The organism is Coleofasciculus sp. H7-1 (assembly GCF_057473865.1).
On sequence record NZ_JBYCCT010000068.1, the window covers coordinates 1 to 57,671 of the forward strand.

Consider the following 57,671-nt stretch of genomic DNA (forward strand, 5'->3'; position numbering starts at 1 on the left):
TACCATTAACATACATTTTTAGACATTCACGTTTAACTTCTTCTGAGTAGCCTTTTTGAGCTTGATAATCATCTATAAATTGTCTCTTACATCTGACACAGATATAATTCTGTTTGCCTTTTTTCTGACCATTTTTATTAATATGAGTTGACTGACATTCAGGGCATTGCATAATATTGCATCTTAATGAGTGTTTTTTTTGGCGCTCGCACGCTCGCTCGCTTTATCATACCCTAATTCAGCAACGCCAGATTTCTTATATAGAAGTTTAATTAAGTTTATAAAAAGTTATTTTTATGTACAGCAATGCCCCAGCTTAAAATATTTTAATAAAGAGTCGAAATTTTGTCAAATAACTTTTGCTAATCGTAACACCCAAAAAAAAGGCTCGCTCTCTTATTAGTAATCAGACCTTTTAGAGGAAAAAATAAACTAGGAAGATTTTAGAAAAAGAAGCTTTCATGGTTTTTTCCTAGCTTATACCGGAAATAGTCTAAATTTATTAGTGGGTGAAACTGATGAAAGAAACTAACTCAAAAGACACACCGCTACACGCAATGAATCCACTGAATCGATTTTCCAATCGAGCAGAAGATTACGCCAAGTACCGACCGAACTACCCAGACGCCGCTATTGATATTATTTTAGAAGGATTGGGGAATCCGTCGCAACTGGTAGCCGCAGATATGGGTGCAGGTACGGGAATTTCCTCGCGTTTGTTAGCCCAACGTGGAGTGAATGCGATCGCTATCGAACCAAACGCGGCGATGAGAGAAGCTGCATCACCGCATTCGCTGGTAGAGTTTCGTGACGGGACAGCAGAAGCAACGAATTTACCCGACACATCCGTTGATTTAGTAACTTGCTTCCAATCTTTCCATTGGTTTAATCCCGAACCAACGTTGCTGGAATTTCGCCGCATTCTCAAGCCAAGCGGACGACTAGCGGTGGTGTGGAACGATCGCGATCAAAACGATGAATTCACAACAAATTATAGCCGCTTAGTTGAGATTGCATCAAACAATCATCCAGCAGAAAAGCGGATGGTTTCAGTCGCTTCACTGCTAACCAGTCCGCATTTTCCGGATGTCCGCTGCCATACTTTTGAGTACCGGCAACAGTTAGATTTAGAGGGACTAATTGGCAGGACAAATAGTGTATCGTACATCCCCAAAGAAGGGTTGGCATACCAGCAACTTGTGACAGATTTGCAGGAATTGTATGCCAGCGCTTGTCATGAGGGCGGCTATGTGTATTTAGTCTATTGTACGAATGTTTACCTTGCAGATAATTGGTAATTGTTGTAGAGACGTGAAATTTCGCGTCTCTACAACAATTACTAATTATTTTCCTTTCGCCCAAGGTCCCCAGACAGCAAAAGTAATGCCAGGAGTTTGGATATTCACAAACATGGTGTTACCATCAGGTGAAAAACAGGCACCAGCGAACTCATTATCATTGATAGCATTCCGAGCAAATTGGTAGAGTTCGCCCTTTGGAGTCACCCCGACTACAAATTGCTCGTCGTCGCCATCTTCACAGAGGATCAAATCGCCAAAAGGAGCCACAACAATGTTATCAGGACTATCTAATACATTTACATTGTTTGGTTCAACAAATAGTTCAAGAGTGCCGCCTTCTTGTGCAGTTTTCCCAGGAACGTAGCGCCAAACTTGACCTAGTTTAGCAGCACCACCATTCGTGCAGCAAAAGTAAAATTCACCGCTGCCGTACCAGATTCCTTCCCCGCGTGAAAATTGGGCTGCTCCTTTACCAAAGCCTTCGACGCGGACAGTATCCGTATCAGGATCGGGATTGTCGATGCGAACCCATTCAACTGCTTTTGGTTGACGCACCGGGAAATTAGTTTTAGTAATTGCCTGGGGCATTCCTTTAATTTTCAGAGCTTCCAAAACACCGCCTGCCACAAGATTGCCCGGTTGATTTGGAATGAAACGATAGAAGAGACTATCTCCTTTATCTTCAGTTTCATAAACAATCCCAGTTTTGGGATCAACTGCAACTGCTTCGTGGTTAAAACGCCCCATTGCTTTCAGAGGCACAGGAACCACATTTCTTTTTGCATTCGCCGGAACTTCAAAGTTATAACCGTGACGTTTCTCGACATTGCCCGTCGTATTAACTGGATCGTTTGTAGCGGGAGTCGAGGTATTTTCTTCAGAGCTAATCCACGAACCCCAAGGAGTCGTCCCACCTGCACAGTTGCGGTAGGTTCCTGCTAGGGAAGCAAAATGATTTTGCAGTTGGCGATTCGGCCCTACAATCAGGGTTGTTGTGCCACCTTTACAGAGATTATCGTATTTGAGTCCGGCAACTTGGGTGGTGGAATTCGGACTTAATTCGTGATTGCGAACTAAGATAGTTGTGTTATTGGGACCGGGGAAAGCACCCATACCATCGTGACCACCCGGCACTGGATTGCCATCGTTCATGATGTCTCCGGTGCGCGAGAAGGCGCGATATTGAAATCCCTTTGGTAAATCTAATAAACCGTTGGAATCTGGAATCAGCGGGCCATAACCTCCCCCACTCACTAATTGACCCCTGGCTGCTTTGTTATAGAGAGCTTCTAGAGGGGACATTAAAACAACACCCGCAGCACTGGTGCCTGCTAGGGTGAAGAATTGCCGCCGTGATAAAGACATGGTGTTCTCCGCGTTTATGCGTAGAACAGCTTAATCCGCGTTCATCAACCTTCGGCAAAGCTTTGATTAACACTCGGTTAATTTTTTATTCAGAAAATATTATTACTTGCACAGGTTTCCTAAAAAATTATTAACGTACAATTACGCTAATAATCCTCTGCGAACCTTTGCGTTTACCTTAGCGTACCTTTGCGTTAAAATACTTATTCATCTTCAAGATTAATGGCAGAAAATAAGGCTGAAGAATTGTCTTCAGGGAAACTCAACTCATGCTCGTTCGGCTGTCCAATGGCGATCGCTCGATCGATAAACTGTAACACCCTCCAAGCCAGCTTGTTGCACGAAGTCCTGCACTTCATCCAAGGTAAACGCAGCGTGGAGAGAGTCGCGGAATAACATCTTTTGGTGTTTGTTGTACTCTGTACCGATACTTTCCACCAAATTATTCATTATTTCCTCGCTACGAGGACGAATTAAATCTCGGATGAGAATAGCACCCTGCGGCTTTAGCACTCGTTTCAGTTCTTGCAAGAATGGCAGTGGATTGGGTAGGTGGTGAAACAGGCTATTAGAAATTACCAGATCAAATTGTCCATCTTGATAAGGTAACTTCTTGGCATCAACAAATTCCAGAATAATTTGTTTTTGCAACCCAGCTTTTTCTACATTTTCTCTGCCAATTTGCAGCATTGATTCTGCCATATCGATGCCGAGAATTTGCCATTCAGGGCATTGCTGTGCAATTAAGATAGGAATTCGAGCGGTTCCGGTTCCGGCATCCAGAACAGTTGCATTTGTTGTTCCTAGCTCAATTGCCCGTTGAGCAAATGCCCCGTTTATTTCTGTAAAGTCCATTGCGTCATATTCAACAGCTTCTTCCAAACTGTCCATGACTTCGGGTTCTAATATTCGTTGCATGGCTAATAGCTAAGTAGAGGGATCTAATATTTGTAGGATGGTTAGAGTATAAGTGTAGGCTTTAGCCTTCAAGGGAGAGTAACCCATTAAACCCTTGTCAATGTTGGGTTTCGTTCCTCAACCATTCCCTACATCAGATGCGCGAGTTTAATGATGTCTACCTACTTAATTGTTAATTGCGATCGCGCTTTCGCTTGCGTTCTTTTTCCTTCTTCTTCGCCTCGTCTAGAATTTTTTTCACTTTTGCCTTAATTTCGTTGTGCCGCGCTACTCCTTCATAGGCATAGCGGTTGTAGCCGTTACTCTGAATTAAACTTTCTAAATAGCGAGTCCGCTCATCAGTGATCGGGTGCGTGGAAAGCCAAGTGAAGATCGGGCGATCGCGATCTTGCTTGTTTAGCGTCACCATCAGATTCCGCATCCCATCCGCCGCATAGCCGGTAGAACTAAGAATGCGAGTTCCGAGAATATCCGCCTGACGTTCCATGTCGCGACTATAGTCAAAAACGATGAGATTAGTGACAGTACCTCCCGCGTAGGGAATAAATTCGGTGACGCTAGCCGTAAGATTTCCTTGCGTTACTAATTGAAACCCATGAGATAGGACAGCATGAGATAATTCATGAGCGAGTAAACCGGCTAATTCTGCCTCAGAATGGGTGCGAGCGATCGCTCCCGCATTGACAAAAATCTTGCCTCCTGGTAGAGCAAAAGCATTGAGATCGTCATCTAGAACCACATAAAATTCATACTCAAAATCTTGGCGTCCCGCTACCGTTGCTAATTTATTTCCAATCTCCCGAACGTAATTCAACACCTCTTCATCTTCAACCAGTGGCAGTTGGCGTTTTGCTTGTTTTGCCACTGATTGACCAACCGCAGATTCTCCCCGCAGCATCAGTGCAGCGCTTTCGACGGCAGTCAGAGGGCCAAACAAACTGCCGGTGAAGGCATAGCTTAAAGCACCCGTAATCGCATTAGCGATCGCATTCCCTCTCAACTCGGCGCGTAAATGCGATTGATAACGTTTCAGATTCTCTTGTGCCAGTATTTCAAACTCTTTAGCCTCCGGATGATTGGGATTTAGCAACGCAAATTGACGTGCTGACAGCGAAGCTTCCAACCACTTTTTATTTTGGCTGTATGCTGCAATTTTTGCTTTGAGCAACATCGGTTCGGCGGGGTAAAGAGTGCTTGCTCGTTCTAAAACCTGTAAAGATTTTTCTACCTGATTGTAATCCCGCAGCGCTTTTGCATACTGAACGTGACCGGGAATAAATTCAGGATACTGCTCTACTAAAAATTGCAGCGGTACGAAAATTTTGCTTTCCAGTTTTTGTTCTAAACCCGCCTGAGCCTCGCGCCAATACACCCTACCCGCTGGCGCTAACTTGTCGGCGTCAGTTATTGGTTCTTTTCGCTCAGTTTTCTCGGTTGCATCAGAAAAGGGAGCTTTTGCTTCGCGGTACAGCTTTTCTGCTGCGGCGAATTGTCCTCCTAAATAAAGCTTGTCCGCTTCAATTATTTTCTCTTGTCGAGCAATTTCTTCTGGAGTCGGATTTTCCTCCTCCGCCTTATCTGTATCGGATTCTGGTTTGGTATCCGGCTTTTCACTTGCTTCCGGACTGGGTTCTGGTTTGGTTTCTTCAGCAGATGGTTGGACTTTCTCCGTGTCCGTGTTTTCAGTCGGCGTTGTCGTTTCCGTCTTCTTGGGAACGGGAGTCACGATTACCGTGGGAGGAGATGCAGGTTCCGCTAGCACTGCTGCGGGAGAAGTTGACCAAAGTACCAGCGCAAAAGCCAAGGAATTCCAGACAAGTTTCATGGCAGAGGAAGATGGGAACTCTATTTTTCTATATTATGTTTAGAGTTTACCCAACCTATCTCTCTGCGACTATAGGAACTCAGAGGCGGGTTCTGCCATTCTACACAGACTTATTTTAGAGAGACGATCGCGCCTCTGGCACCAATGCCGCTGACTAGGGCGCAAAATAAATTAAATTAAATTAGATCGTGTTCAGTGTCAGTCTGGTGAGTGCTATTGACCTTTTCTTTAAATGACCCCTCTATTGCCTAAGCAAAACAATAACTGGATCTCTTGAATTTACCGATGACCACTCTTTAACATAAATCCCATTTTTGGTAACAATCTCTTGAGTGCGCCCAAAATCCACAGCAAGAATAGCACAAGGAATGAAGTTGTTATAAGGATATAAATTTAATGTTTTCGCTGATACATTTTTAACGTTAATATGTTCAAGATGAATTGGTTGGGTGTTAGTTTTATGAAAAATTACCCAAAACGGGTATTCCCAAGCGTCTGTTCGCAAATATAAGCCAATATTTCTACAACCTTTAGATTTTATCTGATTGACTGCTTCCACATAAGAATCTTTAATGTCTATTCGGTTTGAGAAGTATTGTTCTATTCTGCTAGTATTAAATATATTTCTATCGGCTATTATCGGTCTAGATTCATTGTAAAAAACCCATAGAAGCGATGACACTATAATAAAAACAGCAATATAATTGGCAATTTTATGATGCAATCTGTCAGACAGCACTACTCCACTAAATGCAGAAAAAAGTAGAAAAATAGACAGATGAAGGCGACTTTGCCAGGGTTGCCATTTTATCAGCAAACAAAATAGCAAAAAACTACCTACGACAGCGACAAGATAACCTACAAGATACCGCTGTCTTCTCAAACTACGCCTAGTTATGAAAAGAGCAATAGTAAATACTATAAGAAAAAAGTGAATTGGATTACCCGCACTGTCTTCAAAGGTTGCTACTCCTTGAATACTAAATTCTATTTCTGGAGAAGAAGTCGTCCGAGGATCATTTATATCTACACCTAAAATTGTGTGGATTAAACGGATTGTTCTTTCTATTAAATCGTTGTTGACTATATCCAGGGGTATAGCCATGTGTAATCCTATATTTTTAATTACATTTGAAATAAATGTTAAAATGCTAAACCCCTCCATCTTATATTCCGGAGGTACAAAAAAAGGCCAGCCAAATATTTCAATGTTTCTCATATAATGACCAACATTAATAATAAATACTAGAAAGAAAACCAGCAAAAATGGTTTCCAAGATTGCCACTTATAAAATTTTAAGGTAGATACAAAAAACCAAAGGCAAAACGGAAATGCGTAAATATATCCCGTTCCCTTTGTAAAAATAGCTAGCCCCAAGCTAGCTCCAATGAAGAATATATTATTTAGATTATTTTTGTTTCTAACCGTCAACAGTACATAGTAAACAAAACAAAGCAACCAAAAAGTGACTGCATAATCATTTTGGGTGCTTGAGCCTTGGAGAATACCCATCGGAAGAGTTGCAGCAACGACGGCAGAAAAAATTTGACCCCGCAAATCTGCTCCAAGTTGCTTGGCAATTAGCGATACCCCAATAATGCTTCCAACCATGCTGAACCATTGAACAAGGTTGGCAAAGCGATCGCTACCGCTTAAAACCTGAAAATGCATGATTGTAAATTCTGCCCAAGGGTTTTGGTATAGCTGTGGCAAATAGCTCGTTGGATAATGAGAAACGCTATGATTTTGAATCCAATGAACGACCCTCGCCATGTGATAGGACATAGAATCCCAATTGTTGGGCGGTGCTATCAAGGCAATTAAACCAACTGTAGCAGCGATAAAAGCTACACTGCCTAGCAAAAAAAACAAGAAAAGCGGTATTTTCGGAAGCTGTTGTGTCTTAGTATTTTTGTTTAAATTTGTAATGTTTCTTGTTTTTTTACTAACCCAAATATAAATAAAAATTAATCCAATACTTGTGAATAACCATCCTGCAAACAAACCACTAAATGTAATTAATTTAAATAAACTGAATATTTCAGTAATACCTGTTAATAAAAATCCCCAGACAACAGATGCTGCTAATAAAGAACTGCGCCAGCCATTATGTTTTTTGAAAATTATAACTAGAAGAATAAATGAAACTATAGGCAAAAATACAAACACATCTGTCACTCCTGTTTACAGCAAGCGTTAGATAGCAATTCTATAATAAGTGTACTACTAGCTCAACCAAGCGATCGCGCCTCGAATTCAATCCTCAGATATCCGACAACAGGAAGTCGCGGCTTTGTACCAAGCCTGACGATCGCGCTGAGAGGCTGTCAATGACTCAACCAAGCGATCGCGCCTCTAATCCAATCTTCCGCATTCGGGCTTTTCGCCAACAAGGCATCCTGTCTGACGACAGCGATCGCCTGTGCCACTTCACTATTGCTATATCCCAAGGCCAGTAGCGTCATCTCCACATCTTCTAAAATGGCAGCGGAAGGGCTAGCTGCGGTGCTAGTAACCCCTGCCGAGTGTCGCCACTCTGCCAGTTTAGTTTTCAGTTCCAGCGCCAGACGTTCGGCGGTTTTGCTGCCGATGCCAGGAGTTTTCGCTAAGGTGCGGGTGTTGCCAGTAACGATTGCCTGGACTAAATCTGACAGCCCTAAGGTGTCTAAGAGGGCGATCGCGCCTCTGGCACCAATGCCGCTGACACTAACTAAGGCGCGGAATAAATCCCGCTCAGCAGCGGAGGCAAAGCCATACAGGAGGACTTGATCTTCCCGAACTTGTTGGTGTGTAAAAACTTGCACCGTTTCTCCCGCCGCCGGTAGCTCAGCCTCCAGGCGTGGTGGGATATGCAGTTCGTACCCAATCTGATTGACTTCCAGAATCAGGATGACGCGATTGGCGGTGCTTTTCTGGATGCCAGCTACCGTGCCTTTGAGATAGCCGATCATGCAAAGATGTTGAGGATGTAGGATAAGTTCATTCTAAAAAGCCGAAATGCTTCAAACCTTCTAGAATACCTCCAGCGCAATCAGCTTTTGCTAAATAGCGATTGACAGAAGGATTGGCGTAATGCCACTTTAGCAGTTCTGGCTGGGCATTCCCGACAATAATTCCTCGTTCCTCGCCGGACTGAAAGAAAGATACATCGTTGCCAGAATCACCACAAACAACGGTTTGTTCTGGAGGTATCTGAAATTGCTGCCGCAGAAACGCGGTTGCAGTTCCTTTATTGCCGTCGCGAGGTAAGATGTCCAAGTCTTTGCCACTGCTATATATCAACTTGACATCTAGCTGGCGTTCTTCCAACAAATCTTCTAGCTGAGGGAGAACTTCAACGGCGGCTTCTTCACAGAGGAAGTAGCTAACTTTAAAGGGGCGTTGTTCTGATGGCGGTTGGGGAACTAGGTCAGAAAAATGAGCGGTTGTGGCGACGATCAAGTTACGATCCCAGTTGTGAGAAAGTTGTTTTACCCAGGCTGGATCTGGAGTATCGCTGCCATCTCGGTAAATTTCCGTTCCAACAGACAGCACCAAGACATCTGGCTCTAACAGATGCTGTTTGGTCTTCAGTTCTTGGTAGAGGGTGGGGGAACGACCTGTCACATAAACAATCTTTGTCCCGTATTGTTGCCGATGCTGGCTCAGGTGGCGCTTGAGTTCTTCTAGGGCGTCGTCATCGCCTACTAAGGTATTGTCTAAATCGGTCACGAATAGAAATGGCTTCACTTTGCTCATTGCTTGGGATTTGGCTACTGGATTATTTTCTTATATGGGAGTTTATCAGTCGTGATGGGAAGCGATCGCTCACCCACACTACTTAGCGACAATTGAAGATAAAAAAACCTGGGAGCGTTTTGATAACTCCCAGGCTGATTACTTGAGGTGACATGATGCCGGAAATGCAAGGGAATTAATTCTAAATCAGACCCCAGAAGTGCAGGAAGCCTTGACCTGAGAAGATTTCAATCAGAGTGGCGGCTAAAAAGCCGATCATAGCTAGACGCCCGTTCCAAATTTCAGCTTGGGGAGTGAAGCCGTATCTCCAAGCGTTACGATCGTCCATGACGGGAGGGGTTACTTTCTGTGTCTCTTGCATGGTGGAAACTCCGGGTTTATCGCTACGTTTGTTAAGCAATGTTTAGCTTATGTAACCAAATGTAACGACAAGAAGCTGGGGTGTTCTCTATCTGAGGTTAGAGCTTGAGAGCGATCGCGCCTTAGCCTTCACTATCTTTATCACCTGAGAAAAACCGATTCTGCTCAATTTAAGCAATTCCCCTATTTAAGTCGATATCCCACAAGTACGTTCACCGCATTGCCTTCATAGCAGACCGCTAATTTTCCCCGATCCCATGAAATTTTTCCGCCAACTCACGCATTTCTGGATTCCGCAGCTAAATCCTCAAGTCTGGATTCTTGCCATCGGTCGATTTCTCTCTGGAATTGGCACCGGCTTCACGTTGTTTTATGCGCCCATATTTTTTGTCAACCAAGTCGGATTATCAGCAATCCAGGTAGGTTTTGCTTTGGGAAGTGGTGCTATTTCTAAAGCACTGGGACATATTGTCGGAGGTTCTTTTTGCGATTCCCAATTTTGGGGACGCCGCCGCACCCTATTATTGTCAGCGGCTATTTCAGCGGTTGCTTCCCTAGTGTTAGCTGCTACTAGCAATTTTTCCACCTTAGTAGTCGGTAACTTGCTGATGGGATTGGGATTAGGTTTGTATTGGCCTGCCACGGAAGCAGTGGTAGCAGATTTGACCCAAGGAGAGCAACTTAAAGAAGCTTACGCGATAACGCGACTGGCAGATAGTCTCGGTTTGGGACTAGGAATTGTTTTTGCAGGCGTATTGATTGGCACAACGGGTGCTTATCGGGCATTATTTGTGATTGATGCGATTTCGTTTGTAGTATTCTTTGGGGTAGTGTATGCAGCGATCGCCGAAACTTACAAACCAGGAAAACGCGAACAACAAGCATTAACCAGTTGGGCAATTGCACTGCGCGATCGCTATCTGTTGATTTTTTGCCTAGTTAATATTATCTTCACCACGTATATCTCTCAAACCCAAAGTACAATGCCGCTGTACTTTAGCAATTTCATCCCCGTAGGAGAGTCTGGGAAAGGTTTTTCACCCACAACAATTAGCGCCTTATTTACCTGGCACCTTGTCTTAGCCATTGTCTTACAACTGCCAGTAGTGAGAATCCTAAAACGCTTTACTCATCCCTACGCTTTGTGCATTTCCGCCTTATTTTGGGGGTTAGGATTTAGCTTAATTTGGTTTACAGGAGTAGCTGAATCTAACCAGCTATTGTGGGCAATTTTAGCAATGGGAGTATTTGCTATTGCTACCGTCTCTTATATGCCTTCTGCATCTTCCCTGATTACAGACTTAGCCCCCGAATCGCAGCGGGGTGTATACTTTTCAATTAACTCCCTCTGCTGGGCGGCTGGCTATTTTATTGGCCCTCCCTTGGGTGGCTGGGCATTAGATCAACCGCCAGTCGTGGCGCATAGTTTCTGGCTGGGCTTAGCGTTAAGCGTAGCCATCACAATTGCGATTTTGCAATACTTGAATCGGATTTTAAACGCAAAGAACGCAGAGAGTAACGCAAAGTAACGCAAAGACTTTGCGTACCGAGAGCGTTTAAAACTCTTTACCGCCGTCTTTCCTGCAACTTGCGATAAACGTCTCTGACATCGACGTGATGGTGAGCTAAAGCAACCAAAGTGTGATAGAACAAGTCAGCAACCTCACCCGCGATCGCTTCCTTGTCGTCATCCTTGCAAGCCATTACCACTTCAGCGGACTCTTCGCCAATTTTTTTCAAAATCTTATTATCCCCACCAGCAAATAAATTGCAGGTGTAGGAACTTTCAGTTGGGTTGTCGCGGCGATCGCAAATCGTCGCAAACAGATCCGACAAGGTATCTGCTGGAGGCGGCGCTTTTTCCCCATCTACTTGATGAAAACAGCTGCGTTCTCCGGTGTGACAGGCAATTTCTCCCACCTGTTCCACACTAACCAGCAGCGCATCGCTATCGCAGTCATAGCGGAGACTTCGCACATTTTGTAAGTGCCCCGAAGTCGCACCTTTATGCCATAACTCCCCACGAGAACGGCTCCAATACCAAGCTTGTCCCGTTTCCAGCGTTTTCTGTAACGACTCCCGGTTCATCCAAGCCATCATCAAGACCGTGCCATCCAGATAATCTTGCGCGATCGCTGGCACCAGTCCCTGCTCGTTATAGTGGATTCGATCGATGGGGATGGATTTGCTTAAAGCAGAGGGTTCAGCAGCTGGCATTTTCAGTACAAATGAGTCACTTGTACAAGATATCACTCCGCCACTGCCAACTGCTCAGCACCCGTTCAGATGCCTCAGATATTCGTCCGGGTTGTTCGCTAAAGTAAATAAGAGGTCGCAAGAAGCGGTTCCAGGCATTTGCCAAAGATACTATTTAGGCTGGCTGATTGACTTCTAACGGCGCGGAGGGCAACCTCGTGAGCCTTGGATTCCTCTCCGTACCATTGAACCGCAGAGTTGAATGCTGCCCGATATAACTCCTGGGCTGCCTCCGAGAGGCGAGAGCGAACACTTACAGGTAAATCCTGATTCGTTTGGTAGGACATGATGGGCATTGCCCTCAGTAGGATAATTGAACAGCATAATCTCTGCGATCGCCGCTTTCGCCTATCTTGAGGCAGAGATTTTATCATCAAACGCAGGAGATAACATTGATTACTTCCACAAATTTGAAAACCACCAAGTCAGAAGAAATATTCGCCGCTGCTCAAAATTTGATGCCAGGAGGCGTCAGTTCACCAGTACGGGCGTTTAAATCGGTAGGAGGACAACCCATCGTCTTTGACCGCGTCAAAGGTGCCTATATCTGGGATGTCGATGGCAACCAATATATCGACTACGTTGGCACCTGGGGACCCGCGATTTGCGGTCATGCCCATCCAGAAGTGATTAGTGCCCTGCACGCAGCCCTGGAAAAAGGCACCAGCTTTGGTGCCCCCTCCGTGTTAGAAAATGTGCTGGCAGAGATGGTGATTGACGCCGTTCCCAGCATTGAAATGGTGCGCTTTGTCAACTCCGGAACCGAAGCTTGTATGGCAGTTCTGCGCCTGATGCGAGCTTTCACCGGACGCGACAAGTTAATTAAATTTGAAGGCTGCTATCACGGTCACGCCGATATGTTTCTGGTGAAAGCCGGTTCCGGCGTCGCCACCCTCGGCTTGCCGGATTCTCCAGGCGTTCCCAAGACAACAACCAGCAACACGCTCACCGCCCCCTACAATGACCTGGAAGCCGTCAAAGCTTTATTTGCCGAAAACCCCGACCAGATTGCTGGGGTGATTCTAGAGCCAGTGGTGGGCAATGCTGGCTTTATTACGCCTGACGCCGGTTTCCTGGAAGGCTTGCGAATGATTACGCAAGACAATGGCGCGTTACTCGTATTTGACGAAGTGATGACTGGCTTCCGAATTGCCTACGGTGGGGCACAGGAGAGATTTGGCATCACGCCTGACTTAACAACTCTGGGCAAGGTAATCGGCGGTGGCTTGCCGGTGGGTGCTTACGGTGGACGCAAAGATATTATGTCGATGATTGCTCCAGCAGGGCCAGTATATCAAGCCGGGACGCTTTCGGGGAATCCTCTGGCGATGACTGCCGGAATCAAAACGCTGGAGTTGCTGCAAAAATCAGGCAGCTACGAACAGTTAGACAAGATGACCAAAAAGCTCAGTGATGGGTTGCTGCAAATTGCTAAGGAAACAGGTCATGCGGCTTGCGGTGGTAGCATCAGCGCTATGTTTGGCTTGTTCTTCACTCAAGGGCCAGTCCATAATTACGAAGATGCTAAAAAGTCTGACTCAAACAAGTTTGGCCGCTTCCATCGCGGAATGTTAGAGCGGGGCGTGTATTTGGCACCTTCTCAGTTTGAGGCTGGATTTACTTCTCTGGCGCACACAGATGAAGATATTGACCGCACTTTGGCAGCAGCGCGAGAAGTGATGTCTGGTCTGTAAGTTAGTCGCGCCACGCTGTCATCCCGCCAGGAACTTAAGTTCCTGGCTAATAGCTTAAGTCCGTTAAAACGGACTAAGGAATTTGAATTTGAGTCGGATTTATCCGACTTTTGCGATTAGCCAGGAAATTGATTTCTTGGGGGTTGGATGAGAGGGGAGTTATCTATAGCAATACAAGCAGGGATTGTGAACGTCTCTCTTTTCTTCGCCTCTATAGATTTTCGTAGGTTGGGTTGACGTAGGAAACCCAACACCTGCATGGGTTACGCTATCGCTAACCACTACTACAAATAATTAATTTCGCCTACTTAGCAATACGAGCAGGGATTGTAAACTTCTCTCTTTTCTAGGCGCTCTATAGCGAAGAAAGCGGAGGCTGAGCGTATCCCAACACGGTTCGTTTAAAAAGCTATGTTTACAAATCAAATAGGATTGCTATCGTTTAGGGAGAACAAGAAATTACCGATTACCAATTTCTAGTTGATCTAAATTGAGATAAAATACGAGATTGCCCTCAGGTGCGTGGATAATTTTTTCAATGGCGGCGGGTAAATCTTCGTGTTGATAAAAAGCTGGAATTTCATCAAATTTGTCTTCTGATACCTCCAAGATTTTTGGCATTTCAGAGACGGGAATGCCTAATTTTTCTTTTTGCTTGAGGGTGCAGACAATTAGATAGTGGTAGTCTGTCTCGTGGCATTTTAGAAATAGGGCTGATAGATCGATAAGAGCGATCGCTTCCTGTTCATATTCCATTAACCGGCGACCATTGGTTAGGGCAGTGTGGGGTGTAAATGCTTTGAGAACGCGCTGAACTCGGTCAATTGCGATCGCGTACTGTTCGCTTCCCATCTGAAAGGAAACCAGTTTCTGCTTGGAAATACGAGTTGAAACTAGGGGTTTAGCCCGAAATCGGCGATTCATAAGTTTTTTAATGTTTAATTAATTTAGCGATCGCTTCTAATAACTGAACCTCGTTGTAGGGTTTAGTAAAGTATTGAATCGCTCCTAACTCTAATGCCATCTGGCGATGTTTGAACCCACTACGAGAAGTCAACATGGCAACGGGAATAGAAACCCATTGAGGATGAGATTTCAGATTTCGCAGTAGTTCAAATCCGTCCATCCGGGGCATTTCAATATCGGCAATGATTAAATCGCAGTTTAAACCTTCCTCTAATTTAGATAAAGCGTCTTGACCATCTTTGGCTTGCGCGACTCGGTAACGGGCGCGAATTAGCGTCAGCGAGAGTAACTGCCGGATGGTGTAAGAGTCATCGACGACCAAAACTTGGGGTTGAGAACTTCCTGTCGGGGCAAGTAGTGGCGTGCCATGCCGCATCCCCAAATCTGATTTATTATCAACTGAAATTGTTGTGCCGCTTTGAGTATAAAATTGCCCGATTAGATCGTCCACATCTAAAATCGTCACCACCTGACCATCTCCCATAATCGTGCAACCAACGATCCCGCGAGGCTTTGAGAGAGGAAGCGGTAGGGCTTTTACCACGACTTCTTGTTGACCAATGAGACGTTCCACTACTACAGCTAGAACGCCTTCACTAGCAGCTAAAACCATTACCGGGATATAGTCCTGGGCAATTGGGTCGGGAGAGGGGCCGTCGGGATGGGGGACACTATAGTGGAGTAATTCTTGCAAACGCACCAGGCGGATAAATTCTTCTCGCCACCACAACATGGTTTGCGTCCCAGCCATTTGAATCTGATGCCCTTGAATGTGGAGAATCTCCTCTACGGCGTCTAGAGGGATTGCCACCGTATTGCGATCTGCCTTGACCATTAAGGCGTCGCTAATCGACAGCATGAGTGGTAGCTTCAGGATAAAGCTAGTGCCTTTGCCCGGTCGTGAATCTACTTTGACAGTCCCCCGTACCTGCCGCAGATTAGTGCGAACCACATCCAGACCGACCCCCCGACCAGAGAGTTCCGTTACCTCTTTGGTGGTGCTAAAACCAGGCCAGAAGAGGAATTCGTAGAGGTCGGCAATCGACAGTTCGTTGGCTTGTTCGGCTGCTACAAAGCCACCTGCCACGACTTTGGCGCGGATGGCTTCCGGGTCAATTCCCCGTCCATCATCGGTGATGGTAATGATGGTTTGTCCGCCTTGGTGAAACGCTTCAATTTCGATTTGACCGCTGGGGGGTTTCCCAACGGCTAGACGGGCTTGGGGTGGTTCGATGCCGTGATCGAAGGCATTTCGCACCAGATGCACTAGGGGGTCGCGCAGGGCGTCTAGCAGGCTTTCATCAATGGTGGTGTCTCGTCCCAGGAGGAGGAGATTGACTTCTTTGTTGTGGAGGCGACACAGATCCCGCAAAGCGCGGGGTAGGTGATCGACCGCCCGACTAAAGGGGACGACCCGCAGTTGCATGACGCGCGATCGCAATTGGTCGGTGATGCGGCGTAGTTGATCGGTGCTGCGTTCAAATTTCACCGCTATTTCGTCAATTTTAGTTCCCGAAAGCGCGATCGCTTCGGTAGTTTCAATAACAGATTGAGCGGTGGAGTGAAATTCTGTATATTGATCTAATTCCAATAAGTCGAAGGTCGAAGGCAAAGATTTAGTAAAAGCAATTGTGGTTTTTACGCGATCGCTTTTGCTATTTTCAGTGCTAAGGCGGTCATACTCTTCTCTAAGCTGACTTCCAAATTGATTTAAAGCTACAATACTCTTCCGAATGCGTTTCGCTTCAGTGCGTAGTTGAACTTCTTGTAGTTCCAAATTTGTCCGGTTAATCACTAATTCGCCCACCAAATTCACCAATTCACTTAGGCGTTCTAGGTCTACGCGAATCGTCGGGCGTTGCCAACCTGTGGAGGAAGAAACAGATGAGGGATGAGGGCTGAGGGCTGAGGACTGAGGGCTGAGGACTGAGGGTTGAGGGCTGAGGGCTGAGGACTGAGGGCTGAGGGCTGAGGACTGAGGGCTGAGGGCTGAGGGCTGAGGGCTGAGGACTGAGGACTGAGGACTGAGGGCTGAGGATTGAGGGCTGAGGGCTGAGGACTGAGGGCTGAGGGCTGATGAGAAAGGTGTAGAGGAATCCTCAACTGGTACTTCTTGAGTGGAGACTGCTGGTTCCTCAGTCCTGAGTCCTTTCCCCTCAGTCCTATTAGGTACTTCTTGAGTGGAGACATCTGGTTCCTCAGTCCTCAGTCCTTTCTCCTCAGTCCTATTAGGTACTTCTTGAGTGGAGACATCTGGTTCCTCAGTCCAGTCCTCAGTCCTTTCTCCTCAGTCCTCAGTCCTTTCTCCTCAGTCCTCAGTCCTTTCTCCTCAGTCCTCAGTCCTTTCTCCTCAGTCCTCAGTCCTTTCTCCTCAGTCCTCAGTCCTTTCTCCTCAGTCCTCAGTCCTTTCTCCTCAGTCCTATTCAAGAGTTGTATAGTAATGGCTTCTCCTTGCAATAGCTGAGTGCGGGCAGATTGCAAGTTTTGGGCAATTTCCCATCCCTGTTTTTGGAGAAGTTCTACACTCAGATGGGGGGTATCAATTAAAGCTCTCAAATACTCAGCAATTTGCCCAAATTCTGACAGTTGCAGCATCCCGGCTACCCCTGAAAGTTGGTAATAAATTTGGTTGAGAGTCGCAACTGTTCGATCTAGAGTTTCTGATTTAACTTGAGAAAGTTCCGTTTCCAGATGGTTGAAAACGGGAAGTAAATCTTGTTCAAAAATCTTTTTAATAGTTTGCAGGTTCGCCCGACTGTTAAGAGTAACATTACTGGAAGCAGTCGGTTTGGTATACTGAGTTTCTAGCTGGGCTAGAATTTGGGCGATCGCTTCCACTTCAGCTAAAGAGGTTGCCTGCACCGTCTCTACATTATCTTTGCCTTCCGGCTGACAGACTTGGTTAGCAATGGTTCTCAGGAGATCGACCCCTTGTAGTAAAGCGGTAATCGTCGTTGGATTGATTTGGGATAAATCGGCGCGATCGCGCAGAATTGCAAAGCCATCTTCCAAGCAATGAGCCGCTGTTGATAAGGTTTCAAAACCAAACATCAAAGCCGAACCTTTTATCGAGTGGGCAACTCGAAATAGGTTGTTAACAGCTTGCGATCGCGCTTCAACTTCACTACTGCTTTCTATCACTAAAAGATTGGCTTCTAGTGCTTGGAGAAATTCTTGAGTTTCGGTTACAAAAATACCGATTAATTCATTAAAATCATCCGAATTCATATTCTTCTCCTTGAAAGCAGCCAGCCTTTAGCTAAAAATTACCCTTTGGGAGGGGCACAGCACAGAAAAAGCCCCTACCTCTGGAAATGAAAAATCTCTGACTGCTCATTGCGAACGGAAGTTTGTCACTGAACTTTGGAGCTTATTCACAACAACAGCTAACCCATCAAGCGAATTAGTTACGTCTTCTGCTTTTTGGGCAGTATTCGTAGAAATCGCGCTCACCTGTTTGACACTCCCGGCAATTTCTTCTGCCGAAATTGTCTGCTTTTGAGCAGCACGAGTAATATTTTGCACCAAAGCATTAATTTCGCGGCTGACTTCAATAATCGCAATCAGATTCGTCTTAGCGGCTGCGGCAATATGCGTTCCTTCAACAACTTGTTGAGTACCAGATTCCATAGCCCTCATCACCCGACTAATTTCATCTTGAATTGTTTTCACAATCTCCGATATTTCTTCGGTTGCTGAGGCAGAGCGTTCTGCTAGCTTGCGAACTTCCTCTGCTACGACTGCGAAGCCTTGCCCTTGTTCTCCGGCGCGTGCTGCTTCAATTGTCGCATTTAATGCTAGCAAGTTTGTTTGAGAAGCAATTTGAGAAATAGATGTGACAATTTTGCCAATTTGTTGCGACCCTTCGCCTAAACGTTTCATCATTTTTGAAGTTTCGGCAATGGTTTGGCGGAGTTCATTAATTCCATCAACCGTGCGGTCTACCGCTTGTCCTCCCATTTCCGCTGTCGTAGCAGCTTGCTGTGCCACTTGTTCGGCTCGTTTTGCAGCATCTGAGACATCTTTAATCGAGTTGAGCATCCGCTCAAGTTGTTTTAAGGTGGACTCAATTTGCAAGGCTTGGGTGCGAGCTTGCTGTGCTAGTTCGTTGGTGTTACCAATCGATGCAGTTGTGGCTTGATTGGCTTGTGCGGCTGCATCTTGGATATTAATGACCACTTTCCGCAAAGAGGCGACAAGGTAGTTGAAAGAGTCTGCTAATGCTCCTAAGATGTCGTTGGTGACTTGAGCTTTAACAGTTAAATCTCCCTTGGCTGCGCCCTTAATTTCACCCAAAAGCTTGACGACTTGTTGAGTTAAAGAATCTGCCTCTGCTTTTCGCTCTTCTGCTAATTTTATCAGGCGCTCAGCCGCTTCTTTTTGCTGGGTAATGTCGAAGCGAATCCCGATATATTTGACAATATTGCCATTGGTGTCAAAGATGGGGGAAACTGTAGTGTCAACCCAATAAAAAGAACCATCTTTACGCTTATTTTTGATCTCTCCTTTCCACACGCCGCCACGAGAAATGTTAGCCCAGAAGTCTTGGAAAAAGGATTTAGGATGATAGTTAGAGTTGATGATGCGATGGTTTTGTCCAATTAGTTCTTCCCGGCTGTATCCAGAGATTTGGCAAAACTTGTCATTGACATAGGTAATGTTTCCTTTTAAGTCAGTTTCGCTGACAATCGCTGATTCATCAAGGGCATTTTGCCGGTTTTTCAGTTCTTGCAGCAGGCGTTCCTGCTCCTTAGCTAGTTGTTGCAGGCGTTCTTGGGCTTGCTTGTCGCTGGTGACGTTGCGACAAACAATCGCTCCGCCTTTGAGGACACCGTTTTCGTCTTTCAGGGTTCTGCCATTAACTTTTACCCATAAACCTTCCGGCATACCAGGATGACGAGTAAACATCTCTACGTCGTCAACGGCTTCGCCTCGGATTGCCTTTGTCATCGGTAAATCTGCGTTTGGGTAAACTGTCACGGTATCGGGCAAAAACAAGCCAAATTGCGTTGACCATCGATCGGGGGAGATATCTGTTGAACCCAAGCCGAACATTTTCTCCGCAGCGGGGTTGAACAGTAAAAACTTTCCGGTTTCATCGGCGACGATGACTCCCTCGCCCATGCTGTTGAGTACCAATTGCAAGATAGTGGTTTGCTGCCGTAGTTCCGCAGAGGAACGCGCCAAATCTGCTGCGGTTCGCTGTAATTCTGCTTCCGCTTGTTTGCGATCGCTGATGTCGGTACAGACGCCAACCCACTCGCGGATGCTACCATCTTCTACCAAGACGGGAATACCGCGAACCCAGAAGTAACCATAGCTGCCATCAGCGGCTCGGATGCGATACTCAGTCTGGTAGAGACTTTTGGTTTCAATGGCTTTAGACCAGATATGGGCAGTGCGATCGCGATCTTCTGGATGCACGGCGTCCAACCATCCCCAACCTTTCACCTGTTGCTCGCTTTGACCTGTAAAAGCTCTCCAAGTTGGCATATCAACAACTTGTCCTTGGACGTCTGTCGTCCAGACTATCTGCGAGGTGGCGACGATCAATGAGCGATACCTTTCCTCACTCTGACGGATGGCTTCCTCAGCAGCTTTGCGCTCAGTAATGTCATTGTTGATTTCTAGGATCGCTTTAGGCTGACCGGATTCCTCCCGTTGCAATGTCCAGCGACTGGCGACAACGATCTGTGTGCCATCGCGCTTGGTGTGGATGAGTTCTCCTTCCCAACGTCCATCGTGCAGACACGCGGCTTTGATTTCCTCTAAGGGTTGGGGAAAGACGGTTTGCAAAAATGTGTGGATGTATTGTCCTACAGTTTCTTCCTTCTTCCAGCCGTACAGTCTTTCTGCGCCTTGATTCCAATAGGCAATTTTATCGTCGAGATCCCGAAGCAGAATGGTGTCATTAGCTAAATCCAGCATTTGCACCTGTTGCTGCAATGCTTCTTCTGTCTGCTTGCGTAGCGTAGCGTGCCGCAGGCTTTCGCTAATGTCGGTGGAGATGCCGCACAGGGCATAAGCAGCTCCTGTAGAATTCTTCAAGGGAAACTTCACTGACAGGTAGGTGTGGAGTCCGTCGTCTTGAGGCACAACCTCTTCGAGTTCTAAGGAAGTTCCGGTTTCGAGTACCTTGCGGTCATTGGCACGGAAGGTGTCAGCCATCTCTTTCGAGAAATAATCGTAGTCGGTCTTGCCGATGACCTGCTCTTTGGTTCTGTGGAAGAGGAGTTCATACTGGCGGTTGACCAGAATATAACGACCTTCCATGTCTTTGAGATAGATGACTGCCGTGTAGTTGTCCAGAACTGCCTCTAGGCGTTCTTGACTTTCCCTGAGCGCTGCTTGTGCCTGCTTGCTCTCAGTGATGTCACGGGCAATGCAGTACATCAATTGATTTTCACTGGCAGCGTTCGCAGTCCACGCTAACCATCGGTAGGAGCCATCTTTACACCTGTAGCGATTTTCAAAATATAGCAGCTCTGAACCAGCAGCCAGTTTTTCGGCTTCGGCTAAGGTCACTTCTCGGTCATCTGGATGGACAAAATCGATAAACGGTTGAGCCAAAAGTTCCTCTATTTTGAAGCCGAGGGTCTTTTCCCAAGAAGGGTTGAGGCGCTTGAAGGTGCCATCAAATCCGATGATACACAGCAGGTCAAGGGAGAGGGTAAAGAAGCGATCGCGTTCTTCATTCGCATCCGTTAATTCTGCCGTGCGCTCATCGATGCGTTGTTCGAGTTCTTGATTGAGGGTGCGAAGTTCCGCTTCTGCCCGCTGGCGTTTAATATCAATGGCATTCAGGTTTCGAGAATTCCACCAAATCAGAACGGCAAAAACAATAATATTCAAGATACCCAAAACCGAGATGGCGATCTCGGTTTCCAAAGACTTCGCCCGGTACCCGGCTAAGATTAACCAACCTAAAAGTGGCGGAATCCCAAGTACAGCCGGTGACATCCGCCGAGCCATCATACCCCCCGCATTCTGGCTGGTGACAACTGCCATCACCCCTCGATCTGGACGAGCAAACAGAATGCCGGTGCTAAGAAGCGCAAATCCCACTGCTGCGTGCAAGGCCATTTGGGTATATGAGCTAATCCCGTAAAGAGATTTCACACCATAAATGTAGCCCAGCACCCCCAGCAAGGCGACTGATAATGCCGCTAAGCTAAGAATTTGGGCGGCTTGGTAGTTGATATAGGGGCCGAGAAACAGCAGTAGAGCCACACCCAGCATCAGAAAATTTAAGGCGGTATTGGGAGCCATCCGACCTGGGGATGAGGTGCCAAAGGTGTCCGACGCCTTGAACAGAAGTTGGTCAATGCCGAAGTCCCACCCCAAAACATACTGCATCAGCGTCAGCAACCCGATGACCAGGACGATCCCGGCAAACCATTGTCCCCAGCGGCGCTTCGACTCGTCAGCGGGATAACGGTGCCACAACCACAACGATGTACCGCTGAGGATAAAACACGCGGCGGCGTTCGCTTTCATCGTTACCAGCCCCGGCAAGAGGCTTTTGAGGACGGGAATGTTAAACATCCAACCTAGGATGACCGCACAGCCGATTGCAATGACTGCAATACTGGCTTTTTTAGAAAGAGTTTGGAGTGATGGGGTGAGGTCGCTAGACTGAGGCACCTCTATCTGCTGATATGAACTTTCCATCTTATGGCTCCGGCAATATTGATTTACCAGCGATCTGAATGCGCGATCGCTTCTACATCCACAATCATGAGTAAACGCCCCTGACAGTCATATAAGCCTCGCAGAAAAGGAGCCAGTTCCTCACTCACCTCTGCTGCTGAGACAATTTGATCGGGATCGAGAGATAGCACGCCTTCGACATGAGAAACTGCTAATCCCATCCGCATCGACGGGAGATTGATATCGCGCGGATCGGGCGCTTCTACGACTAAAATGCGACTCCGAGTTTGGTGACTTTCCACAGGTTCGGCACCCATGAACCGACCAAAATCTGCCACTGCCAGAATTTCCCCTCGCAGATTGGTTAAACCCAATAAAAAGGGAAGCGTATTCGGAACGGCAGTAATAGATTGATCGCCCAAAACCAGCACTTCTCTGACTGCCGTTAGTTCGACTGCAAACAGGCTCTTGTCTTGACCAAAGAGAACGAATTGGCGAGTCATAATTAATTAAAAATTAAAAATTAAAAATTGATGAATAATTGTAATTATAATTTTTAATTTTACATTTTTAATTTTTGATTCTTAGAGGAGGCGTCGCACCAGGTTAATAAACTGTTTCGGCTCAAGTGGCTTGCTTACATAAGCATCGGCTCCCAGCTCGATTCCCCAAGTTTTGTCAATCTCTGTATTTTTTTGAGTACAAAACACGACAGGTAAGTGTTTGGTTTCTTCGTTCTCGCGCAACTCCCGCACCACTTCAAATCCGTTCATTCGTGGCATAACCACATCCAATATCACCAGGTCGGGTGGTTTCTCCTGGATGCGAGCGATCGCTTCCTCTCCATCACTCGCTCTCTCCACTTCCATCCCCGCCTCTTGTAAAATTCGGCAAATCATCTCTAGTTCAGTCGGGACATCATCGACTACTAATATTCTCGACATCACAACCCTCACAAGTGTTTATTGTCAACTCGATTCTATCTGAGTTCATTCCTGCTCAAAAAGCCTCAGTATTTTTACTGAAAATCAACCTTACCAAAGTTCGTTTCCGCTCCAATAACTTCAGCTTTCTTGTTAAAATTTTGTTGCTTAAACTCACATCTTGCACCACCAGTGCGAATAGGATTCGCGGCTATGCAAACCAAGTTTCCCTGCGCGAACTAAGGTCAAATCAAGAGTTTTAAACCCGCGCATCATCCGGGTTTTGTATGTTTGGACGCGGTTGCAACCACCGACTTAAAAATGGTGCAAGATATGAGTTAAATATCCAATGACATTTAGTTAGTGCTTATAATTAAGTTATAAGCCTATTATCCTTAAAATTATAAAAACTAAATAAAATTACAGGATTTCGCCAACCCGAATTTTTAAATCTTCTTAATTTAAAGTAACCTTTTTTAGACTTTTGGAAACAAATCTTACGATTTCCAAATAATTCCCATTCACTTTTTTGATGCAACTAAAGAGAAAAGCGCGTTCTCTAAAAATTTTGATGCTTTACAGTTTGTGCGAGAGACGCAGCAGGCAGCTTAAGCTGGCGATAAACTCCACCACTTTTGCCAGAATGAGGAACGGGTAACTGTCGCCAGAGGACACGAATACTGAGGACGCCTAAAATCATCACGACTTAAGCAGACAATCGTGATGATTCTAGGCAAGATAAAGTGGATACCTGGTTTCAGCTTTCGATGGTATCGACCCAAGCGCTCTACTAAAGCTTCATTACTTTGACGGATAATTTTTACAGAATATAGCAATCCTATTTAAGTTGTGCGCGAGTATTCGCCTTAGCGTAGAGACGCGATTAATCGCGTCTCTACAGGGGTTTGCAAATCATTTAGGATTGCTATATCCCAGCACGTAACCAATGATGACCGCGCCGAGGACAGCAAGGAATAACTTCATCTGTATTCTCCTGCTGAGATATTTCTAGCAAAGCAATTAGGCTTTTTGTTTTCAGAATGATGTTAACTGAAAGGCACTGTTCACCTTAACTTTTTAACCGCTCCACAAACGCAGAGAACGATCAAAACTTTGTGTACCTTTGCGTTAGCGAAGCGGCGCGACAGCGCTTACCTCTGCGTTATTTGCGTTTAAAAACCGTCTAACGATAGTTATTAAATTGCAAAGCAACTGGAAAATCTTCCTGCTTCAAGCGTTGAATTACCAGTTGCAAGTCATCTTTAGATTTAGCAGAAACTCGCACGGCATCACCTTGAATTGAGGCTTGCACTTTTTTAATTTCGTCCCGAATTATTTTGGTGATTTGTTTAGCGATTTCCTGGCTAATGCCTTTACGCAGTTTGATTTCCTGACGAATGCGATTACCGCCAGCTGATTCAGCTTTGCCATAATCAAAGATTTTCAAGCTAAGGTTGCGCTTAGCGGATTTAATTTGCAGGATGGTATGAACAGCATCTAAGGTAAATTCGCTATCGGTGCTAATTGTAATGACCTCATCGCCTAATTCGAGGGTGGTTTTAGTGTCTTTGAGGTCGAAGCGGCTTTTTATTTCCCGCTCGGTTTGGTCTACGGCATTGACCAATTCTTGCCGGTCAAAATCGCTGACAATATCAAAAGAGTATGTAGAAGCCATAAAGAATCGTGAGTGGTTGGCTAATTGATATTAGAAGAATCGCTAATTGCTATTGGCAGAAAGGAGGCTGAGGAAAAATAAGGTGCCACTGCTCAGGGTACCGATGCCGAACATTAGCGATCGCGCGATTGGGACATTGATAATATAAAAAACGGAGTATAATAACCGGGCAGCAACGAAGGCGATCGCTGCCCCCGCCGCCAAGGGCGAATCTACACCTGTCACATAAGCCATCAAAGCTGCCGCCGCAAATATCATAAATGCTTCAAACGAGTTTTGGTGCGCCCAAGCGGCTCGTTGTCCGTAGGGAGGCAGCTTATCAAACATGGCACGGGGAGCCGCCGTATCATACCCCACAGTCCCACGGGCATAACCTACCACCAAAAAGGGGAGATAAATCAGAACAGCGGCTGCGGCAATGCAGTCGAGCAGAATAGCAGATACTGGGATCATAGTTTTATTGTAGAGACGCCAACGGTAGCGAAACGGTAGCGCTCTTAGCGCATCGCGTCTTTATTAATCAAAGTAGAACAGAGTCACCACTTTGCGTTGTTCTTCCGCATCCTGACAAGTTTTGAGCAGGGTGTGGCTGTCGTGAAACGCAAAACAGATTAGCTGCTGACACCGAGAAACTATCTCCTGATTGCATAGAGCGCTGGCTTCAGCCAGCGATAAATTGTCGTTTTCGGGACTTTCTACCAAATGCATCACCTGTTCCAGCTGCTCCCGCGATTCCCGTGGCTGACGCTCTAAGCTTTGGGGCAAAATCACAGTCAGCAGGCTAGAATCGGCTCGCATCGCCCCTCGGATGGCGGCTAAATTGGTTCCGGTGGCACCAGAGGTGATGAGTCGATTCCCGGTTAAAACCAAGGCATAGCTCATCATCTCAATTAGATTTTGATGGGTGATAGGAACGTGACGCGACCCCAGCAGGGCAATCCGTTTGGAACCCGTTTGCTGGATAGTCGCCAGTTCTTGCGCTAAGGCATCAAGCTTAGGAATGTCAATGGATTGGCTCAATGACGATTTCTGTCTGAACAACCTCGCTATTTTATCAGACCCGGATGACAACAGCGATGGAGTTTCCGTATCTTAGTTGCCCAGTTCTCAGTTCCATCAGTTAGCGAGAATTATTTGCACTTTTCTAAAAAGCTATGCTATACTGATAAATCGTCGGACGCATAGCTCAGTTGGTTAGAGCACTACGTTGACATCGTAGGGGTCACTGGTTCGAGTCCAGTTGTGTCCATTATTTTTTGCAGTGCCAAATAAAGTGGCAATCGACAACTGTACATTAACAAATAATTTGTCACTATTAACATTGAGTCGTTTCCTGGTGATTCGGTAGTGGTGAGTAAGCAGGAATGGGCAGAGAATGATTACAACTGCAATATCCGCCGAAGCGCCGATAATGCGCCACCACCGGAACCCCAGGATGTGAGGGCGCATTTGTTGGGGGAATTCCTAAAGCTAAGGTGGAAGGAAAGCGCCCTTTGTTAGAGGCGCATGGGTTTAACCCAACTAAGATTTTAGTGGAACGGAATTAATGTGAGCGATCGCATTGTTGGGATTGCACTAGCTATGAGCAGTAACGCTATTGTTTGGGGAAGATTGGTCTTTGGTTTATTGTGCTATGTAATAGTTGGCTTCTTATTTGCCTGGACTCCACTTTGGGCTGACGCTTTTGGGATGAATGAGGCTCTATCTAAGGGTAAGGCTCTAGCTTTGTCGAGAGCTAGTCTTATCGTTTTAGCTCTGACTTTAACTTGGGGTTTGGCTTGGACTAAGGTTGGCGTTATGAGTCGGGCTGAAAGTTTTGGTTGGGTTTGGATTTTAACTTGCGGCGTAGGTCTAGCTTTAGGTTTAGTTATGGGTGGGGGGATAACGTTAACTATAGCTTGGGTAATTGTGGTTGGTGTGGCTTGGGCTGGTGCTTGGAGCTTGGTTGGAGCGAGAAATCAATTACTCTTATCTTTCAGTCAGTTTCACACAGTTCTAATTTTGGCAGGAACCACAATTTTGGGATTGGGTTTAGGGGGATTAGTGCGTCAGATGAGTTCGCTCAACCCATAACTGATATTACAATAAAACAAAATTCGATAATAATCAAAAAAATTAGCGGCTTAATGTAGTAATGGTACAGATAATTCAAGCTGAAAAAGTCACGCTATATGACGAAAGAGAATAAATTTAAACTTCGATTGGCTACAGATGAGCAGTTATTTCAGGAGTGGAAAGGAGACTTACCTGAAATAACTGACTCTGACAAGCAAAAATTGGAGCGGGTAAAGGCTAGTTATTTTAATTTAGCCAAACGTCCGCTGCTGGAGGAAATAGTGAAAATGGTGGTGCTATCACCCCTATTGGATTTAGAGGGGTTTTATCTGCCACCCTTTTACAGCCAAAGTGAGGAATCGGTAGAGATTATTGACGAGGATGAGGGAGTTGTTATCCGTGGAAAAATTGATGTTTTGGTGATACAAGATCAATTTTGGGTAATTGTAATTGAATCTAAACGCGCCAAGTTTTCACTAGAGCCAGGAATTCCGCAAGCTTTGGCTTATATGTTGGCAAACCCTAACCCTGAAAAGCCACTGTTTGGCTTGGTAACGAATGGAAGTAATTTTATTTTTCTGAAATTGGTTAAGCAAGAGGTGCCGTATTATGCGTTATCGGATGAATTTACCTTAAGGCGAGGTAATGATTTGTATACAGTTTTGGGAATACTAAAGCGGCTAGGGCAGTTGTTGATTGAAGGCAATTAATAAATGGTCTGCGGTTGAGAATTGATGGGATAAGTATCGCGTGACTTTGCAGGATATTGAGGCTCAACGGGATGCGACGGCGAAGCAGTTGAGTGAGTTTTTGAGTGGGTTAGGGTATGCGTGAGACTCTGGTTAAATCTGAGGAGTTTAAAGATTCGCCTTTAGGGAAGATTCCGAAAGATTGGGATGTTCTGCTAGAGGGTCAGCATGAAAGTTAGGGAAGTGATTAAGCTAATAGAAGAAGATGGTTGGTATCTGGCAAGAACTAGAGGCAGTCATCGTCAGTTCAAGCATCCAACCAAGTCCGGTTTAGTCACAATTGCAGGGAAACCGTCTGACGATCTAGCACCTGGCACGTTAAACAGCATAATGACGCAAGCTCAACTCAAGGAAGACAAGGAAGTAGGAGAAGAAGAGTAATGCGTTATGGGATTGTGATTGAAAAGCTAGAGAGTAATTATTCAGCTTATGTTCCAGATTTACCTGGATGTGTGGCGACAGGTGCAACTCTTAAAGAGATGGAACAGCAGATAAAAGAAGCGATCGCTTTTCATTTGGATGGTTTGCGAGAAGAGGGTTTACCCATTCCCGAACCAACTACTCTATGTGAATATGTCGAAGCTGGTTGATAAATGCGATCGCTCTTTTCGCGTGGAGTCAAACTTGGAAGATGCGATCGCCTTCCAGTAACTCATCAATCCGTTCTACAGCAATTTCAGCATCAGCCGCAAGTTTCTGTAGCATCCAGTCGCGGTAACAAGGTGACTTACACCTCAGATATTGCACCATTCTCAAGTTTGCCCATCCGCGGCTCGACTTAGCGCTCGCCGAACGTCCTTGAACTCAATTTCCTTGGCTCATAGCTTGCATTCCATTGAAATGGACTGAAATTCTTACTCAGTCTTCTTCAGAAGACTTGATTCTGTTAGCCTGGGGTTTAAACCCCAGGCGGGTAATGCGACTGGTGCAAGATGTGACTTACACCACGCTTTCCAACGCCCGTTTGAACTCAACAGCCGTTTTAAAGTAAATTTCCGGCTTATCCACCAGTGCCAAATCAACAACTTCCGCCAATCGTTTCGGAATTGAGGCATCGCGTTGGCGAATGGGTACGGCATCGGTTTGCAACACAGCCAGCAACGGGTCTTTGCCGACAAAATCGCGGGGGCAAGTACCCGTTAACATCGTGTAGAAAGTTGCGGCTGTAGCCCAAACATCTACTTCTGGCTTGGCATATTTAAAGTCAATCACCTGCTGTCGCGGCATGAAGGGCAACGTGCCTGCTACTTCGCTGCCACTCATCGTATGACCGCTTAAACCTGCTAAGTCAAAGGCTTTGGCTAACCCGTAGTCGCCGACTTTGGCACTGTAGGAGTTACCGAAGTTGGTGAGGAAGATGTTACTCGGTTTGATGTCGCGGTGTACCAAACCTCGCCCCTTGCCAATCGTGCCGTCAGCGCGTCTAACATAGGGAATTTCGGCGTTGTGGGCGTATTCCAAACCATCTAAGGTTTGCAGGATAATTGGCACTGCTTCTTTAATCGACAAGCGCCCACCCCCTTGCTCCATTAAATCTGCCACGCTGCCGCCTTCGCAATACTCTAGGGTGAAGAAGAAGGTGCCATCCGAGTAACCATAATCCAGCAGTTTGACGACATGGGGATGGTTCAAGGCTTTGGTGTTTTCCATCTCCCGCAGGAATTTATCAATGGCGCGTTGATTAGCAGCAATTTTGGGCAGCATCACTTTCAGCGCTACCCACTCCCCATTTTGCTGATTGAGGGCAAGGTAAACTTCACCAAATCCTCCCTCACCTAGCTTTCTCACCAACTTGTAACCCCGAATTGCCGTTAGGTTTTGGTCGCCGCCTGCGGCTTTTTGAAGTAGGGCTTTGATAATTTCCCAAAAGTTGGGCTTTTTCTGTACGATGTTGGGCTTTTGCAGCTTGGCTTTGAAAACGTCTATAGTCTGCGATTCTTCCGGTTCAACGTGGATGCTGACTCGGAAAATGGTGTTACCTAACTCGATGACATCGCCTTCTTGTAAGTCGTATTCTGGGTACTGCATCTTTGCACCTTGTGAGGGGGTTTGGTGGGGTTGGCGCTGTCCAATTTTTTTGCTGTTGACGTAGGTAAGTACCGTTTTTACTGCCGAAGTCGCGCACGCGGATATTTGGGGGGTTGATGTCGAGGAGGCAGTGATAGCGGGAGATGATACGATGAGCGTCGTCATCGGGTAGTTGGGGATGGCATTCGTCAGCACGTCCGATGAGGCAGGTGGTGCGGGAGTCGAAGGTAAATTCTTGACCTTTGAGATTGCCTTGGGTGATGGTGAGGGTGACTTGGGTTGGCATCTAGTAGCTGATTTATAAAGTTGAGATTAAGAACGAAACGGCTTAATCTTGGTGCGATCCCTCCTTGGAAAGGCGGGAATAGAACTCATTGAAAGCCCCCCCTTTTTAAGGAGGGTTGGGGGGATCTGAATTTCTTTATAAATGACATCTAAGCTCAATTCTCGCTCCTGCCAAATCGAGCTAAAAGTTCTTCGCGGGACAATTGCAGGCTCAACCGAGTAAACTCCTCTGGAGGTAACTTTAGCAAAGCTTGAATAACTTCCATTAGCTCTTCATCCAGACTGCCAAATCGGACTCTCAACAGGTTTTCCAGAACCAGGCGCTGTCCCTGTACATTGCCTTGCTGCAAACCTTGTTGTCGTCCTTGCTGCAAAGTCTCTTCCCGCCATTGCAGATAAGCTGGTGATAGGTTCATAATTAACTCCCTCTCGTCTTCATCTAAATTTTCCTTCCTCTCCAGGTTGATGCGCGAGGTAGAAATCAGTTCTAACGTGTTGCTGCGGAACGGGTGTTCTCTGGGAAGTGAAATGAGTTCGTTAATTGCTTGCTGCTGGGTTGCGCCTTTTCCCAGAATCCTCAACCAGAGTGTTTCTGGTGTGGCGGGTAGTTGGTTAATGGCTACCACTGCTGTTTTTAGCGCATCAGCTAGAAAGTAAACGCCTTGAGTCCAGTTGTTTGGTTCTAGTTTAGCGCCGAAACTATCGAGTAGGGTGGCTGAGGCGGAGGTTGCCAGAATCCACAAGCGAGGCAGTTCGGTTTCGGGAAGTCCGCGATTTTCCCGCCTTGCTTGTCGCTGTAAGTCGCTTTGCAGAGAAAACAGCTTTAGCATACAGGTGCGAATCTCTGTTTTGCTGGGTTGATTGCGAAAGGGTTCGATTAAGCAGGGACTTGATACCAGTTTGCTGAGTAATCCCAGACTTGGCGGTTCGGCTGGGAGTGTTGGCGCTGGGGCAAAGTAGAGGTCAATTTGACGAACTTCGTCTGTGACTTCGCGGCTGACTTCAACGGTGCCTAATGGGGAGAGGAGTTCGGCTAGATATTGCTTGGCAAATTGGTCGTGAGGTTGTCGCGTCATCTATTCTTTACACTTTGGCAAGGTCAAATGGAAGTGACGAACCATCAATGTCCACATTCAGGCTCTTATGGAGTTCTCCCGATCGGGTTAGCTTCTGTCGTTCCATCTCTGAAGCAAAGTATTTCCCTTATTAATCTAAGTTAAATTGTCAAATTCTGGTGTGAAGCGTTTGAATTTCGTCACAAAGGCTCAGGAAGCACCGCTTTAAGTTTCGATTTCAACTACTCACTCACTCACTCACTAATTGCTGCTTCCCCTCTCTCCAGCAACGCTTCCTACGCCTGAATCTAGCTGCTGTGATAACTGGATGCGATTGACAAGCAATTAGATAGGGATTAACGGTTAACAAAAAATTGATATTATGGTTTAGCCCAAATTTTCAAAAAAGGTATTTCAGAATAAATGGTCTTGCTACCTGATAGAGCAGAGCCAGGATGAACGGGATAAGGATCGGGAGGGTTACTATCAGTCCCCATTTGCCAAACCGAAGCTCTTGATTATCGGATTTGAGGAGTGCAATCACAGCAGCGGCTCCCATTAGTATCCAGATACAAGCAAAGACAATAAAGATAATATATGCTGAGTCTTGCATTTTCTTCCGTACTAGCGAAAGTAGTCTATTTTTAGGTTAGCTTGACCCCATTTGTGCAGTTGACTTCCTTTAGTTGGGTTATTCTATTGACTAAGGTTGAATGGCACTGACTTCATCTGTAGGGAATGGTTGAACGATAGTGAAACCCAACGTCCTATAGGGAGGGGTTGCTGGGTTTCGTTCCTCAACCCAGCCTACGGAATTTTGGCTTATTTCAGTGCCATTCGACTAAGGTTGATTATGATCGTTGAGCCGACAGCGCCCCTGCGTCTCGCACTCGATGCGCTTCTGGCGCTTGCTAACAATCGTTGCTAAATTAGGTCGTCCAGTCAGAGCCAGCCGCCAATCAGCCCAAATTTCATACAGCATATCAACGATAGAACCGATAATCGGCAATTTGGTAGCCGCATAGATCCACCCTATCCCCAAGATTTCATAGACGCGGCGGAAGACTTCTACATTCTTGACGACGGTGCCATCAGGAAGCACAGCATGGATTCGTCCCATCGCCGTTTCAAAGTCAACACCGCCATGCGCTTCCGGAGAATAGTCGCCTGCGATGTCCACAAACGCTACCAAACCTCGACCGGCATCCCGTCGCTTCAAAAAATTGACTTCTCGCACGCACAAGGGACATTCACCGTCGTACAGCAGTTCTATTTGCCAGGACGGCGAAGACTGAGGCGGGGTAGAGACTTGAAGCGATTCGGGGGACTGAGTCTTAGAAGAGGACATAGGTCGTTCTCAATTAACGGATTCCTCGCGTGAGGAGAAACAAGCACACTTTAGTATTGTAAAGAAACTTAACATTTTTAGGCATCATCCATTTCCTGCCCGATCGGTTCAGGACTTACGCAAAGCTTATACATATAGCGTTTTATAGGGGTAATCTTCCTGTGGTTGCGTCTTTCAGATGTGGTGATTTTGCGTAAGTCCTGATTCCCCAACAAATCGCACCAATGCTGGGGAACGTGACCTCAAAGGGAGCCTACACATCTATTAACAATTACCCATTACCGATTCCTGGGTCTAACTTCTGTAACTTGTCTAGGAGGATTGACAATAGTTACATTTGTCGAACGAACCTTAGAAGCAGTGAGCTTTTGGTAGAATACACCTGCTGATTGCGGAGTCGGAAATGGGCCAACTTGGATGCCATCGACTCTAGTATTCGTGTCTCTCCAGTAACAAGAGCGAACTTGTATAGTTGGGGATTCTCTAGTTATCCGTTGAAGAATAGTGCGATTGGAGTTTTTAACTCGAACTAACCATTTTCCTGCAAAAGAAGGACAGTTTGTGGTTGCATTTGCTTGAGCGATCGTTTGAGCGATCGCTATGCGGTGTTGGTCAAAGCAAAGTGCTTGGATGCCAGAAAACGAAAAACCCAGGACGATGGCTAGAGTAAATTTGGCGCGATTGTTCATAAAAGATGAGTCTTTCTTCTAGCAGTTAAAGAGGGATACAGTATATCTTGGATAACTCAGTACATACTGGCAACGATTAGTAGAATTTGACCAAACTGTAAAATTAGATCGAGTCGCCATCCCTGAACAAACACCAATCAAACCGCACAGTAAATAAAAAGCCCCCAACTATATCTTGAATTAGATTTTTAACTCGAAACGGTCTGGGAAACAATAATCCTAAAGGTATAAATAATATGACAAACAGTGCCAGTACAATCCCAAGAAGGCTGGCAAAGTTGAGTCCGAAGTTAATCATACTGAATTTGTCAACAATCAATTTTCATGGCGATTGTTTTGATAACCTACAAAATTTCGACCGTTCCCTTTTGACCATCAATTCGCACCTGCTGACCATCTTGCAATAACTGGGTGGCGTTGTGGATATCCATGACTGCTGGAATGCCATACTCGCGGGCAACAATTGCACCGTGAGAAAGACGCCCTCCCACTTCTGCAATTAACCCACCCACGCGAGACAGCAGTGCTGCCCAACCAGAATCAGTGTAAGGAACGACTAAAATAGTATTGCGGTCAATATCTGGAATCGCTTGTAAACTGCGAAGAACTTTTACTTTCCCTTCTACTTGTCCTGGACTGGCACCAATGCCTTGCAATAGCTTTTGACTTACTTGCCGATTGGCGGTGTTGAAATCAGTAGAGGGCGGCGCATTGCCGTAGACTAAAGGCGACACACTCGCCATCTGACTATCTTGTTCCAGTTGCGATCGCCTTTGTTTCACCAACTGCGGTACTCGGTCAATTAATTGTTGGTCAGATTGTTGAATGATTTGCCTAATTTCATTGAATTCTAAGAAGAAAATATCTCCTGACTGAGATAGCAAACCTGACTGCAACCAGATTTTTTCTAACGCTACAAAATTCCAACGCACTTCCGCCAATAAGCGACTATAGATATCTGTAACCTTGCCCTTCAAATTGAGCCGTCGCTGCACCAACTTAACCTTCCATCCCTGATTTTCTTTGTCTTCTCTGCGCTTGGAGTGTTCAATTTCCCCGAAAAACTGTGTCAGCAATTGCCGAACCGCATGAGGATTTTCCTTCCAAGTAGGAACCGCGATATCTGTTGCCACATCGCTCAAGTATCCATAACGGTCAAGCCATCGATCGAACTGTTCTAGAATACCTTGCCCATCTGGCATTTCAGCCAACATGGTAAACAAAGAGGATGAATTTTCAGGGGATAATGGTGAATGAGGGAGTAAATTACGAGCATCCAGTGCGATATCTTCGAGCGATCGCACCGAAGCAACTTCCGGAGTTTGGCTGTTATCTAATTGTGAATCCTTGACCTTTAATAACGCCTGTCGCAACGCAAAACTCAATGGAGCGAGAATACTGTAATATGTCGCCCGTTTCAGCACTTCTAGCAGCGCATCCACCTGTTCCAGCAGCGCCGCCGGTTGACTTGTAGAGACGCGATAAATCGCGTCTGATTCTTGAATAGAGACACAATATATCGCGTCTGATTCTTGAGTTGAAGCATCCAGTCCCGCTTCTAAATAAGCCGATTGCCGTTCCAAGATAGGGGTAAATAAACGCCTATCATCCCGCGCAAAATCCCTTTCTAAACTCAACTCGCGCCCCAATAATCGCAGTAACCCCGGCACATTTCGCAGCGTAGAAACCAGAGGGGGTTTTGAGAACTTAGCACCTCTGGTTAAAAACTCCAAACTTTCCGGCGGTAAACCCATCCGACGGAAAATTTGTCCCAACAAGGTTGCATTAAAGTAGGCGCGAGAGGCGTGCAGCGTCGCCGTTTCATTAAAATCTAACGCTTCTGCTTCTTTGCCCAAAACCAGCGTAAAAATCTCACCCCAGACACCGCAAGTCAGAGGACGATTAATCGACCAAGTCAGCGGACGAATTAACCCCGGAATCACCTCAGCGGCAATCTTGCGCGTCCAGATGGGTTGCAGTGTGGTAATTGTCCGCGATTGCAACAACCACAGGGTTTGCCCATCGTAACTCCATTCAACATCTTGGGGAATGCCGTGATACTGACTTTCCAACTGCCGCGCTAAGTAAGCGACTTGCTGAATCAATGCCGGGGGGACATCGCCGCTGCCTTCCACGGGTAAAGACGCGACATCCTGCGCCTGGAGATCGTCCACAAACACCCGATATTGCTCCGGCGTCACTTGCCCGGATACAATCCGCGTAGCGTCTCCCGGCAATGCCTCAATCACTACCGCATTGCCTTGCTGGGCAATTGGATCTCGGCTAAAAGCAACACCCGAAAAGACACCCCGGACTTGTGTTTGAATCAACACCGACATCGAAGCTTCCGGTAAATTGCGAGTAGCCCTTTGGGCATACGCTTCGCGATCGCGCCGATAAGCCTTTGCCGCCGGGTTATCGTAAGAAGCAAGAACGCGAGTAATCGCCTCCTCCAACGCTTCTGCACTCGTAACATTCAAAATCGTCTCGTATTGTCCCGCCGCCGAAGACTGTTCCGAGTCTTCCCCCACAGCAGAAGAACGTACCGCTAGGGGTTGTTTTTCGGAAGCTTCCAGAAACTCAATCATCACCCCAGGATCGTCTCCAGGCGTCAGCACCCAGCCCATCGGCACCGGATAACCCCAGCGTTTCAGCTGAGATAACGTTGCGGCTTTTTGCCCCACCTTGCTGGCTTCTAGCGGCTGATCTAGAGAAACAATCGCTTTATCACCTCGGAAAAAACGAAACACAGCTTTATTCCCAGTTTGCGCTTGTTCGGATGGAAGGTCTAAATCATCGGGGATTTTCTGATAAATCCAGGCGATGATACCACTGAGAGCGATCGCGGCGACAACTTGCGCTGTTGAGTGATTGGGCAATAGCGCCATGAACACTGGCAACAAAATTAAAACCAAAATGCGTCCCTGCTTCCTCTCCCGCACCAGTGTAAAACTAACTCCCCCAATTACAAATACTAAAACTGCCACCAGCGGAGCGTGAACGACAATACCCCACACAACATTAGTTGTGCCAGCGCCCCGCCCCATCCAATAACGCCCCATCACCAGTGCAATCAGCGCGATTAACTCCCATTCGGGTTCCGTAGGAAAGAAACTACGCGCCAATAAAACGGCAGCAACACCCTTAGAAGCTTCCGAAAGCACCGCCAGAATACCCGCAAAGCGTCCCCCGTGGTAAAAAGCAGCAGAGACAGACACATTGCCCGTGCCGAGTCTTGCCAGTCGCCTCCCAGTGAAGGCGCGAACAATCCAAGCAATTAGAGGCAATCCGCCCAAGAGAGGACAGACAATAAAAATGAGGATAACGCCCCAAACTTGAGTCAGAGTCATGGCTGGGAGTAGCAGTACCAACACATGAATTGTAGTGATGTTTCTCCACGCAAAGAACGCCGATTTATCCCGTTTCTCCTTGGTGCCGCGACAGCGCTTACCTTTGCGTTAAAAATCTAAACTTATGTCACCTTCCCGCATTGTCACCTACAGCCCCGCTTACACAGTTGTACCCACCTACGAGTGTTTTAATCGCTGTAGTTACTGTAACTTCCGCACCGATCCCGGTAAAAGTCCTTGGCTCACCCTATCAGATGCCCAGAGAATCTTGCGATCGCTTGCCTCTCAAAACGTCTGTGAAATCCTCATCCTCAGCGGCGAAGTACATCCCCATTCCTCACGCCGTCAGGCATGGTTCCAGCGCATTTATGACCTTTGCGAACTAGCGCTGTCAATGGGATTTCTCCCCCACACCAATGCAGGGCCATTGAGTTTTGAGGAAATGCAAAAGCTGAAATATGTTAATGTTTCGATGGGGCTAATGTTAGAACAGCTAACACCGCAGCTATTGCAAACCGTTCACAAACACGCTCCGAGTAAAGTCCCAGAATTACGCCTGCAACAGTTAGAGTGGTCAGGAGAATTGCGGATTCCCTTTACAACCGGATTGCTCTTAGGAATTGGAGAAAGTTCGGCAGATTGGTGGAAAACCCTGGAAGCGATCGCGCTTCTCCACCAACGCTATCATCACATTCAAGAAGTTATCCTCCAACCCCACAGTCCCGGCACTCACCAAACCTTCGACGCCCCACCTTTTAACCCCCATCAATTACCAGAAGTCATCGCCAAAGCCCGTCAAATTCTCCCCCCAGATATTACAATCCAGATTCCCCCTAATTTAGTTACAGATTCGAGTTGGTTACTCACTTGTGTAGAAGCAGGTGCCAGAGATTTAGGCGGAATTGGCCCAAAAGATGAAGTAAATCCCGATTATCCTCATCCTCAGTATCATCAATTAAAAGAAATTTTAGAACCTGCGGGTTGGGAATTAGTGCCGCGTTTGCCAGTTTATCCTCAGTACGATGACTGGTTATCGGATAGATTGCAGAAAGCTGTTAATCGGTGGCGGAGTGCTACGTTATTAGAAGATAGCGTGAAATAGAAGCTATTAGATTAACCCCAACCTGACGAATCTGAAAAAGCTTGAATGGAAGACATACCCAAATGAGAACAGACCTCTTAGAACGCCCTCTAGAAGTGTTTACTAGGCTAGAAAACCTTCTAGACATTAAACCCGACAAAGACGAAGCCCAGTATAATCAGGGGAATGCGCTGTTTAAGCAAGGACGTTTTGAAGAAGCAATTGCTGAATACGACAAACCCCTAGAAATTAGAACGGACTTCTACGAAGCCTGGTACAACCGAGGCAATGCGCTATTTAACTTGGGACGCTTTGAAGAAGCGATGGCTAGCTACAACGAAGCTGTGAATAAACCAAGCTTCTACGAAGCTTGGTACAACCGGGGTGATGCGTTATATGAGTTGGGATGTTTTAAAGAAGCGATCGCTAGTTGGGACAAAACCCTAGACATTAAACCTGACCTCCACCAAGCCTGGAACAATCGGGGTGTTGCGTTAGCTGAATTAGGACGCTTAGATGAAGCGAGCGCTAGCTACGAGAAAGCCCTAAAAATTAAACCTGACTTCTACTCAGTTTGGAACAACTTGGGCATTACCCTAAGTAAATTAGAACGTTTAGATGAAGCGATTGCTAGCTTTGACAAAGCTCTGAAAATCAAACCTGAATATGCCGACGCTTTTTACAACAAAGCTTGTTGTTATGCATTGCAGGGTAATGTTGAGCAGGCTATCGAAAATTTGCAACAAGCTATCAATCTGAGTCCTGATGAATACAGAGAGGATGCAAAAACAGACTCTGATTTTGACAGTATTCGAGAAGATGGGCGGTTTCAGGCTTTAATTCAGGAGGGAAGCGATTGGGAAGAAGGAGATATAAACGAGCGTGAATGGCTTAGAGCAGCAGCAAGTAATCCAGCGTTTGATTTCCTAAAAGACGCCGAAGAAGACATTTATACATTAGCCGATGGGAAGCCATTCAATGACTAAGGGTAAAGTTGTGCTGGTGCCTTTCCCATTTGACGATTTATCGGCTACCAAAGTGCGTCCCGCTGTCTGTCTAACTAACCCTGTGGGAAAACATAGCCACGTTGTTCTAGCTTTCATAACCAGTCTGATTCCAAGTGATTTGCTAGAAACTGATTACGTTTTAAATACCAGTCATCCAGACTTTGCTGCTAGCGGATTGCATAAACCATCTACTATTAGGTTGGATCACCTGATGACTGTTCGGAAATCGCTGATCGAGCGTGAACTAGGTATATTGTCATCAGACACACAAGCTCAAATCGCCGAGAAGTTGTGCAAGCTATTAACTGAGTGATGTAGCGATCGCATTCCCACCGATGACCGCCTCCCGCATTTTTGTACAATAGACACACCCCTTTTGAAGCCAGGGTTACTGGTGTATAAATACCTATGCGTAGATTAGGGCACTACGAGCAAGCGTTAGCGAGTATCGATCCATCGTTGGGAGTTGAGGAAAGCGATCGCAAAATCTGGTACAACAGAGGCGAAGCGCTAGCGAACTTAGGTCGCTATCAAGAAGCACTCGTCTGCTTCGAGCGAACTGTAGAAATTGCACCATCAGACTCCGCTGCTTGGGTATTTCGAGGCGTTGTGCTAATTCACTTAAACCGCTATGAAGAAGCCCTTTCTAGCTGCGATAAGGCGCTAGAAATTGCACCAGAAGATAAAGAAGCTTGGACATTCCGAGGTGCAGCGCTGCATCGTCTGGGGCGCTACAAACAAGCCTACGCGAGCTATGACAAAGCCTTGGGAAACCAGAAAACACCCTTATGGCGAAAATTAATTCAGAAATGGGTAATGGGTAATAGGTAACTCCCTCAGGAATATCCCATTTGTGCAAATCTACATGAAAACCCCTTACAGGTTCCTCCGCCAACCGAGAAGCAAAATTACTCCCTCTGCGTGAACCTACTGTGTACACACAAGTGACTTATTCAGGACTTACGCAAAGCTTATACATATAGCGTGTTGTAGGGGCAATCCCTCCGTGGTTGCCCAAGAGATGTGGTGATGTTGCGTAAGTCCTGTTATTTTGCAAGGGAGCGCTTCCCGACAAGAGCAAGAACAGCTTCTTCCCTTGCAGGGAAGGCGAACCATCTTCAAAGCCCCTCTCCGAAGCGGAGAGGGGTTTGGGGAGAGGTCTACCACACAGTAGCTGCGTGAACGAGAAGGCTTAAAGTAGAGTTCCAGGCGGCGAATGATATTTTTACAAAAGTTTGGAAGCACCCATTGCTAACTCCCTCTCTCCCCTTCTCCGCATCACGAATGAAGTCAGTAAAATAGAGTTATCGAATTCAGGAGCCAGCTTACTGGCATAAAACCCCTATCGAGACTATCTACGGCAATCTTCAAGGTCTTAAGTCCAGCCAGCTAAAGCAGCTACAGCGACTGTATCATCAGCGGCTACCCGGCGATTGTCTCACAACGCCAGAATTTGCCCAGAGGCTGGCAGCAATCAGCACAGAAATTAACCAGCCAATGTGTGCCTACATCAATCGCCGGGGACAGGTGATTCGGGTAGGAGTGGGAACCCCCAGGCAAACGCAGATTCCCCCTCTAGAATTGCCTCGCTACGGTGCAGAACGACTTAGCGGCATTCGCTGCATAGCCACCCAGTTGAAGCCAGAAGCCCCCAATGAAGCCGCCTTAACTGCAATGGCAATGCAACGCCTGGATGCACTTGTCGTGATATCGCTGACTGGAACTGGGTTTGAGCGTCGCGGTGGGGGAGCCACAGGTTATATTAAAGAAACTTATCTCGCTCACCTAGTTCCTCACCCCGAAGCTACCTGGAGTCTGTCGCCGCCGATGAGCCTAGATGTGCTGGCGAACCAGGATTTTCTGGAACTGGTCGATGGGCTAGAAGCCGAGTTCCAACGGGAATTTGTTGCCCAGCAAGTAGACATCGACCACGACCGAGTGCTGCTGGTCGGGTTGATAACGGGTGACAAGACACCCCAGCAATTCCAAGACGGATTGCAAGAATTAGCGCGGTTGGTGGATACTGCTGGGGGACAAGTATTGGAGACGATGCAGCAGAAGCGCCCCCGTCCCCATCCTCAGACAGTCGTGGGTGAAGGAAAAGTACAGGAAATTGCCCTGACGGCTCAAACTCTGGGAGTGAACCTGATTGTATTTGACCGCGACCTCTCACCCGCTCAGGTTCGCAACTTGGAAGTGCAAACTGGCATCCGGGTGGTAGACCGCACTGAGGTGATTTTGGATATCTTTGCCCAACGCGCCCAATCCGGTGCTGGTAAGTTGCAGGTAGAACTGGCGCAGCTGGAATATATGCTGCCCCGCCTGACAGGTCGAGGTCAAGCGATGTCCCGACTAGGCGGCGGTATCGGCACTAGAGGGCCTGGTGAAACAAAATTGGAAACCGAACGCCGTGCGATTCAGCGCCGTATTGCCCGACTGCAAGAAGAAGTGAACCAGCTGCAAGCACACCGTTCGCGGCTGCGGCTTTCGCGGCAACATCAGGAAGTTCCTTCACTCGCTTTAGTTGGCTATACCAATGCTGGGAAGTCTACCCTATTGAATGTGCTGACGAATGCCGAAGTTTACACTGCTGACCAGCTATTTGCAACGCTCGACCCCACCACGCGACGCTTAACGATTCCTAACGCCGTGACGGATGAACCCCAGCAGATTGTGCTGACAGATACGGTAGGATTTATTCACGAGTTGCCGCCTTCTTTGGTGGATGCCTTTCGCGCCACTTTAGAGGAAGTGACGGAAGCTGACGCGCTGCTTCATGTGGTGGATTTATCCCATCCGGCGTGGCAAAGTCAGATTCGTTCTGTAATGACTATCTTGTCGGAAATGTCCATAACACCTGGCCCAGCGCTGGTTTTGTTTAATAAAATCGACCAAGTTGATGGCGATACGTTGGTTCTGGCACAGGAAGAATTTCCACAAGCGGTGTTTATTTCAGCGAGTCAGCGCCTTGGCTTAGAAACTTTGCGTCAGCGCATGAGCCAACTGGTTCATTATGCAGTTGCACAGGAGTAAAGGCGCAAAAATAACTTCCCCGAAAGGGAAAACCTATGTGATTGTCCGTTAGCACTCTTTGTGAGGGGACAATCACGTATCTTCTTTTTGAAGTTCTGGTAAAGCTGTCTATTGTAATTACCTACACCTATGAATACTTCTCGGATAAGCAACAATTTGAAATCAACAGGACTTACGCAACATCACCACTTCTGGGGCAACCACAGGGGGATTGAACCCGAAAAAACGTTATATGCATAAGCTTTGCGTAAGTCCTGTCTATATTAACTTTCCGTAAAAACATCTACCCATAGTTGGATAAACTAGGCAAAAATACAGTAACTCAATATAATGGCAAAAGTCCTCTGTGAACTAAATATCGGATTATCTGTTTTATCTGCTGCCGGTAGCCGTTCCGTTTCGATGTTAAAGCGAAAAAATGTAGTGCAGCCATAATTAGCTCTTGGTTAAAAACTGAGAATTTTTTAATCTCCTCTCTCATCTGATAAACCCTGTCCTTAGCCACATTCTTTTGTAGCGGAAACAAGAGTTTAAATATAGCCGAGAAATTGCTTTCTCGGCTAAAGTAGGTGGGATTAATTATTTGTAGAATGGGTTACGCTATCGCTAACCCATGCAGATGTTGGGTTTCCTACGTCAACCCAACCTACGAACATCTACGAACATCTTCAATTTAATCGCATCCGCCTACTAATCGTGCAAGGAGGTTAAAACGAAAAGGTTGATTTATCAAGAAGGTGGAGAAAGACAAAGTTTATAAATTGAAATTCAACCCCCACTCCTGCAAGCTATTTATCCCAGCGGCATAGGTAAGGTTGTATTGCAAAGGTGTCACGGTGATGTAATTTTTCCGAATCGCCTGAACATCCGTTTCTATGTGACTCGGTAACAGGGGATTTTCTGGTTGTTCCACCTCCTCCACAACCTCACCCGCTAACCAATAATAAGTTTTGCCACGGGGGTCTACTCGCTTTTTAAAGATATCAAAATAGCGACGAATTCCTTGACGAGTGAGCGCAACACCGGCAATTTCTTCCCACTTCACGGGAGGCACATTGACGTTGAGCAACATTACTTCTGGTAGCGGCTGCTTCGATAACTGAGAAAGCAGAATTGTGGCAAACCGGGCAGCAGGTTGAAATTCCCTTAAGGTGTAATTGGTCAGGCTAAAAGCAATGCTGGGAATTCCTTCAATCACGCCTTCCATCGCCGCTGAAACTGTGCCGGAGTAGAGAATGTCGGTGCCGAGATTGGAGCCGTGGTTAATGCCAGAAAGGACAAAATCCGGAGGGGCGTCGAGCAAAGCACCCAGCGCCAGTTTCACGCAGTCGGAGGGGGTTCCCGAACAAGACCAAGCTTTGACTGTGGGATGAAAAATCGACTCGACGACTTCGGCGCGAATGGGGTCGTGGAGGGTGAGACCGTGACCAGTGGCTGACCGTTCCCGGTCGGGACAAACTACGGTGACATCGTGACCGGCTTCTGCGAGAGCATTGGCGAGGGTGCGAATGCCCAGAGCGAAGATGCCATCGTCGTTGCTGATTAGCAATTTCATCAATTCAATCAAGGGGTGCATCAAGGAGTTCACTCTATTGTGGATGAATTTGCATCGCAGCCTGTAGCAGCTTGTGGCAGATGGATGAGTCCAAATCGCGCTAAACTCAAGCTTACTGCCACTAGAAATGACCCTCTCTAAAATGACCACGATGCTCAACGAGCTTGAGGCTCAATTAGCCGCGCTCAAACAGGAAGCAACCCAAGCGATCGCTGCCGCCGATACCCTGGAACGCCTAGAGGAACTCAGAGTCGGCTACCTGGGCAAGAAAGGGCAGCTCTCGAAGGTGTTAGGGGGTTTGGGCAAGTTAGACGCAAGCGATCGCCCCCGCATTGGTGCTTTAGCAAATGTTGTCAAAGAAGCGCTACAACAAGACTTGGATCGCAAGCGGACAAACTTACAGGAAGCACAAATCCAGGCAAAGTTGGAATCAGAAACCCTGGATGTCACCATGCCGGGAGTTTACCGTTCCCTCGGTCGCAAGCACCCCCTCAGCAGCACGATCGACCGGGTTGTGGATATCTTCGTCGGACTCGGCTACACCGTCGCCAACGGCCCGGAAATGGAGACAGACTACTACAACTTTGAGGCGCTGAACACTCCCGCCGACCACCCCGCCCGCGATATGCAGGATACTTTCTACCTGCCGGATGGTAATCTGCTGCGAACTCATACTTCTTCGGTGCAGATTCGTTACATGGAAGAAAATGAGCCGCCGATTCGGATTGTCGCACCCGGACGCTGTTACCGTCGGGATACTGTCGATGCTACCCATTCGGCAGTCTTCCATCAGATCGAAATTTTGGCAGTGGATGAAGGACTGACCTTCACCGACCTCAAGGGCACCATTAAAGTGTTTTTAGAGGAGATGTTTGGCGCAGAGTTGCCAATTCGCTTCCGGACGAGTTATTTCCCCTTCACTGAGCCTTCTGCGGAAGTGGATGTGCAGTGGCAAGGGCGTTGGCTAGAAGTGATGGGCTGCGGAATGGTCGATCCCAATGTTCTCAAGAAAGTAGGTTACGACCCAGAAGTTTATACTGGCTTTGCCGCTGGCTTTGGTGCTGAGCGCTTTGCGATGGTGCTGCATCAAATTGATGATGTGCGCCGGATGTACAGCAGCGATTTGCGCTTTTTGCGGCAGTTTTAAGTAGGGAATCCGGCTGCATCCAAATTTTCGGCTTTCGCAGTATCCCTGTCTTTACACGATTGAAACAGTTAGCGATCGCGTCCGATGTTAGAGATGTTACTGTTGTCTGCTTTCATGGCTACCTGGTAGCGATCGCCCCATTTCATTACCTCAAAATATCAACCCTCTTTAAAGATTTTGTATGAGCAAGCCATTAGATGAAACTCTCTCCAAGGAAATTTCCGAACGCATTAAAAGCAAAGCTAAAGACTCCTTTAATAATGCTTACAAAGCGGCATTGTTAACTGAAGGATGTATGTATGTCCAAGGCTTTTTAGTTCGGGATGAAAAGCCATGTAAACCGATTGAGCATGGTTGGATTGAGCTTGATACTTGTATTATCGATCCAACACTGCCACATCTCAATAAAAATTCTCAAGAACTTTACTACTTTCCGGCACAACATTTAACCGTAAAAAAACTTATTGCAGCAGTAGAAGAAGCGAAGGAAGATTATCCAGACGATGATGCACTACCTGTTTATGATGCTTTACCGCATGAATATTACGGCAATTTAATAATGGGCGGTAAAAACTATTCAGAAGCGTATAAAGAGGCTCAAACTAAGTGTCAAGAGTTGAATAAACTTACAAAACAAACTGATTCAAAAAATTGAAATCTCTAAGAAATCGTTCTGGTTGGGATTGATAAATACTGTAAAGGTGAAGGACAAAGACAAAGCGATCGCTATTGACGAACTTAAACTATAAGTAATTAAAAATGAATGTTTATCCAACTAAATTTACAACTGCAAAAAACAATTATTTCTGAGCAAAATGCTCTAACAACAATCGGTGAACAAAAATATAACCGCCGCCAACTTTTTGTAACAAAATGCGCTCAGTCGCCCAGTCTAGAAAACGGGCGTAGTTCCAAGGTATGTAACCATTGGAGTAAAGAATGACCCGTAAAGCGAAGTGTTTCACGCAAGCTTCACCCGCTGCAAACATTCCAAAAAATAACCCAATAATTAGCGCCCAAAATAGGGGAATACCTATCACTCCAGCAATGATTCCTAACCCCAAGATCCCTACAATTGCAAAGAACGTTGCATTTCTGGCTGACTGCCAAATCCCTTGATTCGGAACTGTACTGGTTTCGATTCCTGACCCCATCAACCCACGCATCAATATAAAAATTAGCCACGCACCCAGACCACCCCGTAGCCCGGAAATCAAACTATCAGTTAACCCTGCATGGAGATTAACCACTAATCCAGAAACTAGCCCACTACTTAACCCCAAAATCAGCCCAGCAATCAGCCCAACAAATAGCCCAGATTTCAGGTTATCTTTTGCTTTTGCACTAGACCACTTCAACGTTTCAACTGGGTTAACTTGATTACTAATCACTCCAAAAATCAACCCTGCACCCAGAAAACCACAGAGTCCACCAATAAGTCCAACAATTAGTCCAATTTGCAATCCCGCAGCGTGCCCAGAAATTATGCCAGCCCCCAATGCCGCACTCAGTCCAACAAGCAAACCAATGGTAATCGCATACATTCTTTTTTGCCCGTTTGTGGGCAACCAACTAGGCTGAATTCGCTCAATTAAGAATACCGTTTGTGACTTTTGAACTAGCCTTTGTGCCAGCCAACTTAGCCAGTGCATTGCTTGTTCTTTTGAATACTGACTATTCGCACTTCTGCGCTCAAACATTCTTTGAATATATTTATCAAATAAATGTTGGCGGCGTTCTTCTAAATTCAGACCTGGTAAGTCAGTAATTGACATTCCTTGGTAAGCGAGGGTCATAATACTGAGTATTAGCGGAGATTTGGCTAAGTCTTGCAGTGTCGTATCTGCGTGCAGTGTGGTGTTGAGCGCTGCTAGTTCCGTTCCTGTACTTTTTAGATATTGATAAATTTGTTCTAGAGTGAGGGGTTGAATGAAGACTGCACCTTGAAATCGGAGGCGGTTTGATAACAATTCATAATCTTTGATGCGGCTACAAACAACAATTTCAGTTTGCCCGTATTCTTGGCTAAATTGATTAATTGCCTCAACACAATGCTCCCGCCGTTCGGCACTGACTTCATCTAAACCATCTAGTAACAGCAGCAGTTGTTGCTCTCTAATCCAATTGTTGCCAATTTCTTTAGAAACTTGATATTTAGTATTGAGTTCTCGAATCAGCCAGTCAGCAATTTTTTCTTTGGCATTTGTCCAGGCAGAAAGATTAAATACTACTGAAATTGGCTGATTGACATCTTTTTCGGCAAGATTAATGAGATCGCGTGCGAGTTCTAGAAGCGTTGTAGTTTTTCCCGCACCCGGATCGCCTAAAATTAATAAAGTTCGCCCTTCTCCCATTTGATTGAAAAGGTTGATAACTCTGGTATTTTTAGATAAAGTTTGTCTGGGTTGCTCGGCAGTTTCCCACACAATCCCCCAAGGTCGATCGATGGCATCCAAGCGTTTTTCTAAGCCGAGTTCTATCAGGGCTTTGCCATGTAATGAAGTTTCAAGAACGCCTTTTATCCAGTAATTTTTGACCTTATTGATCAATATCTGGCGATGGCGATACTCCTGACGACTGTGGGGGATTCTAGGTTCTGATTTCTCTTGGCTAACAGATGGAAGGGGTAAGGTTGGTGTCTGTGCGAAGTTAATCGTATCTATATCAGATATTGGAAGCTTTTGGGCGTGTGGCAAGGCTTGGTTGTGAGGTTGCAAAGCTGATAGCATGGCTTTGGCATCTGGATAGCGATCGCTCGAATGACATCGCACAGCCTTATCCAAAACCTCTACTAAATTGGGGCTAAATCCTAGGGCATCTGCATCCCACATCATCTCGCCCGTCTGAGGGTTGATATGGAAGTCTTGAGGACGTTTGCCTGTTAGCAGATAAATCGCTGTCAACCCCAGACTGTAAATATCGCTTGCGTAGACAGGTTTACCCGCCGCTTGTTCTGGGGGCATATAACCCAGCGTCCCGACAGCAATCGATTGACTGATGTCGCCTTGGGCATCCACCACCCTATCAATGATTTCCTTGGCGATACCAAAATCGATTAAAACAGGTTTGTCATCCTGTTGTCGCAGAATAATATTGCTCGGTTTGATATCTCGGTGGATAATCCCTTTGGCGTGGATATAATCCAAAACTGGCAAGATACTCGCTAGCATTTCCTTGACTAAATTTTCGCTGAGAAGTCCCTGCTGTTGCAATTTTTGATTCAGGGTGAAACCTTCAATCCACTCCTGAACTAAGTAAAATTGCTCCTGTTCCTCAAAATAGGCGTACAACCGAGGAATTTGTTCGTTCCCTTCACCCAGTTGCTCTAAAATGGCAGCTTCTCGCTGAAATCGCTCGCTTACGAGTTGATAAACTTGGGGGTTGTTGGTGACAGGTTTCAGTTGCTTGATGACACAAATACGACGGGAAGGCATATGGGTGTCTTCCGCCAAAAAGGTTTCGCCAAACCCACCCGTTCCCAACGCCCGAATGATGCGATAGCGGTTATTTAAGAGCGTCGGTGTCATCTAATTTCACGCTGTTACTTGTTGCTGGTTATTCTATACAAGCATCATAGCTGGGAGCGATCGCGTCTACCATAGTTCAAGATACTGCTGGAACTGGCGAAGCAATGTTTTGTAACTTGCAGATTGCTTTCAGAACTTGCAGCAACTCGATTGAAGGTTCAGAGTCAATCAAGTTCAGTGCTGGCAATAGTTGATAAGTTGGGGGAGTACCTTGCTGGAGATACGCAAAACGATAATCCATTCCATTCGTTGTCAGTCCCCAAACCGATTGTTGATGTTCTAGACTTTTATAGGCATAAGCGAGCAATTGAGGTAAACCCTCCAATGCGTTAACACTACTGTTTTTAGCTTCAATCACCAAAATCCAGAAAAGTGTATCTGTTGTTCTTGCTTGAGTTTTATTGACTGCCAAGATATCCATCCGTCCTTTGATGATGGTTTCTTCATCTTCGATGGAAATATCAGCAATACCCTCTTCTAAGGTTATCTTAATACTAGGCTGATAAAATCCAGCCAACCACATCAACCGAGCCACAAATAAAAATTTAACTTGCCCCTCGGAAATTTTCCCTTCTGTGTAGTAATCGCGGAATAAATTGCGGATTTTTAGAACCTCCTGGTGTTCAAATTCTGTTAAAGGTTCCAGCGCTAGTAATGATGTAATTGAGCCATTCAAATGCTCTTCAATTTTTAAAAGACGATGAACATCTCTCAAGGTTAGATTTTTGGCGTCTAGATTAGCAGTCATCGATTTATTGGGAGTTTTTAATAAAAATTATAACTATTATTATATATGGGTTACTGGTAAAGCGATCGCGTTAAATTGTGGAGGGACAAAGATGCGATCGCTCAGTCATAGTATCAACCATCAATAGACATTAGCGATATTCAGGAAGTGGTAGGTGAATAATTTGGTCTTGATACTCATCATTAAAAGACCCCTCAGCAATCAGAATTAACTCATCAATAGTCTGACTAATACTGAGCTTATCATTCAATATCAAAATCCCAGGTACGTGACGATCTTGTGCAATGTGGTCAGCCAAATGTACAGGCATAGATTTGCGGTTATTTGTCACCAATACAAAGTTATGCTCCTCGCACCAGCACAATATTTCCGGGTCTAGCGTGCCTCTAGGGGGAGCGCCAGGATCGCCAACCACCCACATAATTAAGCTGGGATTTTGCCTGATAAATTGACGCTGATAGACTTTATCAACATTTTCATCCAGCAGATATTTCAGACTCATTTACTTTCTTCATTGCCCCTCGTTCAGCTTTTAGTTTCATGAGTTTGACAACAACGGGTGAAGGATTGCGTTGCTGTTCTTCTCGCATTTTATGACCATGTTCTAGCGAATCAGCTATGTAAGCGCTGACTGCTTCTTTATTATGCAAGTAATAAAGAATAGTCGCATAGACCTGCTCTAGTGTGACTGATGGATAACTTTGGGCAATTTCCTCTGGAGTCCGACACCGATGGATGAAATCATAGAGAATAGTTTCAATTCCTACCCGTGTACCTTTCAACCGAATATCATCGGGACGCTGAAAGTCGAAATAATCTTCTAGTTGCATAGCTTACCTGTTTATCTATTTATGAAATGCTCTTACATTTTGGTAAAGTGTTCTCTTAGCAAGTCGTGAATGAAGCGATCGCATCCTCTCACTCCTTACAGAAACTATCGATCTGCGGCATATTTCAATGGATGTCATTCTTCGCGCCGTTCCTTCACTATCGCTCAGGACTCTGCTCAGAATGATAGAGTTACATTTTGGCAAAATCAGATTGCAGCAAGTCATTAGTGAAACGGTAGCGATCGCCTTTTCTTTCTAAAAATCCTTGCTCAGTACAATAATTAAGAAAACGGGCATAATTCCAGGGAATCGCGCCACTTTGCCATAGAACTAGACGCAGTACAAAATGTTGAATGCAAGTCATTCCACCCCAAAACATTCCCAATCCTATTCCAAAGATAGACGCAGCCATCATTACTGAGATTGGTTCTACTGAATGTTGGGTTATTAGCTGAAGCAATACTGTCCCGATTCCACCGAATAACGCACCAATGAAAGTAAAAATTACGGTATTTCTTGCTGATTCCCAAATCAGCTGATTTGGAATAGTTCTAGACTTATTTTCAGAACCACTAAATCCAATGATTAATATGCTAATCAATAGCATAATCAACCCTACAACTAGCCCGCTAACAAATTCTCCAGAATGAACTACTATACTCACTCCAGTACCAAGCCCTGTCCACAAAGCTAAGCCTATCCGCTTTTTAGCTTTTTCCCAAGACCATTTGGTAATCGCTTCCACAGGTTTTATTTCATTACCCAGCCCACTTAGAAGTGCCAAACTTATCACAGCAGTTGCGCCTATTAGGAGTCCAGACATTAGTCCCAACGCTAGTCCAAGCATTAGACCAACCATCAGCCCAAACATCAGACCACCTATTACTAGACCGATTAACAGATAAATCATCCCAATTGTCAGTCCAAGCATCAGCCCCAAACCAATGCGATAGAACCACTTCTGAGCGTTTTTATCTAACCATTTAGGCTGTATTTCTTCAAGTGCAAACTCAGTTTTAGATTCAGCTTGTAGTTTTTGATTTAGCCAGCGCAACCAATACATTGTTTGTTGTTGATCTGGCTGGTTTCCTAGTGTATACATTGTTAGATAAAAGTGAAAAAATAATAGACACAAGCAAGGATACATCCAGAAATTGGCTATTTTAAAAAAATAACTAAATTTCTTTAAAAGTCAAGACATTGGGATGAAATATTTCGCTACACGCTATGAAACGCGCAGTAAATCGTGAATGAAGCGATCGCCACCTCGATCTGGGCATAATCGCACTATACCCAGACAACCAAATTCGCCGCTACTCCCTTCCTCTGCGTTCTCTGCGCCCTCTGCGGTTCGATCATCTTTCATCCACCGATTCCCCGTGCTAACCTGTTGAGAATCATTACACTGATACACTTGTACCTACCTGAACAGCCTAATTGACCAGCGCCTATGGTCTATGTCAAGCGAGTGGAACTCAGTAACTTCAAATCCTTCGGCGGCACCACCTCAATTCCGTTGCTGCCGGGGTTTACCGTGGTTTCTGGCCCCAATGGTTCGGGGAAGTCGAATATCCTTGATGCGCTGCTGTTTTGCCTCGGACTCGCCAGTTCCAAGGGAATGCGGGCGGAACGCTTGCCAGATTTGGTGAATCACAACCAAACCCATCGCGGCACGGTGGAAGCTAGCGTTACGGTGACGTTTGATTTGTCGGATGTACCGGATGCCTTCTCAGAGGAGGAGGAAACGCAGAATGGGCAAGGAGGAAATCTTGACGATCCCCCCCAGCCCCCTCTTAAAAATGGGGATGACGATCCCCCCCTACCCCCCCTTAAAAAGGGAGGGAGAAATGATAACTCAGAATGGAGTGTGACGCGGAAGCTGCGAGTCACTCAGCAAGGCACGTACACGTCGAATTACTACATCAACGGCGCATCCTGCAACCTCACGGAACTTCACGAACAAATGAACCGCCTGCGGATTTATCCAGAAGGCTACAACGTGGTGCTGCAAGGGGATGTCACCGGGATTATTTCTATGAACCCGCGAGAACGGCGGGAAATTATTGATGAATTGGCTGGAGTGGCGACGTTCGATCGGAAAATTGTGCAGGCGAAGGAGACGCTAGATTCAGTTAAGGAACGGGAAGATAGCTGTCGCATTGTGGAGGCGGAACTGGTTGCCCAACGCGATCGCTTATCTCAAGATCGCATCAAAGCTGAAAAATACCAAAAGCTTCGGGCAGAACTTCAGCAGAAAGAACAGTGGGAAGCTGTGCTGAAATGGCGAAGTCTTCAACAACAAGAGCAACGCCTCAAGGAGCAAATCGCAGCAGGCGATCGCACTTCCGTTGAGTTAACCACCCAACTGACTGCCCTCAACGCTCAAATCCAGCAAACAACGGCAGAACTTGACCAACTGAATGCCCGTGTGAAAGCTTTGGGGGAAGAAGAACTCCTAGCTTTGCAATCGGTGCTTGCGACTCAGGAAGCGGAACGGCGTGCGTCTCAACGCCAGCAGCGCGAGTTAGAAACAGCGGCTCAGAATACTACAGCGAGTATAGAACAAGAGGAGCGAAGTTTTCAACAACACCAGCAAACGCTGCAACATCTGAGTGAGGAGAACGATGTAGAGACGCGATCGCTCGCCTCTCTACGCGCCGCACGGGATGAAGCGCAGCAAGTTTTAGAGCAGAGACGGGAAGCCGCCAGCGCGATCGCAGCCGCCTCGGAAGCTTGGGTACAGCAACAAACGCTCTTCAACCGCCAAATCGAAACTTTACTGCAAACCGTTGAACCGCAACGGACAGAGCAAGCGCAACTGAGAGAACGTTATGCCAACTTGGGGCGGCAAATTGAGGAGCAAAGCCAGCTTTTACAAACAATTGAGCCAGATAATACCACAAAACAGTCTCGATTGGCTGATTTTGAAATACAACTCAATGATTATGCCCAAGAAATCGCATCCTTAGAGCAATCTCTGGCAGCCGCCGAACACGAACTGCAAATCCAGCAAGAGACTCAGAAGCGACTGCTGCAAGAGCAACGGGACAAACAGCGCCAACTGGATAAACTCGAAGCTCAAGCCCAAGCCGAGCAAGAAGCGCAAGGCACCTTCGCCACCAAAGTGATTCTGCAATCTGGATTACCCGGCGTTTGCGGCTTAGTTGCCCAGCTAGGGCGCGTGGAACCCCGCTATCAGCTGGCACTGGAAACCGCTGCTGGTGGGCGTCTGGGAAATCTGGTGGTAGAAGATGATGGCGTGGCAGCGGCAGGAATCGAACTGCTGAAACAAAAACGGGCAGGGCGGATCACCTTCTTACCCCTGAATAAAATTCAGCCGCCGCGATTTTCCCAAACCGTAGCCCTGAGTTATGCCAATGGATTTATTGACTATGCGGTGAATTTGATTGACTGTGAGGCTCGGTATCGGGATATCTTCGCCTACGTCTTCGGCAGCACCGTTATCTTTGAAACGCTCAATGATGCGCGTCGTCACTTGGGGCAGCATCGGATCGTCACCCTGGATGGGGAACTGTTGGAAAGCAGCGGTGCGATGACGGGTGGCAGTAGCAATCAACGTTCCGGGCTGCATTTTGGGACGGCTGACGCGGCAGAATCAGCGGAAGCAGCAGCGTTAAGAAATCGCTTGCAAGAGATTGAGCGAATTTTAGAGCGTTGTGGTGAGATTATCAATTCTCTGACCGCAAAAGCAAAGCATCTGAGTCAAGAATTGACGGAGGCGAAGGCGAAACGGCGGGAACAAGAACTGCAATGCGAACAGTTGCACAAAGAAATTAAGAATTTAATTGCCCAAGCGGAACAAGCGCGATCGCTTCTTTCTAAAAATACCCAAGAATTTAACACCGCTGAGTCTCGCTTAGCCTCTCTCGATGCCGAATTACCGGCGCAGGAAGCACAACTGCAACAATTGCGGCAAGCTTTAGCAGAATTAGAACAATCCCAAACTTCTAGCGAATGGCAACAAATTCAGGCGACGATTAAAACCGGCGAACAACAGCTGCAAGAACGGGAAAAAGCGCTTCGTGTTGCCGAGCAAAGATTAAAAGATTTGGAAAATCAGCAACAGCGATCGCAAGAAAAAATCCAAGAATCTCAACAGCGCTTGCAAGAGTATCGCACACAACAGATAGAGCAACAAAATCAGTTAACAGCACTCAGCACTCAGCACTTAGCACTCAGCACTCAAATTGCCCAAACGCAAGCTGCATTAAAACAGCAAGAAGAGAGATTAGGGGAAATTAAACAACAACGCGATCGCTCAGAACAAGAACTGCGATCGCGTCATCTTTCCCAACAGCAGCTGGAATGGCAACTGCAAAAACTCCAAGAAACCCAACAACAGCACCGGGAAGCCTTAGCCACCGTGCAACCGCAGCTAGAAGCACAACAGGCGGAATTACCCGATCCGGTACCAGAAGTGCCAATGCTTGTCAATCCTGGTTCTACTGAGACAGAAGCGATCGCCTTTGACTCGTTAACGGCTCAACTCGAACAATTGCAAAAAGAAATGCGCGCGATCGCCAAACGCCTGCAAGCAATGGAACCCGTCAATATGCTGGCGTTAGAAGAATACGAACGTACCACCACACGATTGGAGGAACTCACTCAGAAAGTAGCAACATTAGAAGCAGAACGCACCGAATTGTTATTGCGAATTGAAAATTTCACCACCCTCCGAAGCCGCGCCTTCCAAGAAGCCTTCGACGCAGTCAATCAAAACTTTCAGTCAATATTTGCCGAACTTTCCGATGGCGATGGTTACTTACAACTCGACGATTCTGAAGATCCTTTCGCCGGAGGTTTAAACCTCGTTGCACACCCCAAAGGCAAACCCGTACAGCGGCTTGCTTCCATGTCCGGCGGCGAAAAATCCCTCACCGCCCTGAGTTTCATCTTTGCCCTGCAACACTACCGTCCCTCGCCATTCTATGCTTTTGATGAAGTCGATATGTTTTTGGATGGGGCAAACGTAGAGCGATTAGCTAGAATGATTAAACAACAAGCGATGCAGGCGCAGTTTATTGTTGTGAGTCTCCGACGCCCTATGATTGAGTCATCTGAACGCACGATCGGCGTCACTCAGGCGCGAGGAGCTTACACCCAAGTTTTGGGACTAAAATTGCAGTCTCAAAAAGAGTCTGTATGATTTGAATTAGTATGAGTAACTAATAGGATTCGAGATCGGGATTCGGCCTCCAATGACATCTGAACAAATCCGTCAACGCTCCGACATTTTAAATACCCAAGTCATCACCCGCGACACTGGTAAGCGCGTGGGTGTTGTCAAGGAGCTATTGGTAGACATCGATCAGCGCAAGGTTGTAGCGCTCGGTTTGCGAGACAACCTGCTCTCGATTGCTGGAATGCCCCGGTATATGCTCCTCAATAGCATCCGTCAGATGGGCGATGTGATCTTGGTTGAAGATGACAATGTTATTGAAGATATCGACATTGATGCCTACAGCACCCTGATCAACAGCGAAGTGATTACGGAAACGGGCGAACTTCTAGGGAGAGTCCGGAGTTTCAAGTTCGATCCTGACAGTGGCAAAGTTTACTCATTGATCGTGGCATCTTTGGGGCTACCGCAAATTCCCGACCAGGTGATTAGCACCTATGAGCTGCCGATTGAGGAAATTGTCAGCAGTGGTCCGAATAGATTAATTGTATTTGAAGGCTCCGAAGAGCGTCTGGTTCAGCTAACGGTGGGCGTTTTGGAGCGTCTGGGCATTGGCAGAGCGCCTTGGGATCGGGAAGATGAGGAAGCTTACTTCCAGCCGACGGTGGCATCGGACAAGCAGCTGGGAACTGGCATCCCCGTTCGCACCCCGACAGTAACGCCAATTCGCACTTCTACCCCTGTCGTTGAAAACCGCTGGGATGAGGACGAGTGGGACGAACCAGAACCAGAGCCAATTCGCAAGCGCCAAGCCGAATCCATTTATTACGAAGAAGACGACGAAGAGGATAACTGGAGCGAGGCGACAACCGAAACGCGGGGCGTTCGCTATGAAGATCGACCTGATGCGGAATCTGAGCCATACGACGACGAGGAGTACGAAGAAGACGAATACGAAGAGAAAGATGTTTGGGACGATGCCGAGGAGCCAGAGCCTTACAAAGCACCCCGCCTAAACATTCCTGAAAAAACCAAAGCGCCAGAGTACGAAGACGGCACCTATTAAGTTTAACCCCACCCCTCCCCCTACCCGTTCACGGGGAGGAGTTCAATCTTCCCCCCTCTCGGTTTACGGAGAGGGGTTGGGGGTGAGGTTCCGAGTTGTATGCACTCAAGTGAAAACCGCCATAGATCGCATCCGTCCCACCGATGCTTCTAAGACAAGAAGCATCGGGTGGGATTTTACATTGGGGAAAATTGCACATCGCCTCAAAATGTCTCCCAGCGTCTTCACTTTCCTCGCCGCCAGACAAGCCAAGCGATTCCCAGTCCGAGAATTACGAACAAAGCGATCATCGCGCTAGCGGATTTGAAGCTGTTTGCGCTAGCCGAAGCTAAGCTATTGGCAGGAACTTGCTCCTGACTAGATGGCTGGCTAGATTGACTGGCTTTTGGTACCGCCGTCCCTGCTGCCACAGTAACAGGAAATTTCAGCTCAAACGGCTGGAAATTCGCTCCCGATGCGGGTGTTCCACTGAGTTGTAGCTGATAAGTCCCCGGCTTGGGGAAGACAATCTCGGCACCCGGAATGCCTTGATAGCTTTCTGTTGAAATGCCTTTGAGCGGGGGTGAAAAGACGGGTGAGGCGTTTGGGGTGCGGGGTTCAGAGTAGACGGTTAACTGGCAATTACACTGCTGCAAGGGGATGACTTGACCCCCTTGGCGAGTGAGTGCAAACCAGGTAAGAGAAGCTTCTCCAGCTTTGGGGTTGTCATTGGGTTCGATGTGCAGGGTGCCGCCCACATCTTCGGCAATCTGCACCTTATGGGCAGCAGCGGGTGTAACCAGTAGTGTCAGGAATAACACCGTTTCACCGATTGTCTGCAACAAATACCCGCGATTCCCCCAACCCTTCTGATTAAGATACGGTTGGTCAATTTGTAAGGAGTTTGACCCCTCCCTAACTCCTCCTCGACTGTGTAGAGACGCGATTAATCGCGTCTCTACGTTTTCTCCCTTCCCTGCGAGGGGATCTACCGTGTACACACATCTTTGGTTAAGTGGCAAAACGTTGATCGATCCCCCTAAATCCCCCTTAAAAAAGGGGACTTTGACTTGATTTCCCCCCTTTTTTCTAGCGTTAGCGAAGCCATGCGCTAACGCGCTATAGCGGCGCGTTAGCGCGGGGGTTGGGGGGATCAAAACGGGACTGGCAAGTTCAAAAAGACTTGTGTGTACACCGTAGGCGAGGGAAGGGGATTGCGGGATTAGGTTTTTAAAATCCGCCAACGGTATCTTATCCACGGGGGATCTTCTGAGACTTTTACCGAGACTGGGGAGGAGGGACATATAATTTTTCAAGTGAAAACAGTGACCAAATCCAGCGAACTCGCACCAGTAATACACCCAACGCCACCATTCCCACTAGCACAACAGCAAGCTGATTCGCCCAAGTCCCCTCTAAAGTACCGAGGTAATGGGAACCGATTAGCACCGCATGAATCACACACAGGAGAAACGCTGGAATGCCCAGCAGATGAAGCTGTCGCCAGCGTTTGCCTAAAGATTTCTGTATCCGGTCAAAACTGGTGATTGCCGCTGGAGTCATTAATGCCAATGCGATCGCTCCCGCGCCCATCCCCCATTGATGCACCGGCAACATAAAAAACACCGCGTTGAAATTCCAGTTCAGCGTATGCTCTACCATATGTAAGGTGTGGGCAAGGGACAACACATAAGCTCCCACTCCCAAGGCGCGGCGGTAATGTAACAATTGTGACCAGAAGCGGCTAATCGGGCGGGCAATCAGCGCCAGCATCAAACAAAGTAACGCCGCGTGTCCCGTGTAATCTACCATTGTGTCGCCGGTTCGCATCAGGGTGAGGATGCCAATGGTCAGCGTTACCCAACCGCCCAACCGAAACAACTGGCTGCGTTTGTCAGCACTTAATTTAGATGCCGACACTCCGACGCCCAGCATCATCGGCAGCGTTCCCAGCCCAAAAGCGAGCATAGTTGCTGCCCCCATCCAGAGATTGCCAGTTTCCGCTGCCTTGAGTTGAGCCGCATACAAGAATCCGCAGGGAATTAAACCCCAAACCAGCCCTAATAAAGCCGGTGTTAAGGAGGGGCGATCGCTTGCGGATGCCATTCTTGGCGGCGGCTGGCTCGATTTCAGCGACAACTTGACCATTGCGGCGCTCAGACGATTGTGCCAGATGCCTTCCTTGAGGGGATGTAAAATCGGGAACCGAGGCAAGAAATCTGGTTTAATCTGCGCCAAGCCAAACCAGATCAGCATCAGTCCGGTGAAAATAGCGATCGCGCGTCGCAAGTCACTCCCGATCCCCGCCAGCTGCCCTCCGGCAATTA

At 46.6% G+C, this 57,671-nt stretch carries 52 protein-coding genes, 1 tRNA gene and 3 pseudogenes (1 of these 56 running past the window's edge); 19 read left to right on the forward strand and 37 right to left on the reverse strand.

Annotation, left to right across the window (positions count from 1 at the left end; all coding sequences use genetic code 11):
• Positions 1 to 172, reverse strand: a 172-nt coding sequence (locus AC2VDX_RS18475; protein ID WP_486928223.1) for an IS1/IS1595 family N-terminal zinc-binding domain-containing protein, incomplete at its 3' end; no start/stop codon positions are given.
• Between the two features lie 346 nt (positions 173 to 518).
• Here AC2VDX_RS18475 and AC2VDX_RS18480 point away from each other — a divergent pair.
• A complete protein-coding gene (locus AC2VDX_RS18480; protein WP_378176740.1) occupies positions 519 to 1,298 on the forward strand; it encodes a class I SAM-dependent methyltransferase in 780 nt (259 codons plus the stop codon).
• A 45-nt stretch (positions 1,299 to 1,343) separates the two neighbouring features.
• Here the strand turns inward: AC2VDX_RS18480 and AC2VDX_RS18485 are convergent, their stop codons facing one another.
• From AC2VDX_RS18485 to AC2VDX_RS18515, 7 genes are all read right to left on the reverse strand, one after another.
• On the reverse strand, positions 1,344 to 2,666 hold the full coding sequence (locus AC2VDX_RS18485) for an alkaline phosphatase PhoX (RefSeq protein WP_378176742.1): 1,323 nt from the start codon (positions 2,664 to 2,666) through the stop codon (positions 1,344 to 1,346).
• A 267-nt stretch (positions 2,667 to 2,933) separates the two neighbouring features.
• Positions 2,934 to 3,584 (reverse strand): class I SAM-dependent methyltransferase, encoded by a 651-nt coding sequence (locus AC2VDX_RS18490; protein WP_378176744.1) that lies wholly within the window; start codon positions 3,582 to 3,584, stop codon positions 2,934 to 2,936.
• Positions 3,585 to 3,756: 172 nt separating this feature from the next.
• A complete protein-coding gene (locus tag AC2VDX_RS18495) occupies positions 3,757 to 5,409 on the reverse strand; it encodes a M48 family metalloprotease (RefSeq protein ID WP_378176746.1) in 1,653 nt (550 codons plus the stop codon).
• Positions 5,410 to 5,650: 241 nt separating this feature from the next.
• Positions 5,651 to 7,588: an ArnT family glycosyltransferase gene (locus AC2VDX_RS18500; protein WP_486928220.1), complete on the reverse strand. Its 1,938-nt coding sequence runs from the start codon at positions 7,586 to 7,588 to the stop codon at positions 5,651 to 5,653.
• A 149-nt stretch (positions 7,589 to 7,737) separates the two neighbouring features.
• Complete coding sequence (gene ruvA, locus AC2VDX_RS18505; RefSeq protein ID WP_378176751.1) at positions 7,738 to 8,361, reverse strand: Holliday junction branch migration protein RuvA; 624 nt, start codon at positions 8,359 to 8,361, stop codon at positions 7,738 to 7,740.
• Between the two features lie 28 nt (positions 8,362 to 8,389).
• Positions 8,390 to 9,139, reverse strand: a complete 750-nt coding sequence (locus tag AC2VDX_RS18510) for a sucrose-phosphate phosphatase (RefSeq protein ID WP_378177172.1) — start codon at positions 9,137 to 9,139, stop codon at positions 8,390 to 8,392.
• A gap of 190 nt (positions 9,140 to 9,329) precedes the next feature.
• Positions 9,330 to 9,509 (reverse strand): chlorophyll a/b-binding protein, encoded by a 180-nt coding sequence (locus AC2VDX_RS18515; protein ID WP_378176753.1) that lies wholly within the window; start codon positions 9,507 to 9,509, stop codon positions 9,330 to 9,332.
• A gap of 256 nt (positions 9,510 to 9,765) precedes the next feature.
• Between AC2VDX_RS18515 and AC2VDX_RS18520 the strand changes: the two genes are divergently transcribed.
• Entirely contained in the window at positions 9,766 to 11,037 is a 1,272-nt protein-coding gene (locus AC2VDX_RS18520; protein ID WP_378176755.1) for an MFS transporter, read from the forward strand.
• Between the two features lie 37 nt (positions 11,038 to 11,074).
• On the opposite strand, the gene hisIE is transcribed toward AC2VDX_RS18520, so the two are convergent.
• Both hisIE and AC2VDX_RS18530 read right to left on the reverse strand, forming a co-directional pair.
• A complete protein-coding gene (gene hisIE / locus AC2VDX_RS18525; RefSeq protein ID WP_378176757.1) occupies positions 11,075 to 11,725 on the reverse strand; it encodes a bifunctional phosphoribosyl-AMP cyclohydrolase/phosphoribosyl-ATP diphosphatase HisIE in 651 nt (216 codons plus the stop codon).
• 98 nt (positions 11,726 to 11,823) lie between these two features.
• Positions 11,824 to 12,051 carry a ChaB family protein gene (locus AC2VDX_RS18530; protein WP_378176759.1) on the reverse strand — a complete coding sequence of 76 codons (228 nt, stop codon included), beginning with the start codon at positions 12,049 to 12,051 and terminating at the stop codon, positions 11,824 to 11,826.
• 108 nt (positions 12,052 to 12,159) lie between these two features.
• Here AC2VDX_RS18530 and hemL point away from each other — a divergent pair, with 108 nt between their 5' ends.
• Positions 12,160 to 13,458, forward strand: a complete 1,299-nt coding sequence (gene hemL / locus AC2VDX_RS18535; RefSeq protein ID WP_378177175.1) for a glutamate-1-semialdehyde 2,1-aminomutase — start codon at positions 12,160 to 12,162, stop codon at positions 13,456 to 13,458.
• Between the two features lie 459 nt (positions 13,459 to 13,917).
• Here hemL and AC2VDX_RS18540 read toward each other — a convergent pair whose 3' ends face one another.
• The 11 genes and pseudogenes from AC2VDX_RS18540 to AC2VDX_RS18590 all read right to left on the reverse strand — a co-directional run bounded on the left by AC2VDX_RS18540 (position 13,918) and on the right by AC2VDX_RS18590 (position 25,692).
• A complete protein-coding gene (locus AC2VDX_RS18540; protein WP_378176761.1) occupies positions 13,918 to 14,382 on the reverse strand; it encodes a chemotaxis protein CheW in 465 nt (154 codons plus the stop codon).
• Positions 14,383 to 14,389: 7 nt separating this feature from the next.
• Positions 14,390 to 16,240 (reverse strand): annotated as a pseudogene (locus tag AC2VDX_RS18545) (hybrid sensor histidine kinase/response regulator); the annotation flags it as partial.
• 4 nt (positions 16,241 to 16,244) lie between these two features.
• The gene (locus AC2VDX_RS18550; RefSeq protein ID WP_378177178.1) at positions 16,245 to 16,502 is read right to left on the reverse strand and encodes a hypothetical protein; all 258 of its coding nucleotides are present in this window, start codon (positions 16,500 to 16,502) and stop codon (positions 16,245 to 16,247) included.
• Between the two features lie 127 nt (positions 16,503 to 16,629).
• A complete protein-coding gene (locus tag AC2VDX_RS18555) occupies positions 16,630 to 17,652 on the reverse strand; it encodes an Hpt domain-containing protein (RefSeq protein ID WP_486928221.1) in 1,023 nt (340 codons plus the stop codon).
• A gap of 105 nt (positions 17,653 to 17,757) precedes the next feature.
• Positions 17,758 to 22,095, reverse strand: coding sequence for a PAS domain S-box protein (locus AC2VDX_RS18560; RefSeq protein WP_378176765.1), 4,338 nt, complete (start codon positions 22,093 to 22,095; stop codon positions 17,758 to 17,760).
• Between the two features lie 23 nt (positions 22,096 to 22,118).
• A complete protein-coding gene (locus AC2VDX_RS18565; RefSeq protein WP_378176767.1) occupies positions 22,119 to 22,577 on the reverse strand; it encodes a chemotaxis protein CheW in 459 nt (152 codons plus the stop codon).
• Between the two features lie 81 nt (positions 22,578 to 22,658).
• Positions 22,659 to 23,018 carry a response regulator gene (locus AC2VDX_RS18570; RefSeq protein ID WP_378176769.1) on the reverse strand — a complete coding sequence of 120 codons (360 nt, stop codon included), beginning with the start codon at positions 23,016 to 23,018 and terminating at the stop codon, positions 22,659 to 22,661.
• A 538-nt stretch (positions 23,019 to 23,556) separates the two neighbouring features.
• Positions 23,557 to 23,697, reverse strand: coding sequence for a hypothetical protein (locus AC2VDX_RS18575; protein WP_378176771.1), 141 nt, complete (start codon positions 23,695 to 23,697; stop codon positions 23,557 to 23,559).
• A 483-nt stretch (positions 23,698 to 24,180) separates the two neighbouring features.
• Entirely contained in the window at positions 24,181 to 24,672 is a 492-nt protein-coding gene (locus AC2VDX_RS18580; RefSeq protein WP_378176773.1) for a YajQ family cyclic di-GMP-binding protein, read from the reverse strand.
• A gap of 42 nt (positions 24,673 to 24,714) precedes the next feature.
• Complete coding sequence (locus AC2VDX_RS18585; protein ID WP_378176775.1) at positions 24,715 to 25,125, reverse strand: MAPEG family protein; 411 nt, start codon at positions 25,123 to 25,125, stop codon at positions 24,715 to 24,717.
• A 63-nt stretch (positions 25,126 to 25,188) separates the two neighbouring features.
• Positions 25,189 to 25,692: a DNA recombination-mediator protein A gene (locus AC2VDX_RS18590; protein WP_378176777.1), complete on the reverse strand. Its 504-nt coding sequence runs from the start codon at positions 25,690 to 25,692 to the stop codon at positions 25,189 to 25,191.
• 155 nt (positions 25,693 to 25,847) lie between these two features.
• Between AC2VDX_RS18590 and AC2VDX_RS18595 the strand changes: the two genes are divergently transcribed.
• The 6 genes and pseudogenes from AC2VDX_RS18595 to AC2VDX_RS18620 all read left to right on the forward strand — a co-directional run bounded on the left by AC2VDX_RS18595 (position 25,848) and on the right by AC2VDX_RS18620 (position 28,066).
• Positions 25,848 to 25,921, forward strand: a tRNA-Val gene (locus tag AC2VDX_RS18595).
• Between the two features lie 122 nt (positions 25,922 to 26,043).
• Positions 26,044 to 26,219: pseudogene (locus tag AC2VDX_RS18600) on the forward strand (type I restriction endonuclease subunit M); the annotation flags it as partial.
• Positions 26,220 to 26,253: 34 nt separating this feature from the next.
• On the forward strand, positions 26,254 to 26,745 hold the full coding sequence (locus AC2VDX_RS18605) for a hypothetical protein (RefSeq protein WP_378176779.1): 492 nt from the start codon (positions 26,254 to 26,256) through the stop codon (positions 26,743 to 26,745).
• A gap of 98 nt (positions 26,746 to 26,843) precedes the next feature.
• A complete protein-coding gene (locus AC2VDX_RS18610) occupies positions 26,844 to 27,437 on the forward strand; it encodes a restriction endonuclease subunit R (protein WP_378176781.1) in 594 nt (197 codons plus the stop codon).
• A 207-nt stretch (positions 27,438 to 27,644) separates the two neighbouring features.
• Entirely contained in the window at positions 27,645 to 27,857 is a 213-nt protein-coding gene (locus AC2VDX_RS18615) for a type II toxin-antitoxin system HicA family toxin (RefSeq protein WP_378176783.1), read from the forward strand.
• Complete coding sequence (locus tag AC2VDX_RS18620; RefSeq protein WP_378176785.1) at positions 27,857 to 28,066, forward strand: type II toxin-antitoxin system HicB family antitoxin; 210 nt, start codon at positions 27,857 to 27,859, stop codon at positions 28,064 to 28,066. The genes AC2VDX_RS18615 and AC2VDX_RS18620 overlap by 1 nt, the downstream gene beginning before the upstream one ends.
• A gap of 28 nt (positions 28,067 to 28,094) precedes the next feature.
• On the opposite strand, the gene AC2VDX_RS18625 is transcribed toward AC2VDX_RS18620, so the two are convergent.
• The 3 genes and pseudogenes from AC2VDX_RS18625 to AC2VDX_RS18635 all read right to left on the reverse strand — a co-directional run.
• Positions 28,095 to 28,226: a hypothetical protein gene (locus tag AC2VDX_RS18625; protein ID WP_378176788.1), complete on the reverse strand. Its 132-nt coding sequence runs from the start codon at positions 28,224 to 28,226 to the stop codon at positions 28,095 to 28,097.
• 189 nt (positions 28,227 to 28,415) lie between these two features.
• Complete coding sequence (locus AC2VDX_RS18630) at positions 28,416 to 29,657, reverse strand: protein kinase domain-containing protein (RefSeq protein WP_378177181.1); 1,242 nt, start codon at positions 29,655 to 29,657, stop codon at positions 28,416 to 28,418.
• Positions 29,614 to 29,706: pseudogene (locus tag AC2VDX_RS18635) on the reverse strand (hypothetical protein); the annotation flags it as partial. The gene AC2VDX_RS18630 and the pseudogene AC2VDX_RS18635, both read right to left, overlap by 44 nt.
• Between AC2VDX_RS18635 and AC2VDX_RS18640 the strand changes: the two are divergent.
• Positions 29,683 to 29,808, forward strand: coding sequence for a hypothetical protein (locus AC2VDX_RS18640; protein WP_378177223.1), 126 nt, complete (start codon positions 29,683 to 29,685; stop codon positions 29,806 to 29,808). The pseudogene AC2VDX_RS18635 and the gene AC2VDX_RS18640 overlap by 24 nt on opposite strands.
• A gap of 136 nt (positions 29,809 to 29,944) precedes the next feature.
• On the opposite strand, the gene AC2VDX_RS18645 is transcribed toward AC2VDX_RS18640, so the two are convergent.
• From AC2VDX_RS18645 to AC2VDX_RS18660, 4 genes are all read right to left on the reverse strand, one after another.
• Complete coding sequence (locus AC2VDX_RS18645; protein WP_378176790.1) at positions 29,945 to 30,865, reverse strand: hypothetical protein; 921 nt, start codon at positions 30,863 to 30,865, stop codon at positions 29,945 to 29,947.
• An 820-nt stretch (positions 30,866 to 31,685) separates the two neighbouring features.
• Positions 31,686 to 32,192 carry a thiol-disulfide oxidoreductase DCC family protein gene (locus AC2VDX_RS18650; RefSeq protein WP_378176792.1) on the reverse strand — a complete coding sequence of 169 codons (507 nt, stop codon included), beginning with the start codon at positions 32,190 to 32,192 and terminating at the stop codon, positions 31,686 to 31,688.
• 278 nt (positions 32,193 to 32,470) lie between these two features.
• Positions 32,471 to 32,881 (reverse strand): hypothetical protein, encoded by a 411-nt coding sequence (locus AC2VDX_RS18655; protein ID WP_378176794.1) that lies wholly within the window; start codon positions 32,879 to 32,881, stop codon positions 32,471 to 32,473.
• A gap of 344 nt (positions 32,882 to 33,225) precedes the next feature.
• The gene (locus tag AC2VDX_RS18660; RefSeq protein WP_378176796.1) at positions 33,226 to 36,231 is read right to left on the reverse strand and encodes a glycerol-3-phosphate acyltransferase; all 3,006 of its coding nucleotides are present in this window, start codon (positions 36,229 to 36,231) and stop codon (positions 33,226 to 33,228) included.
• Positions 36,232 to 36,355: 124 nt separating this feature from the next.
• On the opposite strand from AC2VDX_RS18660, the gene cofG reads away from it, so the two are divergent.
• The 5 genes from cofG (at position 36,356) to hflX (ending at position 41,352) form a co-directional block, all read left to right on the forward strand.
• The gene (gene cofG / locus AC2VDX_RS18665) at positions 36,356 to 37,333 is read left to right on the forward strand and encodes a 7,8-didemethyl-8-hydroxy-5-deazariboflavin synthase subunit CofG (RefSeq protein WP_378176798.1); all 978 of its coding nucleotides are present in this window, start codon (positions 36,356 to 36,358) and stop codon (positions 37,331 to 37,333) included.
• 62 nt (positions 37,334 to 37,395) lie between these two features.
• Positions 37,396 to 38,298: a tetratricopeptide repeat protein gene (locus tag AC2VDX_RS18670; RefSeq protein WP_378176800.1), complete on the forward strand. Its 903-nt coding sequence runs from the start codon at positions 37,396 to 37,398 to the stop codon at positions 38,296 to 38,298.
• Complete coding sequence (locus AC2VDX_RS18675; RefSeq protein ID WP_378176802.1) at positions 38,291 to 38,632, forward strand: type II toxin-antitoxin system PemK/MazF family toxin; 342 nt, start codon at positions 38,291 to 38,293, stop codon at positions 38,630 to 38,632. The genes AC2VDX_RS18670 and AC2VDX_RS18675 overlap by 8 nt, the downstream gene beginning before the upstream one ends.
• A gap of 95 nt (positions 38,633 to 38,727) precedes the next feature.
• Positions 38,728 to 39,150 (forward strand): tetratricopeptide repeat protein, encoded by a 423-nt coding sequence (locus AC2VDX_RS18680; protein ID WP_378176804.1) that lies wholly within the window; start codon positions 38,728 to 38,730, stop codon positions 39,148 to 39,150.
• 513 nt (positions 39,151 to 39,663) lie between these two features.
• On the forward strand, positions 39,664 to 41,352 hold the full coding sequence (gene hflX / locus AC2VDX_RS18685; RefSeq protein WP_486928224.1) for a GTPase HflX: 1,689 nt from the start codon (positions 39,664 to 39,666) through the stop codon (positions 41,350 to 41,352).
• 754 nt (positions 41,353 to 42,106) lie between these two features.
• Here the strand turns inward: hflX and surE are convergent.
• Entirely contained in the window at positions 42,107 to 42,907 is an 801-nt protein-coding gene (gene surE, locus AC2VDX_RS18690) for a 5'/3'-nucleotidase SurE (RefSeq protein WP_378176808.1), read from the reverse strand.
• Positions 42,908 to 43,058: 151 nt separating this feature from the next.
• Here surE and pheS point away from each other — a divergent pair, with 151 nt between their 5' ends.
• Together pheS and AC2VDX_RS18700 are read left to right on the forward strand one after the other, a co-directional pair.
• A complete protein-coding gene (gene pheS / locus AC2VDX_RS18695; protein ID WP_378177185.1) occupies positions 43,059 to 44,054 on the forward strand; it encodes a phenylalanine--tRNA ligase subunit alpha in 996 nt (331 codons plus the stop codon).
• Positions 44,055 to 44,235: 181 nt separating this feature from the next.
• Positions 44,236 to 44,709: a hypothetical protein gene (locus AC2VDX_RS18700; protein ID WP_378176810.1), complete on the forward strand. Its 474-nt coding sequence runs from the start codon at positions 44,236 to 44,238 to the stop codon at positions 44,707 to 44,709.
• 145 nt (positions 44,710 to 44,854) lie between these two features.
• Here AC2VDX_RS18700 and AC2VDX_RS18705 read toward each other — a convergent pair whose 3' ends face one another.
• The 6 genes from AC2VDX_RS18705 to AC2VDX_RS18730 all read right to left on the reverse strand — a co-directional run bounded on the left by AC2VDX_RS18705 (position 44,855) and on the right by AC2VDX_RS18730 (position 50,525).
• Positions 44,855 to 47,581 carry a protein kinase domain-containing protein gene (locus AC2VDX_RS18705; RefSeq protein WP_378176812.1) on the reverse strand — a complete coding sequence of 909 codons (2,727 nt, stop codon included), beginning with the start codon at positions 47,579 to 47,581 and terminating at the stop codon, positions 44,855 to 44,857.
• Positions 47,582 to 47,657: 76 nt separating this feature from the next.
• Positions 47,658 to 48,329, reverse strand: a complete 672-nt coding sequence (locus tag AC2VDX_RS18710; protein WP_378176815.1) for a restriction endonuclease subunit R — start codon at positions 48,327 to 48,329, stop codon at positions 47,658 to 47,660.
• A gap of 130 nt (positions 48,330 to 48,459) precedes the next feature.
• Positions 48,460 to 48,831, reverse strand: coding sequence for a hypothetical protein (locus AC2VDX_RS18715; RefSeq protein WP_378176817.1), 372 nt, complete (start codon positions 48,829 to 48,831; stop codon positions 48,460 to 48,462).
• On the reverse strand, positions 48,806 to 49,159 hold the full coding sequence (locus AC2VDX_RS18720; RefSeq protein ID WP_378176819.1) for a DUF433 domain-containing protein: 354 nt from the start codon (positions 49,157 to 49,159) through the stop codon (positions 48,806 to 48,808). The genes AC2VDX_RS18715 and AC2VDX_RS18720 overlap by 26 nt, the downstream gene beginning before the upstream one ends.
• A 190-nt stretch (positions 49,160 to 49,349) precedes the next feature.
• Positions 49,350 to 50,261, reverse strand: a complete 912-nt coding sequence (locus AC2VDX_RS18725; protein ID WP_378176821.1) for a hypothetical protein — start codon at positions 50,259 to 50,261, stop codon at positions 49,350 to 49,352.
• A gap of 123 nt (positions 50,262 to 50,384) precedes the next feature.
• Positions 50,385 to 50,525: a hypothetical protein gene (locus tag AC2VDX_RS18730; RefSeq protein ID WP_378176823.1), complete on the reverse strand. Its 141-nt coding sequence runs from the start codon at positions 50,523 to 50,525 to the stop codon at positions 50,385 to 50,387.
• 84 nt (positions 50,526 to 50,609) lie between these two features.
• Between AC2VDX_RS18730 and smc the strand changes: the two genes are divergently transcribed.
• The gene (gene smc / locus AC2VDX_RS18735; RefSeq protein WP_378176825.1) at positions 50,610 to 54,326 is read left to right on the forward strand and encodes a chromosome segregation protein SMC; all 3,717 of its coding nucleotides are present in this window, start codon (positions 50,610 to 50,612) and stop codon (positions 54,324 to 54,326) included.
• 52 nt (positions 54,327 to 54,378) lie between these two features.
• Positions 54,379 to 55,365 (forward strand): PRC-barrel domain-containing protein, encoded by a 987-nt coding sequence (locus AC2VDX_RS18740; protein WP_378176827.1) that lies wholly within the window; start codon positions 54,379 to 54,381, stop codon positions 55,363 to 55,365.
• 224 nt (positions 55,366 to 55,589) lie between these two features.
• Here AC2VDX_RS18740 and AC2VDX_RS18745 read toward each other — a convergent pair whose 3' ends face one another.
• The gene (locus AC2VDX_RS18745) at positions 55,590 to 56,345 is read right to left on the reverse strand and encodes a hypothetical protein (RefSeq protein ID WP_378176829.1); all 756 of its coding nucleotides are present in this window, start codon (positions 56,343 to 56,345) and stop codon (positions 55,590 to 55,592) included.
• Between the two features lie 277 nt (positions 56,346 to 56,622).
• A protein-coding gene (locus AC2VDX_RS18750) for an urease accessory protein UreH domain-containing protein (protein WP_378176831.1) crosses the window boundary here: on the reverse strand, positions 56,623 to 57,671 show its 3' portion. It continues 220 nt past the right edge of the window; only the last 1,049 of its 1,269 coding nucleotides appear in the window; its start codon lies beyond the right edge, outside the window; the stop codon is at positions 56,623 to 56,625.

Excerpts from the sequence above, each read along its gene's own strand:
- AC2VDX_RS18570 (WP_378176769.1), bottom strand. The coding sequence starts at position 23,018 with ATGTCGAGAATATTAGTAGTCGATGATGTCCCGACTGAACTAGAGATG.
- AC2VDX_RS18575 (WP_378176771.1), bottom strand. The coding sequence starts at position 23,697 with ATGATTTTAGGCGTCCTCAGTATTCGTGTCCTCTGGCGACAGTTACCC.
- AC2VDX_RS18725 (WP_378176821.1), bottom strand. The coding sequence starts at position 50,261 with ATGTATACACTAGGAAACCAGCCAGATCAACAACAAACAATGTATTGG.
- ruvA (WP_378176751.1), bottom strand. The coding sequence starts at position 8,361 with ATGATCGGCTATCTCAAAGGCACGGTAGCTGGCATCCAGAAAAGCACC.
- AC2VDX_RS18660 (WP_378176796.1), bottom strand. The coding sequence starts at position 36,231 with ATGACTCTGACTCAAGTTTGGGGCGTTATCCTCATTTTTATTGTCTGT.
- AC2VDX_RS18605 (WP_378176779.1), top strand. The coding sequence starts at position 26,254 with ATGAGCAGTAACGCTATTGTTTGGGGAAGATTGGTCTTTGGTTTATTG.
- smc (WP_378176825.1), top strand. The coding sequence starts at position 50,610 with ATGGTCTATGTCAAGCGAGTGGAACTCAGTAACTTCAAATCCTTCGGC.
- AC2VDX_RS18710 (WP_378176815.1), bottom strand. The coding sequence starts at position 48,329 with ATGACTGCTAATCTAGACGCCAAAAATCTAACCTTGAGAGATGTTCAT.
- AC2VDX_RS18680 (WP_378176804.1), top strand. The coding sequence starts at position 38,728 with ATGCGTAGATTAGGGCACTACGAGCAAGCGTTAGCGAGTATCGATCCA.
- AC2VDX_RS18520 (WP_378176755.1), top strand. The coding sequence starts at position 9,766 with ATGAAATTTTTCCGCCAACTCACGCATTTCTGGATTCCGCAGCTAAAT.
- AC2VDX_RS18585 (WP_378176775.1), bottom strand. The coding sequence starts at position 25,125 with ATGATCCCAGTATCTGCTATTCTGCTCGACTGCATTGCCGCAGCCGCT.
- AC2VDX_RS18540 (WP_378176761.1), bottom strand. The coding sequence starts at position 14,382 with ATGAATCGCCGATTTCGGGCTAAACCCCTAGTTTCAACTCGTATTTCC.
- AC2VDX_RS18560 (WP_378176765.1), bottom strand. The coding sequence starts at position 22,095 with ATGGAAAGTTCATATCAGCAGATAGAGGTGCCTCAGTCTAGCGACCTC.
- AC2VDX_RS18700 (WP_378176810.1), top strand. The coding sequence starts at position 44,236 with ATGAGCAAGCCATTAGATGAAACTCTCTCCAAGGAAATTTCCGAACGC.
- AC2VDX_RS18625 (WP_378176788.1), bottom strand. The coding sequence starts at position 28,226 with ATGGTGCAATATCTGAGGTGTAAGTCACCTTGTTACCGCGACTGGATG.
- hisIE (WP_378176757.1), bottom strand. The coding sequence starts at position 11,725 with ATGCCAGCTGCTGAACCCTCTGCTTTAAGCAAATCCATCCCCATCGAT.
- AC2VDX_RS18670 (WP_378176800.1), top strand. The coding sequence starts at position 37,396 with ATGAGAACAGACCTCTTAGAACGCCCTCTAGAAGTGTTTACTAGGCTA.
- cofG (WP_378176798.1), top strand. The coding sequence starts at position 36,356 with ATGTCACCTTCCCGCATTGTCACCTACAGCCCCGCTTACACAGTTGTA.
- AC2VDX_RS18615 (WP_378176783.1), top strand. The coding sequence starts at position 27,645 with ATGAAAGTTAGGGAAGTGATTAAGCTAATAGAAGAAGATGGTTGGTAT.
- AC2VDX_RS18610 (WP_378176781.1), top strand. The coding sequence starts at position 26,844 with ATGACGAAAGAGAATAAATTTAAACTTCGATTGGCTACAGATGAGCAG.
- AC2VDX_RS18740 (WP_378176827.1), top strand. The coding sequence starts at position 54,379 with ATGACATCTGAACAAATCCGTCAACGCTCCGACATTTTAAATACCCAA.
- AC2VDX_RS18555 (WP_486928221.1), bottom strand. The coding sequence starts at position 17,652 with ATGAATTCGGATGATTTTAATGAATTAATCGGTATTTTTGTAACCGAA.
- AC2VDX_RS18715 (WP_378176817.1), bottom strand. The coding sequence starts at position 48,831 with ATGAGTCTGAAATATCTGCTGGATGAAAATGTTGATAAAGTCTATCAG.
- AC2VDX_RS18495 (WP_378176746.1), bottom strand. The coding sequence starts at position 5,409 with ATGAAACTTGTCTGGAATTCCTTGGCTTTTGCGCTGGTACTTTGGTCA.
- AC2VDX_RS18480 (WP_378176740.1), top strand. The coding sequence starts at position 519 with ATGAAAGAAACTAACTCAAAAGACACACCGCTACACGCAATGAATCCA.
- AC2VDX_RS18490 (WP_378176744.1), bottom strand. The coding sequence starts at position 3,584 with ATGCAACGAATATTAGAACCCGAAGTCATGGACAGTTTGGAAGAAGCT.
- AC2VDX_RS18655 (WP_378176794.1), bottom strand. The coding sequence starts at position 32,881 with ATGAACAATCGCGCCAAATTTACTCTAGCCATCGTCCTGGGTTTTTCG.
- AC2VDX_RS18645 (WP_378176790.1), bottom strand. The coding sequence starts at position 30,865 with ATGACGCGACAACCTCACGACCAATTTGCCAAGCAATATCTAGCCGAA.
- AC2VDX_RS18705 (WP_378176812.1), bottom strand. The coding sequence starts at position 47,581 with ATGACACCGACGCTCTTAAATAACCGCTATCGCATCATTCGGGCGTTG.
- AC2VDX_RS18730 (WP_378176823.1), bottom strand. The coding sequence starts at position 50,525 with ATGAAAGATGATCGAACCGCAGAGGGCGCAGAGAACGCAGAGGAAGGG.
- AC2VDX_RS18650 (WP_378176792.1), bottom strand. The coding sequence starts at position 32,192 with ATGTCCTCTTCTAAGACTCAGTCCCCCGAATCGCTTCAAGTCTCTACC.
- AC2VDX_RS18580 (WP_378176773.1), bottom strand. The coding sequence starts at position 24,672 with ATGGCTTCTACATACTCTTTTGATATTGTCAGCGATTTTGACCGGCAA.
- surE (WP_378176808.1), bottom strand. The coding sequence starts at position 42,907 with ATGAAATTGCTAATCAGCAACGACGATGGCATCTTCGCTCTGGGCATT.
- AC2VDX_RS18515 (WP_378176753.1), bottom strand. The coding sequence starts at position 9,509 with ATGCAAGAGACACAGAAAGTAACCCCTCCCGTCATGGACGATCGTAAC.
- AC2VDX_RS18485 (WP_378176742.1), bottom strand. The coding sequence starts at position 2,666 with ATGTCTTTATCACGGCGGCAATTCTTCACCCTAGCAGGCACCAGTGCT.
- AC2VDX_RS18640 (WP_378177223.1), top strand. The coding sequence starts at position 29,683 with ATGGCATTCGTCAGCACGTCCGATGAGGCAGGTGGTGCGGGAGTCGAA.
- AC2VDX_RS18675 (WP_378176802.1), top strand. The coding sequence starts at position 38,291 with ATGACTAAGGGTAAAGTTGTGCTGGTGCCTTTCCCATTTGACGATTTA.
- AC2VDX_RS18530 (WP_378176759.1), bottom strand. The coding sequence starts at position 12,051 with ATGTCCTACCAAACGAATCAGGATTTACCTGTAAGTGTTCGCTCTCGC.
- pheS (WP_378177185.1), top strand. The coding sequence starts at position 43,059 with ATGCTCAACGAGCTTGAGGCTCAATTAGCCGCGCTCAAACAGGAAGCA.
- AC2VDX_RS18620 (WP_378176785.1), top strand. The coding sequence starts at position 27,857 with ATGCGTTATGGGATTGTGATTGAAAAGCTAGAGAGTAATTATTCAGCT.
- AC2VDX_RS18720 (WP_378176819.1), bottom strand. The coding sequence starts at position 49,159 with ATGCAACTAGAAGATTATTTCGACTTTCAGCGTCCCGATGATATTCGG.
- AC2VDX_RS18565 (WP_378176767.1), bottom strand. The coding sequence starts at position 22,577 with ATGACTCGCCAATTCGTTCTCTTTGGTCAAGACAAGAGCCTGTTTGCA.